The following is a 54,868-nucleotide window of genomic DNA, read 5'->3' as shown; positions in this document are numbered from 1 at the left end:
TCGTTGTGATTGTACTGCTGTGGAGTATGGGCACGGATCACAGCGTGGTTTGGCATCTCTTTCGATGAAGGGTCGCCCTGGCGCACTTGGTACAGGCGATAACTAAATTGCGCTACGAAACCGCATGATCTGTTTGCCATCGATGGGGTCATCGATCACGTGGGCATGCACCCCAAAGGTCTGCTGTAGTCTGTTGGCGGTGAGTACGTCGTGAGGGTGGCCGCTGTCGATCAAACGGCCGCCATCCATCACGCCAATACGGTCACACTCCATGGCTTGATTAAGATCATGCAGCGAGATCACCACCGTGATCGGTAGTTGCCTGACCAATTCAAGAATCGACAGCTGATGGCGAATATCCAGATGGTTGGTGGGTTCATCCAATAGCAGGATTTTAGGCTTCTGGGCCAGTGCACGGGCAATATGCACCCGCTGGCGCTCGCCGCCTGAGAGCGTGTGCCAAAGCCGATCCGCCATATGCACCATATCGACATCTACCAGCGCCTGAGCCACGACGGCATCATCTTCAGTTGACCAGGGGCGCAACGCGGTAAGAAAGGGCGTCCGGCCCAGCGCCACTACGTCACGCACGCTAATTCTATCGGTTGTGTCGGCCTGTTGCTCGACTAGCGCAATAGATTGAGCAATCGCTCGCTGCTTTAGCGTGTGTAGGGGCTGGCTACCCATTCGCACACGTCCTGCTTTAGGTTTGTTCAAGCCTGCCAGCAGGCGAAGTAGCGAGGTTTTGCCCGAGCCGTTCGGCCCCACCAAGCCAAAGGTTTGGCCGGGTTCGACGGTAAGGTTAACGTCAATAAGCAGGGGCGTGCCATGCACCGCCCAGGCGAGTTGCTCAGCTGATAACTGCATTAAGACCTCTTGCCGCGCACGAGAATTAGCGCAAAGGCAGGCGCGCCGATCAGCGACGTAATCACCCCGATAGGGAGTACCTGGCCGGGCACCAGCACCCGGGAAAGAATATCCGAGCCGATTAAAAATACCGCACCCGCCAAGGCGGTGGCCGGTACCAGCCGGGTATGACGGCTACCGACGATAAAGCGCATGGCATGGGGGATCACCAAGCCTACAAAGCCAATCGCCCCCACAATAGACACCATCACCGCCGTGACCAGCGCCATGGCGATAATCAGCATGCCGCGCACCGGGCGCACTGCGATGCCCATGGAGGCGGCGCTGTCGGCACCGAAAGTAAATGCATCCAGGGAGCGCCGGTGCCATAGGCAAACCAGTAGCCCAAACAGCGCGGCAGGCACGGCCAAGGTGACATCGGCCCAGCGCACTCCTGAAAGATTGCCCATCAGCCAGAACATGATGCCCCGGGCCTGCTCGGCGCTCGCTGACTTGGTAATGATAAACGCGGTCAGCGCATTGAACAGCTGCGAGCCTGCAATACCTGCCAGAATAATTGCCCCCGCGGCCTGAACACCGCGCCCACCACCCACACCGCTGTTGGCCGCATGGGCGAGCATGACCACGATGCCGAAGGCGAGCAGGGCGCCCACAAAGGCACCCAAAGAGAGCGAAAGCGCGCCTGCACCCAGCCCGGCGACGGCCACCGCGACTGCCCCCGTAGAGGCCCCGGCGGAAATGCCCATCAAGTAAGGATCGGCCAGGGGGTTACGCAGTAGCGCCTGCAGCACGATCCCTGCCAGTGCCAGGCTGGTGCCACAACAGGCGGCGACCACGGCGCGGCTGAGACGATAGTTCCAAATAATGCCCGCGTCGATGCGATCAACCGCGTAATCCGCGCCCAGTAGCTGATTGGCGAGTACCTTGAGAATGGTATCAACCGGAATTGGCGTCTCGCCGATGGCGGTACCCGCGATCAGTGCTGCCACGAGCACCAGCGGTGTTATCCATAGCCAGCGCAACCCGAAGCCTGCGGAGGAAGCTCTCGTTAGCGCTATGCTCATTCGTTAAACGACATATTAGATAGTGCCTCGGCAAGTGTCTCAAGGCCGTAAATAGTGCGCATAGTGGCGCTCATGGCGTGGGCGTCCATCTCGACGATACGGTTATTTTTAACCGCGCTCATCTCCCGGGTGACCGGGTCGCTGCGTAAAAACTCCCATTTTGCTTCAATGTCGTCGGCAGGAAAACGGCGGCGATCCATGTTGGCGATAACAAGCACATCGGGATCGGCTCTGGCGATGCTCTCCCAGCCCACCGTGGGCCACTCTTCGTCAGACTCGATGACATTACGAATGACGAGTTTTTCCATCATATACCCCGGTGCCCCCAGTTGCCCCGCCACGAAAGGGCTAACCCCCAGATCTGTCGATGAAAACCAGAATGCCGCCGACAAGTCTTCCGGTAAATCAAGGCTGCTCGCCAAGTCGATGGCGCGCTGTTCGCGGGCGGCAAGGTCGGTTATCAGCGCCTCGCCAGCGTCTTGAACATCGTAGATCTCGGCTAACTCGGTGATCCCTTTATAGATGGAGTCAGTCGAGAAGGCGGCGGTGCGGGTGCCATCGCCGCCGGTCGAGTTATCCTTGGTGTCGCAATCGGCGGGCATAATATAGGTATTAATACCCAGCTCATGAAACTGCTCACGGGTGGCGACACTGCCGGTGGGGCCCACGTGCCACTCATACTGCACTGCCACCAGATCAGGCCGTTTATTGACTACGGCCTCGAAGCTCGGGTCGTCGTTGGCGATCCGCTCGATTGCTTCATTGGCATCAGCAAACTGGGGAAGAACCGGATTAAACCACACTGAGGTGCCATTCACTCGATCAGCGAGCCCCAGCGAATAGAGAACCTCCGTGGCCGATTGACCTACTGTCACCGTTCGCTCCGGGGCTGACGCCACGCTGATCTCTACGCCGCAGTTAGTTAAAGTAACAGGGTAGTGGGTTGCATCAGCCATCGCGTAAGAGGCGGGTAGCAGCGATGTAGCAGTTAGCAGGTAACGAACGATCTTCATGTTTGGCTTCCAGTAAACGTGTGGTGCTAGAGAGCTGGTGGTCTTGGGGCGTGCTAATTAATACCAATATGAAATGTTATAACATAATAAATAGGCTTGATGTCAAAGATTAGTCGTATCTTACCTTATGGTTATCTGGGCTGTCTCATAGGGTTGGCCTGGGTACCAAACTGGCTTCGCCGCCATGCCTTCCTCTATACTGACCCCTTTCTTCCGCTCACTTCTTTATGAATGGTTTTATCATTATTAACCTATTTACCATGAAACAAACTCACGTCCAGCGGACATCTAGCCGGTTAATAAAGGTTAGCCAGTTGACGAGTTGGCTGTGTACGGGAGGCATCAGTGAGTGAGTTTCCCTTTGCGGCGGTGGTCGGCCAGGAAGCGCTGAAAACCGCGCTACTCCTTAACGCCATTAACCCGCGTATCGGCGGGGTGCTGATCAGCGGGCCAAGAGGCAGCGCCAAGTCGACCTTAGCCCGTGCTCTAGCCGCCATTTTGCCTAGCGATAGCGAAGGGCAGCGTGCTCCTTTTGTCACGCTGCCGCTGGGCGCCAGCGAAGACAGACTGGTCGGCAGCCTGGACTTGCAGAAGGTACTGGCCGAGGGTGAAGCTACCTTTCATTCTGGGCTGCTGGCTAAAGCCCACGGCGGGGTGCTGTATGTCGATGAAGTCAATCTGCTGCCGGATACCCTGGTTGATTTGCTGCTGGACGTGGCCGCCAGTGGCACCAATATCGTTGAGCGCGATGGCATTAGCCACTCCCATCCGGCGCGCTTTAGTCTGATTGGCACCATGAATCCAGATGAAGGCGAACTGCGACCGCAATTGCTCGACCGTTTCGGTCTCTGCCTTGAGCAGGCGGGAGCAGTAAGCATCGACGAGCGTATTGCCATCGTGCAGCAGCGGGAAGCCTTCGACCGCGACTCGGCTGGCACGCTGCAACACTTTGAGGCTGCCCAGGCCGCCCTGACCGAGCGTATTAGCCAAGCGCAGCGCTTACTCAAAGAAGTCAACAGCGACCCCTGGGTTTATCGAACGATTGCACAACGCTGCGAAGCCGCCGGTGTAGAAGGCCTGCGGGCAGACGTTACTTGGCACCGCGCTGCCCAGGCCCATGCTGCCTGGCGTGGCGTGGCTAGCGTGGAGCAGCAAGATATCGATACCGTTGAACCCTGGGTGCTGGCTCATCGGCGTACCCAACCGCCTGAGCAGAGCCCGCCATCATCTCCACCTAATGGAACACCTTCGAAAGACGAGAGCGGTTCGTCGTCGGGCAATAACGCATCGACCGCTGGTTCATCCCAACAGAGCGCTGAACAGGGCCAGTGGGGCGCAATGCCTCCCATGGCCCAGGAAGCGATTAGCCAGTCAGCGGTAAACTTGCCCGATAGCGAAGACCTTTTTCAGCGGACTAAGCGTACTGATACCGCCGCTAGCGCGGGCAAAGGTGGTGCGTTGGGCCAGGGGCGATCTCAAGTGACGACTTCCCGGCTGGATGGGTTTGCGACCGTTATCGCCAATCGCGGCCAGTGGCCTTGGCAGCAGCTAAAGATGCGCAAGACCCGCTCTGGGCAGGCGACAGCACACCTGGTACTTCTGGATACGTCGGGTTCCACCCTGGGTCAGCGCCTGCTGGGCCAGGCAAAGGGGCTGGTCGAGTCGCTAGTCAGCCAAGCCTACGCCGCGCGGGAGCAGGTCGCGGTGTTGGGGTTTGGCAATGGCGGTGTCGTGCCGATACTCTCCCGCCGCCGGGCGCCGAAAAACGCGCGAGGCACGCTTGAGGCGGCCAAAGGCGGTGGCGGCACCCCGCTGCGGGAAGCGATTATTGAAGCCAAGCGGCTGATCCGCCAGTGGCAGCGCCGCGAGCCCGGCCTGAAGGTGCGCACCTATCTGATCACCGATGGCCGCACCCGGGAAGCCGTTGACGATCTCGCTCCGCTGGAGGAGTGCCTGCTGATCGATACCGAACAGTCCAAAGTCAAACGCGGGCAGGGCGCACGGATCGCCCAGCAGTTGGGCGCGCGTTACTGGCCAGCCTCGTTTGGCAAACCCTCTATGGCAGTCTCTGCACATCAACCTGGGAACCTCTCATGAGCGACGCAAGCCATTTAGATCGCATGCAGCGTAAAAAAGACGTGGTCGACGAGCGCATCAGCAAGGCGACCGAAGAGCGCGGCGTGCTGATTCTGCTCAAAGGCAACGGCAAAGGTAAAAGCAGTTCGGCCTTCGGCACCATGGCGCGCTCACTGGGGCACGGCCAGCAGTGCGCGGTGATCCAGTTCATCAAAGGCCGCCGCGAAACTGGCGAGTACCTGTTCTTTCGCGATCATCCCAAGCTTGACTGGCACATCATGGGCCATGGCTTTACCTGGGAAACCCAGAACCGCGAGCGGGACATCGAAGCCGCCCAGGCCGCCTGGGAAGTCGCCAAAGGGCTGCTGGAGAACCCCGCCTATCATATGATCGTGCTGGACGAGATGAGCTATATGTTCAAGTACGGCTATCTCGACCCCGAACCGGTGGTGGAAGCGTTGAAGCGCCGACCGGCGCACCAGAACGTCATCATCACTGGACGCACCATGGCCACGCCGCTGCAGGAAATTGCCGATACCATCAGCGTTGTTCAGGACGAGCGCCACGCCTTTCGTGGCGGCGTTAAAGCCCAGGCGGGGATCGAATATTGATGACGACGCCAACCGTTAGCTGCCCCGCGCTGTTTATCGCCGCCCCGGCTTCCGGCCAGGGTAAAACCACCGTCACGGCGGGCCTGGCGCGCCTGCTGCGTAACCAGGGCAAGGTAGTGCGGGTGTTCAAGACCGGCCCGGACTACCTGGATCCGCAGATATTGGCCCAGGCCTCCGGCCAGCCGGTGGATCAGTTGGATCTATGGATGGCAGGCGAGGCCTACTGCCGCCAGCGGTTTTATGACGCCGCCTGCGAAGTGGACTTGATCCTGGTGGAAGGCGCCATGGGGCTGTTCGACGGCGAGCCCTCCAGCGCCGATCTGGCGGCCTTGTTTAATATTCCCATGGCGATCGTCATGGACGTAAAAGGCATGGCCCAGACCGCCGCCGCGCTGGTCTCGGGATTGGTCGGCTTTCGCGACGACATCCATATCGCCGGGCTTATCGCCAATGCCTGCGGCTCCCCGCGCCATCGTGAGCTGATCGAAGGGGCGCTGCCGCCATCGATTCCTTTGCTGGCTGCCGTACCGCGCGATCCCGCTTTGTCGCTCCCCGAGCGCCACTTGGGGCTGGTGCAGGCGGCAGAAATTCGCGAGGATCTGGAAGCACGCTTTGAAGCGGCGGCCAAAGCGTTGGAAGCGGCTGGGTTGCTTGAATCACTTGCAGCGCTTTCGCCGGTAACCTTTACCGCACCACAAGAACAGCTTGCGGCCGTTAAGCCGTTGCTCGAAGGCCACACCATTGGCGTGGCCCGCGACGCCGCCTTCAGCTTTGTCTATCAGGCCAACCTTGACCTGCTGGAGCAGATGGGCGCCACGCTGCGCTTCTTTTCGCCGCTGACGGATAGCCACCTGCCCGAATGCGACGCCCTCTGGCTGCCCGGCGGCTACCCGGAGCTTCACGCTCAAACGCTGGCGGATAACGACGCCATGCGTTCGGCCATTGAGGCTTTCTACCGCGCCGACAAGCCCATTCTGGCCGAGTGTGGCGGCCTGCTGTACTGCCTGGAAAGCCTGACCGACTACGACGATATCACCCACACCATGCTGGGCCTGCTGCCTGGGCAGGGGGCCATGCGCGGGCGTCGCGGCTGTCAGGGGATGCAAACCGCCGAGCTGCCGGAAGGTCCGGTTCGCGGCCATGCGCACCACCGCTCCATGGCGGAAGGCACCCCCGAGCCGATTGGTCACGGGCGACGCCAGCGGCACCCCGCACCGGGGGAAGCGATCTACCGTCAAAAGCGCCTGACGGCGACCTATTTACATCTGTTTTTTCCTAATAATCCTGACGCTGTGGCAAGGCTTTTTTCTGTCAGCCCGGCGTACTGCGAACCGCAACACAGCGAGGCATTTACCCATGCAGCCCAATAACGTAAAGCTGAATAAGATTCCTGCCACGGTCGTGACCGGTTTTCTCGGCAGCGGCAAAACCACGCTGCTGGCCAATATTCTGCGCCAAGTCACCGGCAAGCGGATCGCCGTGATTGTTAATGAGTTCGGCGAGCAGGATATCGACTCCAGCCTGCTGCGCAGCTGTGCGCTGGGGTGTGAAGAGGGTAGCGAAGGCGGGCAGCTAGACGGAGAAGACGGCAGCATCTATGAACTGGCCAACGGCTGTATCTGCTGCACCGTGGAAGAAGAGTTTCTGCCGGTCATGAAAAAGCTGGTCGCCCGCCGCGACGATATCGACCACATCCTGATCGAAACCAGCGGCCTGGCGCTGCCCAAGCCGCTGGTGCAGGCGTTCAACTGGCCCGACGTGCGCCAGCACTGCACCGTGGATGCGATTATTACAGTGATCGACGGCCCTGCGGTGGCCGCCGGCCGCTATGCCAGCGACGTGGATAAGGTGGCCGCCCAGCGCCTCGCCGACGAGAGCCTGGATCACGACCCCAGCCTGCGCGAGCTGCTCGATGACCAGCTCAGCGCGGCGGATCTGGTGTTGGTCAGCAAAGCCGACCTGCTTAGCCCGGAAGAGCGCGCAAAGGTGGAAACAGTGATTCAGGCGCGGGTGACGGCCTCGGTGAAAACGCTGTTTATCGATCAGACCCTGACCACCGACACCACCCAGCTGGAAGCGCTGATGGGCATTGGCGCGGCAAGCGAAAAAAACATCGATAGCATCACCAATCACCACGACAAACACCACGCCGAAGGCGCTCATCACGACCACGCCCACGATAACTTTGATTCCTGCGTGATTACCCTGGGCGAAGTTGATGGCGACATCCTGGCCGACAAGCTCCAGCAGCTGTTGAAAAGCCACGAGATCTACCGCGCCAAAGGCTTTGCGGCCATTCCCGACAAGCCTATGCGCCGGGTCATCCAGGCGGTGGGCGAGCGCCTGGAAGGCTACTTCGACCGGCTATGGGCTCAGGACGAAATCCGCCAAACCCAATTAGTGATTATTGGCAAACACCTGGATAGCGCAGCGCTGCGTGACGCGCTGGCTGAAGCAGAGGTTCAAACGTCTTCTCAAACGGCTAGCTAATGCACTTATTCGCCGCTAAGCCGGGGGGCTTTGTCGATGATGAAGGCATCATCGATCTGCAACAGAGCCCCGCCGAGGTCGTGATACTCTCCGCCGCCGATAGCAATCTGTCGGCGCTGGCCCAGGCGGTTGACCGTCTGGGCGAGGCGTACCCCTCGGTGCGGCTGGCCAACTGGATGAACCTGGTAAAACCGGCCGCCTACGATCTCTACGAAGATCGGGTGCTGGAAGGTGCCCGGTTGGTCATCGTCTCGCTGCTGGGCGGCAAGGCCTACTGGCAGTATGGCCACGAACGCCTGCTGTCCTGGGCGGCGGCCAAACCCGAGCGCCATCTGATCCTGGTACCGGGCTGCGATGCCCCGGATGATGCGCTGCTGGAAGACTCCACCATCGCCTTCGATGACGCTTACCGCGTGTGGCGCTACCTGCGAGAGGGCGGCGCCGATAACGCCGAGCAGTTGCTGCGCTTTGTCGCCAATGAGTATATGGCCAGCGAGTGTATAGATAGGCCGCTGGGCGACTGGCAGGAGCCCAAGGTCATTCCACCCGCGGTGATTTATGCGCCGCAAGAGCAACAGGCGTCCAGCCTCAGCGAGTGGCGCGATCGCCAGGTGCCCGGGAGGCCGGTGTGTCTGCTGCTGTTTTATCGCAGTCATTTGCAGGGGGCGAATACCGCCGTACCCGACGGCTTGCTGGCGGCGCTTAAAGACCAGGGACTTGAGCCGTTAGCGGTCGCCGTGGCGTCCCTGAAAGAAGGGCCGTGCATTGATTTTATCAATCACTTGATTGAGCAGACCGGCGCGATGCTGGTGATCAACACCACCAGCTTTGCGGTCAACCGCAACGCCGACGGGCTGAATGCCCAGGGGGAAGAACTTCCTGACAACCTGTTTGTAGGCCGACCCGTGGTGCTCCAGGCGATTCTTGCCAGCAGCACCTCGGAAGACTGGCAGGGCATGGCCGCCGGGCTGCATAGCCGCGATGTGGCCATGCAGGTGGTGCTCCCCGAGATGGATGGCCGCATCATCACCCGGGCGGTGGGCTTTAAAGCCGAAGCCCACTACAACCCGCGCTGCCAGCTGGCGGTGACCCACCACGTGATCCACCCGGAGCGGGCCGCCTTTGTGGCCGAGCTGGCGCGGCGCATTTGTTCGCTGCGGCTGACCCCCAACGGGCAGAAGCGGGTCGCGCTGATCATGGCCAACTACCCCAATCGCGACGGCCGGATCGGTAACGGCGTCGGGCTGGATACCCCCGCGTCGACGCTGAAAATTCTCAGCGCTCTGAAAGAGGCGGGTTACCCGCTCAGCGAACTGCCGGAAAATGGCGATGAGTTGATCCGCCAGCTTCAGGGGGCGGTGACCAACGATCACGGCAGCCTCGACCAGCGCGCCTGCTGGCAGAGCATCAGCGTTGACGACTACCTGGCCTGGTTTCAAACCCTGCCTGGTGAGCTTCAGGAAACCGTATGGACGCGCTGGGGCGCGCCTCATGAAGACCCCAAGTGCCGCCAGGAGCGGTTGATGATCGCGGGTATTCGTCTGGGTCAGACCTTCGTGGGTATCCAGCCTGCAAGGGATTTTATCGACGATCTCACCCAGTCCTATCACGATATGGAGCTGGCGCCGCCTCACAGCTACCTAGCGTTTTATTTTTGGCTGCGTGAGCACTACCAGGTCGATGCAGTTATCCACGTGGGTAAGCACGGTAATTTGGAGTGGCTGCCGGGTAAGAGCATCGCCTTGAGCGCGGAATGCTGGCCGGATATTGCCCTGGGGCCGCTGCCGCACTTTTATCCGTTTATCGTCAACGACCCCGGCGAGGGCGCCCAGGCCAAGCGCCGCAGCCATGCGGTGATTATCGACCACCTGATGCCGCCCCTGGCGCGGGCCGAACTCTACGGCCCCATGGCCGAGCTGGAAGCACTCACCGACGAGTATTACCAAGCGCTGGATATGGATCCCCGCCGGGAAGCGCTGATTCGCAGCCAGATCCTCGCCCACCTGCTTGATACCGGTATCGACCAGGAACTGGCGCATGTAGTAGACGGTTTTGACAACAGTGCTGATGACGCGGAGATTCTCAACGAGCTGGATACCTTTCTTTGCGATATCAAAGAGTCTCAGATCCGTCACGGCCTGCACATACTCGGCACGTTGCCGCCGGAAGAGAAGCGGGCGGGCACCTTGGTGGCGCTGTTGCGACTACCCCGTGGCGAAACGGTGGCAAGCCGCGGCCTGCTGCACAACCTGGCCAGCGATTTAGGATTGGATTTTGATCCGTTAGCCGCGGGCAACGAGTCCTGGCAGGGGCCCGAACCGGCTATTTTAAGCCAGCAGCTCGATACCCCCTGGCGCACGGGGGCGGATGCCCGCGAGCGGCTGGAGCTTCTAGCCGAGCGCTGGGTGGCCGACTACGTCTTGGCAGACGGCTGCCTGGATGACCTGGTCCAGGATTACCCCGCTACGGCAGCGCAACTGCGCTACGCCCGTGAGCAGCTATGGGTCACCATGCAGCGCGGCGTGAAGATGGAGATTCAGTCGCTGCTCGACGGCCTTGAGGGCATCTTCGTGCCCGCCGGGCCCAGCGGCGCCCCCAGCCGGGGGCGGCTGGATACGCTACCCACCGGGCGTAACTTTTTCAGCGTCGATAATCGCTCGATTCCATCGCCTGCCGCCTGGGCGCTGGGCGAAAAATCCGCCCAGGCGTTTGTCGAGCGCTACCTGCAGGATCACGGCGACTACCCGCGCCGGTTGGGGCTATCCATCTGGGGCACCGCCACCATGCGCACTGGCGGCGATGACATCTCCCAGGCCTTCGCGCTGATGGGCGTGCGGCCCATCTGGTCGCTAGGCTCCCAGCGGGTGAGCGACTTTGAAGTCATTCCCTCGATGCTGCTCAATCGCCCCAGGGTAGACGTCACGCTGCGGGTGTCCGGGTTTTTCCGTGACGCCTTCCCCAACGTGATTCGCCTGTTTGACGCTGCTGTGCAGGCGGTGGCGAGCTATGAAGAGCCGGGCAACAGCAACACCATCCGCGAGGCGGTGCTTTCCCGCCAGCAAGCACTGGAAGACCAGGGGCTAAGCCCGGAGATGGCCGCTCAAGAGGCGAGCTACCGCATCTTTGGCAGCAAGCCCGGCGAATACGGTGCGGGCCTCAACCGGCTGATTGAAAACCGCTCTTGGGACAGCGCCGACGATTTAGCCGAGGCCTACATGGAGACAGGCGCCTACGCCTACGGCCAGTTCAAGGGCTCCGGCACTGCCGCCCGTAATGCGTTTGAACAGCAGCTCCAGGGGCTGGATGCGGTGATGCAAAACCAGGATAACCGCGAGCACGATATACTCGATTCCAACAGCTACTACGCCTTTCAGGGCGGCATGGCCAACGCCACCCGCTCGCTAAGCGGCAAGGCGCCGGAGATTTACCACGCCGACCACGCCAACCCCGCGATGCCCAAGATTCGCACCCTGAAAGAAGAATTGGCGAAGGTGATTCGCTCGCGGGTGCTGAACCCCAAATGGATCAACGCCATGCGCGAGCACGGCTACAAAGGCGCCTTTGAGATGGCCGCCACGGTGGATTACCTGTTTGCCTACGACGCCACCACCGATCTGATTGCCGACTACCAGTACGCCCAGGTGAGCGATGCCCTGGTATTCGATGCCGCCAATCAACAGTTCCTGCGCGAGCACAACCCGGCCGCCCTGGAAGAGATGGCCGAGCGCTTACTCGAAGCGGCCCAGCGGGGCATGTGGCAAGCCCCCGGCGAGCATGGCGAGGCGCTTCAGGATCTGCTGCTGGAAATGGACGAAGCCAAAGAGACCCATGGTCATGTCGCCCAGCCCGCGCATTAAAGGCTGGTGCCCCGGCGCCTGGCGACCCATGGCCACTGGCGATGGCCTGCTAGTGCGCGTGCGCCCGCCGCTGGGCCAGCTATCGCGGGAACAGGTATTGGCACTGTGCGAAGCCGCCGAAACCTACGGCAGCGGTTTGATCGAGCTGACCAGCCGGGCCAATCTGCAACTGCGTGGGGTGACCGATGAAAGCTGGTCGCCGCTGATGGGGTTTCTGGTCGAGCATCAGTTGGTGAGCGACGACCCGGAAGCAGAACGCCAGCCGCAGCTTATGCTGGCGCCCGCCTGGCAAAAGGGCGATGACACCCATACCATTGCCCGCTTGTTGCAGGCGCGGGGTAGCGAATTAGCCGCCATGCCCGGCAAGGTCGGTATCGCCATTGACGCGGGAAAAGCGCCGGTGCTTGGCGACAGCGCCGCTGATTTTCGAATCGAGCGCTCAACGGAAGGCGGCCTGATGGTGCGCCCCGATGGCTACGCGCAAGGCACGGAGGTGAACAATACCGAGGCCGCCGTCGAGCAACTGATACGCCTGACCCACTGGTTCGTAGATACCGGCGGCTGGGAGTCAGGCCGCATGCGGCGGCATACAGCACCGCTGCCCGATTGGGCGCCCGCTGATACCGCCCCTGCACCTCCCGGCGAGAAGCTGGCGCTGGGCGAACATAGCGAAGGCATTGTGATTGGGCTTCCCTTTGGCCGGGTGGCGGCTGATACGCTGCGCGAGGCGGTCTTTCCGGCAAGTGGCTCGCAAGCAAGTATCAGTGCTGTGCAGGTCACCCCCTGGCGGCGCCTGTTGTTGCAGGATTGCGATACACTACCCGCGATTGATGGCTTGATCCGTCATAATAGCGACCCGCGGCTAGCGATGGACGCCTGCCCCGGTGCGCCCTATTGCGAACAGGCGAGTGTCGCCACCCAGCCGCTTGCCGAGAAGCTAAGCGGCTTGTTGGAAACAAGCGTACATATATCCGGCTGTGCCAAAGGCTGCGCCCGTCGCACCCCAGCCGATGTATGCTTGGTCGGGCAAGCAGGTCGATTTAATGTTGTTGTTAACGGCGCTGCCGATAGCACGCCGATTAAGACAGGCCTCACCGAGAGTGAGGTGGTTGGTTTTTTGAGAAAGCTCAGCGAAAACAGTTAGGTTGTTCCTCGGTAGCTGAGTGTCAGGGCAGGTTGTAGCGAGGGTCTTTTTCCACGGATGGAAAAAGTAGCGCCCAAGGATGGGTTCACAGCGCCCTCGCGTAAACCTGCCCTGGCACGGGTGTCTTGCAGACCAGCAGCGAATTAGTTTATTTGGAGAGTTTGGGTGCCCTATAAGTACGAAACCAGTGGCCCGGCGATTTACCGGGAGTCGTTTGCGATTATTCGCAGTGAAGCCGAGCTTGGCCGCTTTTCAGTGGAAGAAGAGACCGTGGCGGTGCGCATGATTCACGCCGCCGGGCTGGTGGAGTTGGCCGCGCATATTCATTTTCAAAACGACGTGGTCAATCGCGCCCGCGCCGCCTTGGAGCAGGGCGCACCGATTCTCTGCGATGCCCGCATGGTCTCGGAAGGCATCACCCGCAAGCGGCTGCCCGCTGACAACGAGGTCATCTGCACCCTCAACGATGAGCGCACGCCCGGCCTCGCCCAGGAAATGGCCAATACCCGCTCGGCGGCGGCGCTGGAACTGTGGCGGCCACACCTGGAAGGCGCCGTGGTCGCCATTGGCAATGCACCCACCGCGCTGTTTCATCTGCTCAATATGTTCGAAGACCCGGCGTGCCCGCGCCCAGCGGCGATTATCGGCTGCCCGGTAGGCTTTGTCGGCGCGGCGGAATCCAAAGAAGCGCTGTTGGCTAACCCGGCGCTGCCCAGCTGTATCGTCCGCGGTCGCCTGGGCGGCAGCGCCGTGACGGTTGCGGCCATCAACGCCATGGCGGATCGCATCGAATGACCCAGGGAACGGTATACGGCGTTGGGCTGGGCCCCGGCAGCCAAGACTTGATGAGCGTGCGCGCCGACCGCCTGATACGCGGGGCGACCCACGTGGCGTATTTTCGTAAAAAGGGCCGCTGCGGCCATGCGCGCACTATCGTGGAGGGCATGATCCCGCCCGGCGCCATCGAACTGCCCATGGAATACCCGGTTACCACGGAAATTCCCTTCGACGACCCGCGCTACAATGAGCTGCTGGCGGCTTTCTACGAACGCAGTGTGGCCCAGCTCATCGAGATGGCAGAGGCCGGGTGCGATGTGGTGGTGCTCTGCGAAGGCGACCCGTTCTTCTACGGCTCCTTTATGCACCTCTACACGCGGCTGCTAAACCGCGTGCCGGTCTCGGTAGTGCCGGGTATTACCGGCATGTCAGCGGCGTGGACGGCCACTGGGCAGCCCATTACCTGGGGCGATGACATCATGACCGTGCTGATGGCCACGCTACCCGAAGAGGCATTGGCCGAGCGCATCGCCCAGACCGATGCGCTGGTGGTGATGAAGATTGGCCGCAACCTGGCCAAGTTACGCCGGGCCCTGGTTCACGCTGGCCGCGAAGGCGAAGCCTGGCTGATCGAGTACGCCGCCATGTCGCAACAACGGGTATTGCCGCTGGCGGACGTGGGCGAGAGCGTGCCGTACTTCTCGATTGTGCTGATCCATGGCCACGGGAGGCGGCCATGAGCGGCTGGCTGAAAATCGTCGGCCTGGGGCCGGGCTCAGAGGCCATGATTACCCCCGAGGTAACCGCTGCGCTTCAGGAAGCCACCGACGTGGTGGGCTATGTGCCCTACGTTAACCGGGTTGCGCCACGTGATGGATTAGTCCGCCACGGCTCGGATAACCGCGAAGAGATCCGCCGGGCGGAGCAGGCGCTACAGTTGGCGCTTGAAGGCCATAGGGTCGTGGTGGTGTCTTCCGGCGACCCCGGCGTCTTTGCCATGGCCGCTGCGGTGTTCGAGGCGCTGGAAGCGGGCGATGCACAGTGGCGCACGCTGGATATTCAGGTACTGCCGGGCATTTCCGCCATGCTGGCCGCCAGCGCAAGCGTCGGCGCGCCACTGGGGCACGACTTCTGCTGCATTAATCTATCCGACAACTTGAAGCCTTGGGCGCTGATTGAAAAGCGCCTGCTCCTGGCTGCTGAGGCCGACTTCGCTATGGCGTTTTACAACCCGCGCTCCAAGGCGCGCCCGGCGGGCTTTGAGCGCACCTTGGGCGTACTGCGGGAAGCCTGCGGGCTGGATAGGCTGATCATCTTTGCCCGGGCGGTGTCCACGCCGGAAGAGTCGATTCGCGTCACCACCCTAGGCGAGGCGACGCCGGACATGGCCGATATGCGCACCCTGGTGATTGTCGGTTCCCAGCAGACGCGCTTGATCGAGCGAGCAGGGTCACCGCTGGTTTATACACCGCGCTCCGCTGATTAAGTGTGGTCGCTGATCCAGCTAAAAACGTCATCGATGCGATGAACTTCGTGGCGGGGTGGCAGTGCTGGCCGCTCGATCATCACAATGGGCAGGCCGAGGGTTCTTGCCGCGGTGAGTTTAGACGCGGCCCCTTCGCCGCCAGCGTTTTTACACACGATGTGCTGGATGCGCTGGGTTTCCAGCAGGGCGAGATCGCCTTCCAGTGTAAAGGGGCCTCTATCGATCACGGTGCTGACATCGGCCAGTGGTAACGGGCTGGTAGGCCGGTCAACCAAACGCAGCACGTAATGGTGCTGGGGCTCAGCGGCAAAAGCGCTTAGGTGCATTCGCCCAATGGCGAGCAACACCCGCTGGGGCGGGCCAGCCAGGGCGCTAACCGCCTCATCAATACTTGCCACGCTTTGCCACTGGTCACCGGTAACTGGCTGCCATGCAGGCCGGGTAAGAGCAACGGCCTTTACGCCGCACTGTGCCGCTGCGGCTAACACGTTGCTACTCATCTGCGCGGCAAAAGGGTGGGTGGCATCAACAATGTGGGTAATGCGCTCCTGGGCTAAAAACGTGGCTAGCCCATTAACGCCGCCGAAACCGCCAATGCGGGTTGGCAGCGGCTGGGGTTTAGGCGTGGCAACACGTCCCGCATAGCTGAAAATGGCGGGAAGCCCGCGCTTGGCAACCGCACTGGCCAGAGCGCTGGCCTCCGAGGTTCCCCCGAGAATTAGGATCTTGTTCATGGTTGAGGTTAACAACACTCCCTGGCTGACCCTGTTAGGTTGGGGGGAGGGTGGCACACAGGAACTAACGGCGGCAAGCCGCGCCGCACTGGAAAGTGCCGAGGTAGTGTTCGGCGCGCGCCGCCACCTACGCCTTTTGCCGCCCCTAAACGCCGAGGTGATTGAGTGGCCGGTGCCCTTTGCCGATGGCATTCCTGAACTGCTCAATCAGCGCGGCCGCGGGGTGGTCATGCTGGTCTCAAACGACCCGTTCTGGTTTGGGGCGGGCAGCACACTGGCGCAGCATCTCAACGCTGATGAGTGGATGGCACTACCAGCGCCTTCCACCTTCAGTCTGGCAGCCTCCCGCCTAGGCTGGCCGCTGGAGCGCTGCACCTGCCTGGGCCTGCACGCCAAACCGCTGACCCGCATTCGACCTTACTTGCATGCCGGTAGGCGTTTGCTGGTACTGGTAAGAGACGGTGCGGCGGTGGCCGAACTCGCCTCTCTGGTTAGCCGATTCGGCTTTGCGGCTTCCCAGCTAACGGTGCTGGAAGCCCTGGGCGGCGATAACGAGCGCATTCGCCATTGTCATGCCGACGCCAGTTTGCCCCAGGATATTGCCCATCCGGTCGCGGTGGGGGTGGAAGTAGCAGGCAGCGGCCCCGCCTTGCCGCTGACGCCCGGCCTGCCAGATCATTTTTATGACCACGATGGACAGATCACCAAGCAGGCCATTCGCGCCATCACCCTGTCGGCTCTAGCCCCCATGCCCGGCGAGTGCCTATGGGATATCGGCACCGGGTCGGGCTCTATCGCCATTGAGTGGCTGCTCGCTCACCCGGATAATCAAGCGGTAGGTGTCGAGCAAAACGCAGAACGGGCAGCACGGGCGCGCCGCAATGCAGAGAACCTGGGTGTTGACTGGCTTGAGGTAAAAGAGGGCAGCGCGCTGGAAGCGCTAAACGATACGCCGCTGCCGGATGCGGTGTTTATCGGCGGCGGGCTATCTCAAGCGCTGTTAGACGATTTATGGCAGCGCTTGCCCGAAGGCGTGCGTGTCGTCGCCAATGCCGTCACCCTGGAATCCGAAGCGCTGCTGGCGCACTGGCAACAAAAAGCAGGTGGTGAACTGCTGCGTCTGGAACTTGCCAACGCCACCCCCATCGGCACCCGGCGAGGCTGGAAGGCCAGCTACCCGATTGTTCAGTGGCGGGGCGTTCGATGACAGCACAGGGATTGAGGGTAGCGGGATTTGGCTTTCGCAGTGAGGCCACGCTTGCTTCGCTCGGTCAGGCGTTGGATCAACTTATCGACCAGTATGGTGCTATCGAGAAGCTGGCGGCGGCTCGCTCGATGCTGCCGTTAGTTGAAGAGCTGGGACGAATGCGCAACATTGAAGTCATCGCCGTGGCGGACGCTGAGCTACCGACAGTTACAACGCTGACTCATTCTGCGCATAGTTTGCAGGCGCGTGGCACGGGCAGCGTGGCCGAGGCCGTGGCGCTGTTAGCGGCGGGCCCTGTGGCGACGTTGCTAGGGCCAAGAGTAATCTCAGCGGATAGGCAGGCCACCGCCGCCCTGGCGTTGTCAGAAGTACCAGAAGGAATCACAGAATGACCGTACACTTCATTGGCGCAGGCCCCGGCGCACCGGATCTGCTTACCCTGCGCGGGCGCGACCTGATCGCCGCCTGCCCGGTGTGCCTGTACGCGGGTTCATTAGTGCCGGAGGAAATCCTCGAACACTGCCCGGCTGGGGCGCGGGTGATCAACACCGCGCCGCTATCGCTGGATGACATCATGCAGGAGATCAGCCGCGCCCACGCCGAAAGCCAGGATGTCGCCCGGCTGCATTCGGGGGATCTATCGGTATGGTCAGCCATGGGCGAGCAGCTGCGCCGCCTGCGCGAGCTGGATATTCCCTACAGCATTACCCCAGGTGTGCCAGCCTTCGCGGCAGCCTCGGCAACCCTAGGTCAGGAGCTGACGCTGCCCGGTGTCGCCCAGTCGGTAGTGCTCACCCGCACGCCGGGCCGGGCCAGCGCCATGCCCAGCGACGAGACGCTTGCCAATTTCGCCCGCACCGGCGCCACGCTGGCTATTCATCTCTCGATCCATAATCTTGCCCAGGTAGTGGAAAGCCTGACGCCTTACTACGGTGAGCAGTGCCCGGTGGCGATTGTGTGGCGGGCAAGTTGGCCCGATGAGCGGGTAGTGCGTGGGCGGCTAGCCAGCATAGAAGCGCTGATCGATGACACCATGCAGCGCACCGCGCTAATTCTGGTCGGGCCGGTGCTTGAGAGCGACGACTTCCAGGAGAGCAGCCTCTACGCCGTGGGTTACGACCGACGCTTTCGCCCCCAATCGGCGGATTCGCCTTTTGCCACGGCAAGCCAAGACCAAGAGAGCGAGTCATGATCACGCTGTCGCTCATAGGCATCGGCACCGGCAACCTTGACCACGTCACCCTGGCCGCCGTGCGCGCCCTCAATAACGCTGATTTGATTCTGCTGCCCCGAAAGGGCGAGGCCAAGTCGGATCTTATCGATCTACGCCGCTTGCTCTGCGAACGGCTGCTGGAAGCGCCGGTGACCACTAAGATCGTCGAGTTCGATCTGCCTAGTCGTGATGGCCGCAATGACTACCTTGGCGCGGTGGACGACTGGCACGCAGCCATCGCCGGCGTCTGGGCGCAGCAAATCGATGAACATCTACCCAACGGTGGGCGGGTCGGGATGCTAGTGTGGGGCGACCCCTCGCTTTACGACAGCAGCCTGCGCATTACTCAGCGGCTAAGCGCTGCGGGTAAGCAGGTCGATGTAGAGGTAGTGCCAGGCATCACCAGCCTGCAAGTGCTCACCGCTGAACATAAAATCCCGTTAAATGCCCTTGCCGAGCCGGTACACATCACCACCGGCCGCCGCCTCCGCGAGCGCGGCTGGCCAAGCGATGCCGCCACGGTAGCGGTAATGCTCGATAGCGGTGGCGCCTTCACTACGCTGCCACCTGAAGATACCTACATTTGGTGGGGCGCCTACCTGGGCATGGATAAACAGTGCTTGATCAAAGGCTGGCTTAGCGACGTCGGCGACCAGATCATCCAGCGCCGGGCGGAGCTGCGCGACACCCACGGGTGGATAATGGATATTTACCTGCTAGCCAGACAGCCTCTGCTATAGTGCTGGTATTAATATGGAATGATTTTCCATAAAATGGTGCTACTGACCAACTAGTATTTGAGGAATAGCCATGAGCTTTTACGTTTATCTATCCGGCGAGATCCATACCGACTGGCGCGAAGAAATCCAGCGCGGCGCCGAGGCCGCGGGCCTGGATATCGTGTTTACCGCACCAGTCACCGACCACGCCGCCTCTGACGCTGCCGGCGACCACCTGGGCAAGCCGGAAAATGGCTTCTGGCGTGACCACCAGTCATCCAAGATCAACGCCATCCGCACCCGCACAATGATCGAACAGGCCGACCTGGTCGTCGTACGCTTCGGCGACAAATACAAGCAATGGAACGCCGCCTTCGATGCAGGCTACTGCGCAGCGCTGGCCAAGCCCTACATCACCCTGCACAGCGAAGACATCGTCCACCCGCTGAAAGAAGTGGATGCCGGAGCTAACGCCTGGTGCACCACGACGGATCAAGTCGTTGAGACTCTGCGCTACGTTCTGAAAGCGTAAAGCCAAGGCGCCTCCCACAAACCCAACCACAGCATTAGTGGTGTTGATCCGGTGTTGTGGGAGGGCGCTTCAGTGCGCGAAGACCCCGCCCCATAAACAATCCACCCCAATAGAGTGCCAGGACACTATTGCGAATGTACTTCGCTTACCACGCACTATAAACCCCTTAAAATCAAACGATTGCACACTTTTAGCGCGGCGTAACGCTTGGCGAGGAACGAGCCAAAAGGCACCCGCGAAGGCAGCGCCAGCTGCCCAAAGCCCCCGCCAGTACTTTTTTCTGCAAACCCACAAGACCTAATTAAATTACTATGAATAGAGTAGGGTTAGATCAGCAAGTGCGTACGTGAATTTTGGATATACAGCCGAACGGTTGTTAATATATCTTAAAGATCAGATAGTTAGGGGTGTTTCGGCGCGCGATAAGAATGTTGAATAGTGCAGCGCATTCATTCAATATCAGAACGGGCAGTTTAATCACGTTAACCTAGCTAGTTAATCGAGAAATATATGCAGGAAAAGAAAATTGCGCTGCAAGTCGTTGAGGAAGCCCTGAAAGAGCTAGAGTCATCCAAAGGCTCCATCCTTTCTGCAATCCAAAAACTGCAAAGAGCCTCGTCCATTGTTGGAGATGACGAGAAAAGACTGTGGTGTTCCATTCAGCTTGCTGATGCTATATATGTGGGGCCGCTAAAAGATCTTGCTGATTTTTTGGTAGAGCATCAAGATCCTTCTACTAGCGAATATCAAGAAGGACTTTCAAAGCACATTAAGGCTTTGGGAAAGCTTGGCCTCATCCACGAAGTTCATTTTACGAATGAAGAATTAAACATAAAACTAAATAGCGCAGGTGGTGGATATGCCAACATTGGATTTGTCGAAGAGCGTTATGCTGACCTTGTAAGGCAAAAGAGTGGAAATGATGGTACGTACTATAAGAGTCCATTAAACAATCACTTGAATTTTGTAAAAAAGAAAGCTCACGAGCTTGCCTCTCTTCTCTACAAGCAGCTTAAATTTTCTGGAACTGTTAGTAATTGTTTCGACTTGTTAAAAAATGCTGTAGACGACAAGCTACTAGACTTGAATCCTGTCATAGCTGAGCAGCTTATGCTTGCATTCAAATCTGTATCAACTGGAAAAGAAGAAGAATGGTCTCAAGCGCTTACTACTTGTCGCAGACTCATTGAGGGATTAGCTGACCAGCTTTATCCTGCTACGAATGACAAGGATAAGGGTAGGTCGCTAGGGCAAGCTCAATATGTGAATAGAATCTGGTTCTTTATGGACACGTCTATAGAGTCCAAAAGCAATAGAGAGCTTGCAAAGGCTCATGTGGATTTCATGGGTTCATGGCTGGAGAATATAAATAAAATTTCCAATAAAGGTGTACATGCAGAACTAGGTCAGCTCGAAGCCACCAAGGCAGTTTTTCATACCTACCTAATGATTGCAGATATTTTAGATTATTTAGAAGAAAAACCACAACCAAACAATAAGAAAGATATTAATCTGGCTACTATCGACGAACTTGAAGCTCTTTTAGGTGTAAATAGAAATATAGCAAAAGAAATTTTCAAGCATAGAATAAAAGAAGGTGGTTTGGACTGTGCTTCTCTTGCCAAAGTTGGAGGTGTCGGCCCTAAGATAATTCAAAAAATAAAGCAAGAGTTTATCATTGAGGATTGATTGTATAATAAATGCGTCAAAATCGACGCTCGTACCTCGCGTGATTTATGCGGGCATTAGTGCTATAGGAGAAATATTTTTGAGTACCAATGAAAGCGTCATTGTTTTTATGCGGTTCGTTAAAGAAAAGCATCGCGAATTATGCGAATCTTTAGACCGATTAGTCAATTCATTAGTTGGGGAAAATGCCTCGCAGAAAGCTAAAATTTCTGAAGAAACGCTTAAAACTGCCCAAGATCTTCAATCCACAATTTCAAAGTCGGATCGACCAGACTGGTTATCTGGATTAATTCAAGGATTAAATCATTTCCACAATAAATCTTGGAATCAGCAACACTTAATAAAGCACTTAATAGATAATCTGTCAAAGATAAAGGAGCATAGATGGCAGTTTGAAAATTCTAATGAGAAACCTTTTGACTTTGATTCTATCTACGAATACTATAAATCTGAAAGTCGTCTTCCTGAGTTGTTTGATGAAATTATAAGTATACTTGAAGAAATACAGTCTAGCGGCGAAATAGACAGCTTAACTATGATGAAGTCTCTGGGCAAGGTTATTTCAACATTGAAGCAAAATCGCGATGGATCTTACTTTTCTTTGAATAGCGCTTGGGACTTTCTAGTGTCATTCCTTAAAAACTACATGTGGAATGAGCTATCTAGGTTACCTGTTCTCGGAGCTTCTATGGAAGCATTAGAGAAAACCATCAAAGAAACAAATGAAGAAATGTTTAAGGTTCATAGCGCTATAGAAAAAGAAATGAAAACTGTAGTGGAGTCGGAAATCAAAGGGCTTAAAGGGAAGTCTGATTTTTCTTTTGTAAGTTATGATCGTACTGGCCTTACACTAAATGATAACAAAGAATTCAAGGAAATTGACCATAAGGTGTAGCACTAACAAGGCGGTGTAGTCGTTAACTTTGGTTACAGGGGCGCAAACATGTGGGCGGCTCCGCTATTTTTGTACACATGTTTGCGCCCCTAGGCTAGGCATTGACAATCAAATGAACCTCGTCATCCAAAAGAAATATCCGACTGTGGCATCGCAGCATGCGCGGTGCTTGCAGGCATTATCTATGCTCAGGTGAAAGAGACAGCAAACCCCCTGGGTATTTAAGCCGAAGACACAGCGCTTTGGTCAGACAATAAGCACGTTCGTAAGCTCTTATGTGCGTTGGGTATAACATTTGCACACACGGAGGCGCCATTCGACACCTGGGAAAGCCTGCCAGACAAAGCGTTTTTAGCAATCAAATGGCGCATGGAGCAGGGCTGGCCTTTCTGGCATCGGGTTGTATTTTTTAGGAGTGAGTAGGATGCCGTGGTGCTGGATTCAAAAAAAAGATTTGAAAAAACACCTGTCGTGACTTAGGGCGTATCAAATCCAAGTGGTTCATTCGTGTAGATTAAGGCTTGGTGGCTATTATTGTCTACGCACTTGCGTTTGATTGCCTTCTGCCTTATCCAGAAGCACCGGGTCGCTACCCGCAAGATAAATATCATTTCAAAGCGCTGCAGTTATTCTATAAATTCAAATTATTCAAGGCGATCCATCGATATTATGACGAGAAAAACACTAGGTTTGAAGGCGAAAAGAGAGATAGATGCCAAGCCCGCCGACGACGTTGAAGATCAATTCCCTAATGATCCCGAAAAACGTTTTCTAAATGGCGTCGCTATTCATCCTTCCCCACGCATTTATTTAGAGCCTGGCTCTCAGCAGCGTACTGTGCGGGCGATGGATCTGATTACGCCCATTGGGATGGGGCAGCGAGGGTTGATTGTGGCGCCGCCGGGCTCTGGCAAAACGACGATGTTAAAACATATCTGTCAGGCCGTAGCAGAAGCTCATCCTGACATAAAGCTGTATGCCTTGCTGATTGATGAGCGCCCGGAAGAAGTGACCGATTTTAAGCGCAGTGTATCGGCAGAAGTACATGCATCGTCTTCAGATGAAAGCTACACACACCATGTGCGTATGGCCGATAAGCTTCTTGAGACGGCGCGTAGGCAAGCAGGCGACGGCCATAATGTGATGATTGTGATCGATTCTTTGACCAGACTCTCGCGCGTTCATAATGCCGAGCAGCGAGGTAATGGTCGCACTATGTCGGGTGGGCTGGATAGCCGAGCGATGGAAATACCCCGGAAATTGTTTGGCGCCGCGAGAAAGATCGAAAACGGCGGATCGCTCACCATTCTGGCCACCGTGCTGGTGGATACGGGAAGCCGTATGGATCAGGTGATTTTCGAGGAGTTCAAGGGCACGGGCAATATGGAACTGGTGTTATCCCGGGATGTGGCCAATCAACGGATTTTCCCTGCAATCGATATTGCCAAAAGCAGTACCCGTCGCGAAGAGCTTTTGATTGATGCAAAAGATATTGAAAAAGTAAGAACATTGCGTAGAGGTTTGACAACGCTTAAGCCAGTAGAAGGCGCGCAGAAGTTACTTGAGTTATTGGATAAATATCCCACTAATGCCGAGCTATTAGATGCGTTTTTGCCAGATTCGTGAAATATAGATAATAAAGAAGCCCACCCTTTTAAAAGGTGAGCTTCTTGGGTAAGTTTTAACGATTACTTTTTACTGAAATTCAAGTTTGATTCAGGCACTGCTTTTCGAACCGGAAAACCTGCAATCTCTTTGCGCTCAATAATACTTTTTAAGCGCCTTTCAATGGCACAAAGGTTTTTAAAGTCACTCATGTCGACTAAAGAGATGGCTTCCCCTGAGGCGCCCGCGCGGCCGGTTCGGCCAATGCGGTGGATGTACTCTTCTGGCTTAAAGGGTAAATCATAATTCACCACACGGCTCAGTTCGCCAATATCCAAACCTCGCGCGGCAACCCCCGTGGCGACCAAGTACTTTAATTCGCCGGTTTTGAACTGAGCCAGAATCTTTTCGCGCATCGCTTGGCTTCTATCGCCATGAATGGAATCCGCAGTGATGCCGCGTTTTTCCAGTTGAGCAACAAGCTTGGCTGCATTGTGTTTTTTCTCGGTAAAAATAAGCGCCTGATCCCACTTTTGTTCGTTGATCAAGTGGCTCAACAAGGCGGATTTCGTGTCTTTATCGACGGTGATGAGCCATTGTTTGACATTAGCGGCGGCGCGGACGTTGGGAGAAATGGATATTTCAGCCGCCAGATCGGTCATCTGACGATCCGAAAAATCGTAGGCGAGGGCGCGAACGTCGTCTGTGATGGTGGCCGAAAACAGTAGGTTCTGACGGTCTTCAGGCAGGCGATCTATGATTTTATGGATATCGTCGGCAAACCCCATGTCGACCATTCTGTCCGCTTCGTCCAGTACCATGACTTTAAGTTCGTCAAAATGCAGCGCACGCTGATGCGCCAAATCGAGCAATCTGCCCGGGGTGGCGACCAGAATATCCACCCCTTTGATCAGGCGTTCTTTTTGAGCTTCGGTATCCACACCGCCATACACCGCCATCGAGGTTAGGTGCGTGTGTTTAGCGTATTGAGCCACATTGGCTTCGACCTGAACCGCTAGCTCACGGGTCGGCACGAGAATCAGCGCACGTATCCGCTTGCCACGTAACGTGCCCGCGTTACTGAATCGCTCTAGCAGAGGAAGAACAAATGCAGCGGTTTTACCTGTGCCTGTTTGTGCGGTGGCGATTAAGTCGTTACCCGAGAGAATGGCAGGAATCGCTTGTTCCTGAATGGGCGTTGGCGTGTTGTAACCTAGTTCGGTAATCGCTTGAACAAGAGGACTGGATAATCCTAGTTTTGAAAATGGCATTAGGAGCTCTGACCGATGGTCGTAAGGTGTGTCGAAAATGAAAAATGATGCAGTATAGCGTAAAAGCAGCCGCTCGTTGCTCGAACAGGGCAATTAGCTTCATAGTGCTGAGGCGGCTTTTGTGATGAAATTAAAGGCATTCATTAAATGAATGGTAAGTGATGCTTTATAGTACGCTAATATTGGTCAGAATTAGCTTTAAAATTGGAGAGATAACATGGGCGATATAGGATTCATTTTTGGAATTATGGGAATGTCGATGGGCATCTTGGGGTTTGTTTTTGGCATCATTTCATTTTCTAAAGTTGTTAAGCTAGAGAAGAAATTGGCGAAAGTGGAGTCTCAGGGTAATTGAAGTTAGATCGTGAGTGAGCGAAATAAAAATTCAATTAAATTCAATTATTTAGGTCGTTTCGCGCTTGTTCCTTGCACCATTTATAGCAAACGTTAATCAATATGCAAATGAACCCCGTCATTCAAGAAGAAAGATCCGGCTGTGGCATCGCATCATGCGCTGCTCTTGCGGGCATTAGCTATGCACAGGCGAAAGAGACAGCCAACGCCATGGGTATCTATGCCGAAGACACAGCGCTTTGGTCAGACACCGAGTACGTCCGTAAGCTCTTGCGTGCTTTGGGGATCACGGCTGCCCCTACGGAGACGCCATTTGATACCTGGGAGAGCCTTCCAGATAAAGCACTGTTGGCGATCAAATGGCGCATGGAGCAGGGCAGACCTTTCTGGCATTGGGTGGTGTTTGCTAGAAGCGAGCGGGAAACCGTGGTGTTGGATTCCAAGAAAGCCTTGAAAACAAACACCCGTCGTGACTTCGGGCGCATCAAGCCCAAGTGGTTCATCCGTGTAGTTTAAGGCTCGACAGCTATTATTGAGGACTACTCTTAAGGTCTATGAGCTAGCGCTTGGATCTTGCTGGGCTCTCGCTTTCTGTTCTGCCTGATCGAGAAGCACCGGGCCGCTACCTGATTCCGCCAGCTTGTCGTCCGGGTTGTAGAGCGGGCAACTGGTCATGCTCAGGCAGCCACAGCCTATACAGCCTGCCAGGTTATTACGGAGCTTTTGCAGATAAGCAATCCGGCCATCGAGCATCTGCTGCCAGTTTTTTGAAAGCTGTTGCCAGTCTTCAACCGTCGGTGTGCGGTTATTGGGCAGTGATTCAAAAGCTCGCTTGATCTCTTCCAGGCTCACGCCGACTTTCTGCGCGGCTTTGATCACCGAAATCCGCCTTAGTACTTCTGGTTTATAGCGGCGCTGATTGCCCGCATTACGCCAGCTATGGATCAGACCTTGCTGCTCATAAAAGTGCAAGGTACTGACGTTAATGCCGCAGCGCTTTGCCACCTTGCCAACACTCCAAATTGCCTCTGCCATCACGCACTCCTGAATCTTTTTTGCTATTTTTTTCCAAAAACAGCTTTACCTCAAGTGAAGTTGAGGTTTTATCCTGCCATTTCACTTAACGCAAGGAGACTCTTATGTACTTGGAACACGTTAATCTGGTCGTTGATGATATGGATGCCATGTTGGATTTTTACCGCGCCGTATTCCCGCATTGGCGGGTACGCGATGAAGGCCATGGCGAGTGGTATGGCAAACCGCGTAAATGGGTGCACTTTGGTGACGACGAACACTACCTGGCGCTAAGCGATCATGGCGAAGGGGCGAATCGCGATTTGAAAGGCCACAGCGTTGGCTTAGCCCATTTTGCCTATGTGACCGATAACCTTGACGCCGTTGTGGCCAGGTTAAATAACGCGGGTTATGCCATTGCGAAACCAGGAGCTGTAGAGCCGTTTCGCAAGAATGTTTATTTTGTCGATCCGGCTGGGTTTGAGGTGGAGTTTGTCGAGTATCTAAGCGATATCCCGGCCGAGCGGAATTTAAATCAAGATGCCACTTAATAAGCAGTTCAGCACCTTCCGGGGTGCTGAACCGTAATAGTTTAGCTTTGATGCATCATGAAATATCTTTAGAATAACCTGTTAAAATTCCTGGATCTTTCAGTGGGACTTGGAAGCAAAAAGGCTTTCAGGAAGTGATGAGAGCTAATTACTCCTATGGAAGGAACGGATTGACCCTAAGGAAGACAAAGCATACCGGCCTAAATTTATGAAGCTGCCTAGCGCTGGTTCAGGTGCAACCTTATCCAGGGCTAGGCAGCTTTTCAGTACCGCCTTTGGCGCCATTGACCATCGTTAGGAACATTTAGATGATTCGTAAATACCGCGAGGCGGATATTGAACAAATTTTGGATATCTGGCTTTCAGCTTCGATTAAAGCCCACTCCTTTGTTGGTTCTGAATTTTGGCAGTCAAAAGTTAGCGATATGCGGGATATATACATCCCTGCATCAGAGACCTTTGTATTTGAGGCTGATGAGCAGATTACAGGGTTTTATTGCCTCTATGGAAATACGTTAGCAGCAGTTTTTGTGCTACCAAGCCTGCAGGGAAATGGTATAGGGTCAGCGTTGATTGAAGATGCTAAGAGCAGAAGGGCGTGTTTACAGCTAAGTGTCTATAGACAGAACGCTTCCAGCATCAGTTTTTATCAAAAACATGGCTTCATTGCATTAAGTGAGCAGATTGACGAACAAACTGGCCATCCTGAATTCATCATGGAGCACTACTGTTAACAGCGTGTAGCTATTAGCTGCTGTTTGTAATCGATGGTGTAAAGCATTAAGGAATATTCGGTGAACGGTGAATGTCTGTGTGGGGAGATTAAGTTCGAAATCGAAGGGGAGATACCGAGCTTCTATCAATGTCACTGCTCTTTGTGTCGCAAAGCGACAGGGTCTGCGTCAAATACGGCCACTTTTGTAAAAGCGGATAGCTTCTGCTGGCTTTCCGGCCAATCCAAAATCAGTACTTTTCAGAAGCCAACCGGCTATCGGAATGATTTTTGTGCGGTCTGCGGCAGTCTGGTACCCAATCAACTGAGAGACTCTGGGTTGGTGTGGGTTCCCGCTGGTTTGCTGAATAATGTGACTGCGTCGCAAATATCTATTCATCTTCACCTTTCTTCATCGGCTTCTTGGGCGTCAGAATCAGAGGGTTGTGTTCGTTTAGATGGTGGCCTTGATAGTTTGGAATCGCTTAACCAGGCATTGCAGAAGCCAAGTTGTTGAATGCAGGTCGAATTTTTTGCCATTGATAGCTGAAATGTCCTCCAATACCTCTAAGGAGTGGTCTGATGGCGCGAGCCGCTAGGACGACCACTCAACCAACACCCCAGCATAAAAACCGTAAAATGATCGCCCGTAGAGCCATCCCCAAAGGGTATAATGCCACTGGTAACGGTGGGGTGGCTTCGTTACATACGTTGATTTTCAGCAGGTTTGTTTACTTGTTACTATATTTTAAATAGAGAAAAGGCAGTCGTTCATGATTAACACCAAAATATACAAGGCGGTTTACGAACTCGCCGAAAAGCTCATGAAGGCTGCCGATAAAGAGGATAGAGAGGCTTTTGATGCGCTCTATGCGGAGCTGGAAGCTATTTGCACCGAGAATGAGAGCACCGATAAAGATCATCCAGAGCAGTGGGAAACATTGGCTGACTTCACGGAAGAGCTGGATGAGGCGCTGGCCGTCTACGAAAAAGCCTTTGAAAAGGCCGTCGCCGTTAACTCGAAGGATCACATGTCATCTATCGCGTTCTCCATGGCGAAGTTGCAGGTCGAACTGGGCCAAACCGACGCGGCTATCAGTAATCTTAAAAATGCCCAAGTCACCGCCAATAAAATTGAAGATGGCGAGCTGAAAGACGAAATTGACGAGCTGCTTGGAAAGCTGACAACAGGTTAGGGTTTGTACGAAAAGACGGCTAGCGCAGGCAGTTTTCGTACAAAGCCTAGTTTATTTAAGCTGCTGGTTTTAATCATATTCACGATAAACGTAGATGCACATAAAGCCTGATTGTGCTGGGTTTGCCTAAGACTAGGGACACTATTTTGACCAATAACGATATTTTTCGCCGCATACGTTACACCTTTGATTTAAAAGACAGCACCATCGTGGATATCTTCGCCTTGGCAGAGGTCAGCGTGGCTCAAGAGCAGGTAACTGCCTGGCTGAAAAAGGATGAAGACGACGCCTTTGTCACCATGAAGAACAAAGAGCTGGCGGCTTTTTTGAACGGCTTTATTAGCTTTAAGCGTGGTAAGCGCGAAGGGCCGCAGCCCGTGCCAGAATCGCAGTTGAACAACAATATGGTGTTTCAGAAGCTGCGTATTGCGCTGAATTTAAAGGCTGAAGATATTTTGGCTGCTTTTGAACTGGCTGGCTTCAACCTAAGTAACCATGAATTAAGTGCGTTTTTCCGCAAGCCCAGCCATAAGAATTATCGAGAGTGCAAAGATCAGGTGCTGCGAAATTTCTTACTCGGTATGCAGCTTCAATTGCGGCCAAATCAGGATACTCCAAGCACCGAGTCCTGAGCTCATAGGGTTGGAAGCGTCGCTGCTCAAATGGCTTTAGCAAATGCGGGTTTTATATTCACGACAAGAACTGAAAAGTTTTATCAGGCCCCGCAATTGAACGTCGAGTATAGGGACGTTTTCCACTACGAGTTCAGGGCTTGATAAGGCTAGCCCCGGACTACGCTCGCGCTGAGTTAGCCTTCGCAAAAATACTTCGATGTCACCAGTACTGAGTCATACGGGAGCCTTTCCAGTGATCAAGCAAGTGGGCGGAGTTAACATTCAACCTAGGCACAGGGCTACATGCCACTGCTGCGGCATGGTGGAGCTCGAACTCGATCTGCCTGATGGTCTTGTTGACCCGAAAAGGTGTAACTGCTCTATTTGTAGGCGCAAAGGCGCTGTTATGGCCTATGTGTCATTGAGTGGTCTTCACATTCTTCGCGGTACTGAGCATCTAAAGCTATATCAGTTCAATTCAGGTGTCGCAAAGCATTACTTCTGTTCAAACTGCGGCATCTACACCCACCACCAAACGCGCTCGAACCCCACTGTGTATGGATTCAATGTCGGGTGCTTGGAAGGCGTTAACCCCTGTGATTTGGATGGTGTACCGGTTAGCGACGGTATCAAACATGAATCTGATCTGTAGCATCAGGGATAGGGGAGCTATAACGTGTCCAGCATTGGATGGTTCAGCACCACCCAGCAATTCAAAATAGGCGCATTGGTAAGGTATTGAGATGGAGCATGAAGCGCTGGTAAAAAAATGGCTAATGAGTGATCCGGCCCGTATTGAGGCGCTGACAATAGCGGCTGCGCAGAAGCTGCCGGGGTGGTGTCTCGCTGCTGGATTCGTTAGAAACTTGGTGTGGGACAAGCTGCATGACTTTTCATCGAATACGGCCCTCAACGACATCGATTTAATTTACTTCGATCCTGACGACATAAACGATTCCCACGATCATGATATCGAGCAAGGATTAAGGGAAGTCTCAACGTTTCCCTGGTCAGTAAAGAATCAGGCAAGAATGCACGAGAGAAATAATGACTGTCCGTATACATCCACTGAAGATGCCATGAGTTTCTGGATAGAGCTAGAAACTGCCGTAGGCGCTGCTTTGGATGACGATGGAGAGGTTATCCTTGTCGCTCCCTTTGATGTTAAGCCACTGTTTGACTATACCATTACATTAAATCCCAAACGGCCAAAACGAACGGATTTTGAAGCCCGAATATGCGCTAAGCGATGGCTACAAACCTGGCCAAGGTTGGTGGTAAATGCCTAATCAGGCATCCCAATGGTAGCTTTTACGACGTCAGCTCCCATTAGCTTAATGGTTTAGAGGAGATGGATTTCGGCTATCGGGTTTTGCTGGATACCGAAAGATTGAGTGCTAATGTCATTAATTTTTCATTGAAGTAATTTTCGCCGCATTAATTCTTATAGCCGCTAGGTAACTTAAACCCAGCGGCTATATCAATGTCGAACGTCGACTCAATTAAATGCGCTTCTTACCAGTATTTTTCATACTCATCACGTAAATAATGAACATGATGAGTGAGCCCATTACAAAACACCATACGCCTACGGTTGCGTAGCTCGCAAAAGCGGGAAGAAACAAAAGACTGCCAAAGAAGAAAAATAAGCTTGATAAGAGACCGAGTAGGTTGGGTAGCTGTTGATGCTGCGCTATCTCACTGTTCATTTTATTTCCTTATCTGAACTATTACTTTCAAGAGCCTCACAGTGCTTAAATACTGATGTCCGGTGCAAACTGAAAGCCCACCGATACTCGATTCCAACTGTTGATTTGGACAATAATGGCGGTGAGGTCAATTAGCCCCTGCTCACCAAACGCAGCTAGGGCGTTTTGATAGTCGTTGTCACTCACAGTTTGCTGGCTGACCAGTGTTAGTGTTTCGGCCCAGGCGAGTGCGGCGCGTTCTTGTGTGCTGAAGCAGGGCGCTTCACGCCAAGCAGGCAATACGTCTAAGCGAACCTGGTGTTCGCCATCGTCTCTGGCCTCTTGCGAATGCATGTGCTGACAAAAGCAGCAGTGATTAATTTGCGAAACACGTAGGTTGACCAAGTGGATTATCGAGCGATTAACCGTTGAGTCTGGGGCAACGTCGCCTAGTGCCGTAAGGTGCTTAGCTAGGCGGGGGTAAAGGCGATACACAGACTGTTGAGACATACGAGTAGACATGTGGGGAACCTCGGTGAGTAAGTTGAGAACTCAGCTTAACGTCGAGGTTTTTTTACGCCTTGTAAATTTGCGACAGTTTGCGCTTGCGATAGGCGGCGGGTGTTTCATAGGCGAGTGATTGGAAGGCATGGGTGAAGTGAGCTTGGTCATAGTAGCCGCATTGTAGGGCTATTTCCGTTAAGGGCAGCGTGGTTGCAAGCAGTCCATGGCGGGCTCGGTTCAGTCGGGCATAGGCTACTAATTGGCCTGGGGTAACGCCCACTTCACGTTTTAATTTGCGCTCCAGGGTACGTCGGGTAAACCCGAGCGTGGCGCCTAACTGTTGGGGCGGAAGCTGTAGTTCTCCAATGGCTTGAACAATCGTAGTGATACGGCTATTGGCGGGTGACTGGCTTTCTAGTCGATGTAACAACCATGTTTCCAGCAGGCGTAAACCCTGTTGCGAGTCCGACTGGTAGAGGCGCTCTACCACGGGCATTAATCCTTGCAATCCTAATGGTTCAAGCTCGTTCTCCAAACGGTAGTGTGTATCTGTGAATGCTTCGGGTAGCAAACCCAGCAAGCAGTGGGTGCCGGCTGCCTTAAAACGAATGCCCAGACAGGGCGCGGTGGTGTCGAGTGTCTCTATCAACGTGGTTTTGTTGAAACAGAGCGTGATAATGGGGTGGGGGCTGGTGAGCTTGATGCTGAGGCTAGCACCGGCATCTGGGTAGAACTTTTCGGTTCGGGGATCGGTGAGATGCCCTGGGCGACCCATTGACCAAAGGCACTGCACCCACGGGGCTAAGCGTTTATCAGGCAGGCGATGCCGAAAATTAAGATAGTTGGCGTTGCTTGGCAAGATGAATTCGGTCATGGCGTCAACCAATGGTATGTTTTTTAATGATGGCTCACATTAACTCAATCACGCAGCGTCTGGGAGCTGGCCCGGCGCCATACACTAGGCGGCGCTTTTTCCTGGCGAGCCCAGTTGCGCCTTAGCTGCCGCTCATCCCCGAATCCGGATGCTTCGGCGATGCGTGCTAGCGTCCATGTCGTTTCGGTCATTAACGCTTTGGCTCGCTGCAGGCGCAACCCCATAATGTAGTCGCCGACCAGCATGCCGGTGAGGCTTTTGAATTGGCGCCGAAAATGACGCTCGCTCATGGCTGCCTGAGCCGCTAATGTCTCGATACGCCAGGTTTGCGAAGGGGCGGCGCAAATTGCATCTTGAACGCGATGCAGCCGTTCATCCACATGATTGCGGCCCTCAAGCCAGGCGCCCAGCTGAGGCTCCTGACCACTACGGCGAAGATACAGCACCATCTCCCGCGCTACCGCTAGAGCCAGCGAGTGGCCGCAAGCGCGGGTTAGCCAGTACAGCATGGTATCAATGCCGGTCGAAATCCCCGCGCTGGTTAAATAGCGCCCGTCCTCGGTAAAGATACAATCACGTTGTACCTTTGCTTGTGGGGCTTTGGCTTGTAGCTGTTCAATTAGCGTGTGGTGGGTGGTACAGCGTCGCCCCTCTAACAGGCCAGCATCCGCCAGTAATAGCGTGCCCGAGCAAACGGTCATCAGCGTATCTGCATAGTGGGCATTCTCCTTGAGCCAAGCGACACATTCTTGCTGCACCAATGGCTCAAGGCTATTGCGGTACTGCCCCGGAATAAGCAGTAAATCTTGAGTAGGAAGCTGTTCAGGCAAGGGATCGATGCCGCTAAGAGTAAGCGGCCCTAGCCACTGCATGGCCGCTTGGGGGCCGAGATAGCGCACCTGAACGTCTATCGAAAGTCGGTCTGCACACTGCAAGACCTGTAGCGGGCCAATCAAATCAAGCGGCACCTGGCCGGGCATCATCAATACCGCCACACGCAAGGTGGTGGCTCTTGCGGATGGCGGCTGGCTATGTTGTTGCTCTTCACTCACGCGTGTTTTGCCATTCGTTGATCATGTCTTGTGTACTGATAATACGCGCAAAGCGGTCTTCAAGTACCAGTTCGGTGCGTGCCTTAATATCCTCAGCTGACCAAGTGGTGCCATGGCGCGTCATGGGGAACGTTAGGGTAGCATCACTGATAAAGTCGACGCTAAACCCTAAATCCGACGCCACGCGTGCGGTGGTTTCGCAGCATTGCTCGGTACGAATACCGCTAATCGCCAGCCGTTCAATGTCTCGCTCCCGTAACCAGCTTTCTAGTGAGGTATCGCTGAACGCGTTATGCGCACGTTTATGGAAGGTCACCGCCACTTCATCGTTAAAGTCATCGAGCGGACGAATAAGGCCATTATCAGGGTCGAAAGCCCCTTGGCTGCCAGGTTCTTCATGCAGAACGCGCACAACCGGTATAGCGTTGGCCTGGGCTGCATTTAGCACTGCACGCTGCTTGGGGCACCACGCCTGAGCCAGTGATTCTACCCAGTAATCGCGGGCGGGAAAGGAGGCTTGAACATCAATTAATAACAATGCGGTTTTAGGCTGGGCCATGGCTAATCTCATCGTGGTGAAGTGAGGCTACAGATTAGCTGTTACGCATTCAGCCAACGATGCGTTGACCGGTCACAAAGGGGACAATTTCGGCCATGTATGGCCAACGTTTTCTGACGGACAGCACGGGAGATGGTGATTTTCAGGGGCAAGCAGGGTTTATTTCTTCACACAGACAAAAATAGAGTTTCCTGAGGCGTTATCCCAGGGGATGATCTTTTCATAGTTGTGCTCAAACACATGAACCTCAAAGTGAGGCGCTAAGAGTGCGCTTAACTCTGCAAAGCTGACGGCTACCATGGGGTGTTCGTCGTTCCATAGCAGTGTTCCTTCAGCGTTGGCTTTTTCAATGCTGAGTCTAAGCGACTGCTTTTCGCCTTGGCCGCTGTAGTGCCATCCGGAGCGGAAGGTGAATAAATCGTTTGCTTGTTTGGCGCTGTGCTTAACAGATAAAGCGTTATCGATTTTGTCTTTATCGACGGCGTTAAAACAGAAAATGCCATCAGACTTGAGTGCACGATAAACACTGGATATACACGCTTTGAGCTTTTCAATGCCATCGCTGTAGTGGATTGAGTATAAAAAACAGGTGATTAAGTCTTGAGGTTCGTTGGCTTTGAAGTCGCTCATGTCTTGCAACGTGAAGAGCGCTTCTGGGCAGCGTGTGGCGGCGATATCCAGCATGGGTTGGTTGATATCCAACCCGCTGCTGGCGTATCCAAGATCAATGAAATGGCGCACGTGTGGGCCGGTGCCACAGGCTAAATCTAGGTGTGTCGTACCGCCGTTACCGAAAATCTGATGCAGCCTGCGAATGGCGTGACTTTGCGCTTGATAGTCGATATCTACGCACATCAAATCGTAGTAGCCAGAAAGGTCGGTATAGAGGACGTTGACGGGCATGGTGACCTAAATAGTGGCAACTGAAAGATTGTGGGTGGCGCATAGTAAACGAGCGGGTAGGGTTTGAGAAGCAGAGCCATAGCTAGGAGCGTTGGTGTTCATCAAATACCTTCTGGGACCCTAAAGAAATCCTGACGTTTACCGATATATAGCAAAGGCCATGAAGATTTCTCTGGTCGTTGTTAAATGCCAAGAGACCCTGCTATGCCCAAAAACCTGATCTTTATCTTTGCCACCTTGTTTCTCTCGCTATCCTCCCAAGCTCATGCAAACAGCAGTGATGCAGAGGCGGCGGCGTTGGCGTGGCTAGAAGCCATCGATAGCGGTCAGTATGAGCAGGCATGGGAAACTTCGTCTTCATTACTAAAAAAGCCGCTTTCACCGCACATGTTAGAACGGACGATTGGTGCAGCGCGCCGTGACTTTGGTGCGGTTCAATCCCGTCGGCAAGTAAGCGTCGTTCGCGAAACCTCTATGCCAGGGGCTCCAAGAGATGACTACGCGGTTTTGACGTTCCAAACAAGTTTTGAAAACAGGCCGCAGATTACGGAAACCATCACCCCTCACTTGGAAGAGGGGACGTGGAAAGTGAGTGGTTATTACTTGAACTAACCGATTCCTCAAAATATTTCGACCACCTCTGGCCTTCAAAATCGCTAACTTGGTTCAGGCTCTTTTTACCCACGAAGCTTGCCTTCACGTTGTTCATGACGAAGCTCAAAGTGGCTGCTACGTTGAGTAGATAGCCTTGTGTATGTTGCTATGGATAAGCTTCAGATTCAGAGGGGAATGTTCAGGCGTTGAATGCGAGGAGTGGGTATGCAAACCCTTTCTCTCAAACCGCACTGGCTCTGGTTGATAGTTGCCGGTTTGCTAATGGCTACCATGTCGTTGACCTGGCAGGCCATGGCGCAGTCCTCTTCTTCCAGCGCGCTGGTGCTCAATATCGAAGGCGCGATCGGCCCGGCGACCAAGGATTACTTCGAGCGCGGCTTGGATAAAGCCCGCGAGCAGGGCAGCGAAGTGGTGATCGTCGAGCTCGATACCCCCGGCGGACTGGTCGACACTACCCGCGACATGATTCGCGAGATGCTCAACGCTGATGTCCCCGTCGTCATGTACGTATCCCCCAGCGGTGCGCGCGCGGCAAGCGCGGGCACCTATCTGCTTTACGGCAGCCATGTGGCCGCCATGGCCCCCTCGACGCATCTCGGTTCGGCCACGCCCATTCAGATGGGCGGCGGGCTGCCCGGCAGCAATGAAGGCGACGATGACAGCGCGGCTGACGAGTCGGAAGGCGAGGGTAGCGCCATGGAACGCAAGGTGATGGAAGACGCGGTGAGCTTTATCCGCAGCCTGGCGGAACGCCATGATCGCAATGCCGATTGGGCAGAAGACGCGGTGCGTGATGCCGTCAACCTCACCGCCAGCGAGGCGCTGGAGCAGAACGTCATCGAAGTGGTGGCGCGCGATCTCACCGATCTACTTGAACAGATCGACGGCATCAGCGTGGTTATGCAAAGCGGTGATGCCACCCTCGAGACCGCCGACCTCACTATCGAGCGCTTCGATCCGGATTGGCGCACCCAGGTGCTGTCGCTGATTACCAACCCCAACATCGCCTTCTTTTTGATGATCATCGGCTTCTACGGGCTGGTTTTCGAGCTTGCCAGTCCCGGTAGCTTGTTTCCCGGCACCATTGGCGTGATTTGCCTGTTGCTCGCCCTGTTTGCATTTCAGGTGCTGCCGATCAACTACGCTGGTCTGGCGCTGATTGTCGTCGGGCTTGCCTTGATGGTGGGCGAGGCTCTGATGCCCAGCTTTGGTGTGCTGGGGCTCGGCGGCATTATTGCTTTTGTACTCGGGTCGATCATGCTCATGGATGCCGAGTACATGGCGATTTCATTACCGCTGATTGGCGGCGTGGCGCTGGTATCCGGCGGCCTGATGCTGTGGACGTTGACGCGCTTTGCCACGCTGCGCCGTCGCCCGGCGCATACCGGTATCGAGCAGATGATAGGTGCTAGTGCCGTTGCCCTGGAAGATTTTGAAACCAACGGCCACGTTTGGCTGCACAGCGAACGTTGGAATGCGGTGAGCGATGCTCCCGTCAAGCAGGGTGAGGAGCTGAAGGTAGTGCGTCTTGAAGGCTTGACGGTCTATGTCTCACATCCCTAGCGACCCTGGCCTTGGTGGCTGTCGTTGGGTAATTGATCATCCGCTAAACGAGGTGCCCCATGATTCTTTCGTATCTTGTCCCAGTCGTATTAGTGGTGCTACTAATCGCCGCCTCCATTCGCATACTGCCGGAGTACAAACGCGGCGTAGTGTTCTTTCTGGGCCGCTATCAGAAGGTGAAAGGGCCGGGCCTGGTCATCGTGATCCCCGCGATTCAAAAGATGCAGGTGGTCGACCTGCGCGTCATCACCATGGACGTGCCCGAGCAGGACGTGATCTCCCAGGATAACGTCACGGTGAAGGTCAACGCCGTGCTTTACTTCCGCGTGGTGGATCCGGAAAAAGCGATTATTCAGGTGGAGAATTTTACCCAGGCCACCAGTCAACTGGCCCAGACCACGCTGCGTTCGGTGCTGGGTAAGCATGACTTGGATGAAATGCTCTCCGAGCGCGACAAGCTCAACGACGATATCCAGGAAATCCTCGACGCCCAGACGGACTCCTGGGGCATCAAGGTGGCGAACGTCGAAATCAAGCACGTGGATCTTGACGAGAGCATGATCCGCGCCATTGCCCGCCAGGCCGAGGCGGAGCGCGAACGTCGCGCCAAGGTCATCCATGCCGAGGGTGAACTGCAGGCTTCCAAGAAGCTGGTCGAAGCGGCCAATGTGATGCAGGAAAACTCCGCCGCGCTGCAGTTACGCTATCTGCAGACCATGAGCGACATGAGCAACAAGAACGCGTCGACGATCGTCTTCCCGCTGCCCATGGACATTATGGAAGCCTTCAAGGATATGAAAGCCAAGCATACGGCAGCACCGCCTGGTAAGGCGCAGGATGACGCCTAGGCTAGCTCTTCCCACTGCCTGTGGTACGGTTTGGCGGCAGCTGGCAGTGGGCTCCCTGAATACATTTTTTGTTTCATGGGATATGCTTCGAAGCCCCTGATCCAAGAAACCCGGTGATGCCATGTCCATGATTGCCACTACCCCCGAACCGCCTTACTACGCCGTTATTTTTACTTCACTACGCACAGAGGTCGATAACGGCTATGACGAGATGGCGGCAAGAATGGTTGAGCTTGCAGCGCAGCAGCCGGGATTTTTAGGAGTGGAGTCTGCCCGCAATGAAGTGGGTGTAACAGTTTCTTACTGGGCCGACTTGGCGTCTATTAAAGCGTGGAAAGCCCATGCTGAGCATCAAGAGGCTCAGCGGCTAGGCCATCAGCAGTGGTACCAACACTTCAAAACCCGTATCGCTAAAGTCGAGCGAGATTACGGTATTTAGCTGGTTGGCATCGATTCACGGCTTACACCACCAGCCCAGCCAGTGCCTGCATTCCTAGAGCCACCGCAAGTACAACAACCCCTGCCACCAAACTGGTTACCAAGGCATGGCGTTTCCACAGTACCAGAACACGGTGGCCAAAGCGGTGAACCAGCCAGGCAAGGCCGAAGTAGCGCAAGCCACGGGCGATTAATGTCGCTACTACAAACATTACGATTGGGTAGCCGGAAAGCCCGGCGGTAATCATCGCCACCTGGAAGGGAATCGGTAGTATTCCAATGGCCAAAATAGCGGCAAAACCGTACTGATCGAAAAATGTTTGAAATGCCTGGTAGCTATTCTGCATCCCCATAGACTCAATAAACCAGGTGCCCACCGACTCATAAAGCACTAAGCCAATGCTGTAGCCCACCAGCGACGCGACGAGGCAGCCCGCAGTAGTGACCAAAGCCAGTAACCACAGCCGCTGCCTATTAACGGCCATCAGCGGTATCAACACCAGCTCAAGAGGAATGGGCAGAATAATAGTCTCCAAAAAGGAGAGGGTGGCGAGTAGCCACAGCATATTCTTCGAGCCGTTAATACGCTCAAACCACTGCTTAGTGCGTTTGGATGCTATGGCCATGCAGGTCTCTACACTTCGGGATTAATGCGGCGATAGACAGCCGCTAATAGGCTGTAGAGACCAAACGCGAAGAGTCCCAGTGCGACAAACCCAAGTAGCCACTGACCGAAAGGCTGGCTTCGCAGCGTGCTAAACACTTCGCCCATACCGCCAGCTTCATTGGGATTGATTTGATAAGCGGCGATGATAAAAAAGCTACCCACGATCACAAATACAAGACCACGAATCACTAAGCCAAAACGGCAGATAGGATAGGCCCATTGTTGAGTTTTGGGTGGCATAGCAAAGTGTTTGTCGAATTTGGCTTTGTAGCCTTTAAGCGCGTGGGCGATACCTACGCCAATCATGATGAGGCCGACCCCGCCTACCAGCCAGCGCCCGAAAGGCTGCTGCATCAGCCAACCTGCGACGCCTTGTGAGCCGCCACCTGAATCACCTGAAGAGCCCGCAAATTGCAAGATGAGCGTGGCGGCAAAAAAAGCCAACAACGTGTGGGTAATGGCGCTGGCCAATAAGCCCGCACGAATTGCCAGCCCCTTGGCACCGTTGCCGTGATGGTCGGTGTCTTTAACTGCTTGGATGATCCGCCACATCGCGTAGCCCACCAAGCCGATGGCCATAATGGCTAACAAGACTTTTCCGAAGGGAGCAGTGAGCACGCGTTCTAAGGCGCCCCGACTGCCTTCTGTTTGGCCGCCTTGCCCAAAAGCTGCCAGCGCTGCAAGGCCGCCTACTAATACATACACAATGCCCCGAGAGGCGTAACCCATGCGGGCGAAAAGGGTAATCGCATCACGGTGGTCGGGGTTATTCATACTATTGGCCATGGTGTCCTCCTGACATATTAGGCGTTGCGCATCCCTATGCAATCTAGTTCATATAGCGCTTATCAGTGGCCCATACTGGGCGTGTGCTGTGCTATTGTCCAGCCTAGGCCAAGCCGAAGCGTCAAAGGCTATTTTTGAATAACAAGAGCAGAACATGAGTACAATTTCGTCACCTATCTTCTGGCGGGATACGCGTATGTCCTATGTGGAGCTGCGCAAGATTAGCGATGCGCGACAAGTTTGCTATGCGCCGCACAGCCATACGCATTGGTCGCTGGGGGCCGTTACCGCAGGTAAAAGCACTTTTTGCTATCGTGATGCGACGCATCAGATTAGTACGGGAGACATCGTTATGATGAACCCCCACTGGGTGCACGCCTGCAACCCCATTGAGAACCAGCCCTGGGCGTATATGATGCTCTACGTCGATACCGAGTGGCTGACTGAATTGCGTTACCAATTGGGTCTGCTAAATACGCCTTACTGGCAAGATATCGCCACCGCCGTCATTACCCAGCCAGCGCTTTATGCCGGGTACTGCGATATGGCTGCTTGTTTGCTGGATGGGCACCGCGACATTAGCGATAAGCAAACGGCGCTAGTCGAGTACTTGTCTACCATGCTGCAAGTGCTTGCTCAAGAATCCCCCGCGGTATTGCCCCAAGCGCCCAGTGCGCTAGAACAGGTCGCGGCCTATTTGCGTGCCAACTGTAGCGCTGATATATCGCTAGAGCGCCTATGTGAGCAGTCCGGCTATAGCGCTGGGCACTTGATTCGCGCCTTTAAACAGCACTTCGGACTAACGCCTCATGCTTACCTGATTAATCAGCGCATTCAGATGGGGCAGCAAGCGTTAAAACAAGGGCAACCTATCGTTGAGGCGGCTTTGAACGCTGGCTTTAATGACCAGCCCCACTTTCAAAGAACGTTTAAGCGGCTGGTAGCAGCGACACCCAACCAGTACCGCTATCCGTTACTCAACCAGTAAGACAATAGCGCTAGCCGCCAGGCAGATAGCGAGTGCGCGGTTAATCGTCAGTAAGATGATAGGACGATGAACATAGCGTTTCAGAAAAGCGCCTGCATATACCCAACTGGCCAGCGATAGCCAGCAAATAGGCAGATAGAGGCCGGCGAACAGCCATAGCAGATGGGGCTCATTAGCAGTGGTGTAGGCGCCAATGCCAGCGGCAGACGCCAGCCACGCCTTGGGGTTGAGCCACTGCATCATGGCGCCTGTCATAAACCCTGGCGCTTTAACGCCGCCTCGCTCCTGCAAGCGCCCGTCGTGCTGTAGCAGTTGATAGCTGAGGTAGAGTAAAAACAGAATACCTGCCCAGCGTAAAACCGTTTCCAGCAGCGGCGCCACACTCAGCAAAGAGTAAAGGCCAGCGCCGATGGCTAAAAATAGCGCGATAAACCCCAGCGTAGCGCCGGTTACAAAAACAAGCCCTTTAGCGATAGGGTAGTGCGTACCGCTACTCAAACAAACGATGTTGACCGGTCCCGGCGAAATAGATGCGGCAAGCGCAAATGCGGACATGGGCAGAAGTGTAGGCAGCAGTAGTGTAGCGCTCATTGTCATCCTCCTCGGTAGTGCAAGGAGTTTGCAATGGCCACTGGTGGCGGTATTGCACAAAATTGAGGTCGTTGCTTAAAGCGTTGCCCTGCTAATGGCCAAACACCGACCAGCCGGTGCGCTGCACAAACATTTCGAGCGCCTGGGTGCCCAGCAAACTATTGCCATAGGCATCCAGCCCCGGCGACCAAACGGCTATGGAGCCATGGCCGGGTGCAATGGCCAGAATGCCGCCGCCCACGCCACTTTTACCAGGCAGGCCGACGCGAAAGGCGAACTCCCCCGAGGCGTCGTAGTGTCCGCACATCATCATTAATGAGTTGATCCGGCGGGCCCGCTGGGGGGCTACCACGCGAATGCCGCTGGGTTTGTTGATACCATCCGAGGCCAAAAACAGCCCGGCATGGGCCAACTGCTCACAGCTCATGGCGATAGCGCACTGGTGAAAATAGGTGCCTAGCACCTTATCGACATCATGGCGTAAGCGGCCAAAGGCTTTCATAAAGTGAGCCAACGAGGCGTTGCGGTCGCGGTGGGCCATTTCTGAAGCGGCCACTGCGTGGTCGAAGTAAATGCTGTCATCATTGGCGATATAGCGCACAAAGCTAAGAATTTCGCCCAGCGTCTCTTTGGGCTCGTGGCCCATCATGATCGCATCGACCACCGCAATGGCCCCGGCATTGATAAACGGGTTACGCGGTTTGCCGCTTTCATGCTCTAGTTGCACGATGGAGTTGAAGGGATCACCTGAGGGCTCGCGGCCTACTTTTGACCACAGCGAATCACCCACTTGCCCTAGTGCAATGGTCAGCGTAAATACTTTAGAGATACTCTGAATCGAGAAGGGCGTGGTAGCGCAACCCGCCGAGTACACTTTGCCATCCACCGTGGCGAGCGAAATGGCGAACTGCTGTGGGTCAACATGGCCAAGCTCGGGAATATAGTCTGCGACCTTACCGCGTTCTTCGGCGTTTGCCATGGCTGCGGCAATGTCATTGATCAAGTCTTGCATGGGCGTATCGTGTACCGTCAATGGAGGCGGGGCATTACCCTAGCGAAAACGAGGGGAAATGTCTGTTAAACATAGCGTCTCTTTTAAACATAAACTGTCTGAGTACCCGCCAGTGCGCAAGATTCGGGTCGGCAACTCGCCCTTAAAAGCTTAGGCTGAAAGGAACTAAGCAGCCCCGCTAGAGAGATTACCCAATGAATGACTATGAGCGTATCGAAAAAGCCATGGCCTATATGGTGGCTCATGCGGCGGAACAGCCCAACCTGGAAACGGTAGCTGCTCATGTTCATTTGAGTGCCTTCCACTTCCAGCGGCTGTTTTGTCGCTATGCGGGGATTAGTCCCAAACGCTTTTTGCAGGCACTCACCTTAGAGCGCGGCAAGCAGTTGATGCATTCGTCCACTTCTTTGTTGGATATCGCCCATACCCTTGGGCTGAGCGGTGGCTCGCGGCTTTACGACCACTTTGTTCAGTTAGAGGCGGTCACTCCCGGCGAGTATAAGCGCCAGGGCGAAGGAGTGGAGATCGCTTATGGCGTTCACGAAACACCTTTAGGTCGCCTATTCGTCGCGGTAACGCCCCGGGGTATCTGCCGAATGGGGTTTGTCGATACGACTAATTCGGAGGAGTTACTGGCAAGATTGGCCAAAGAGTGGCCGCGCAGCACCTTTCAACATAGCACTGAGGCCACCCGCTACGCGGTGGAGAGGCTGTTCTCTCAGTCCGAAGAGGGAGCCGCCGCTGTGTCCCTACACGTGACCGGCACCAACTTCCAAATAGCGGTTTGGCGAGCGCTGCTGACGATTCCCGAGGGGCAGTTTGCCAGCTATTCCCATATTGCCCAGGCGCTAGGGGCACCTAAATCGTCCCGTGCAGTGGGCAATGCGGTGGGGGCTAATCCCATCGCGCTATGGATCCCCTGCCACCGGGTGATTCAACAAAGCGGCGCACTCGGCGGTTACCGCTGGGGATTAGAGAAAAAGCAGATGGTACAAGCTTGGGAACTGGCGCTGGCTCACACAGACAACACATCGCCCGCTCCCAGTCTAGCGACTTAATCAATCAACCCATTAGCATCATAAAACGGGAAAGGGCCAGGGTAGCGCTCAATAAACCCTTGGTGAGTCACCATACCGTTAGTCGCCGACCACTGGTGTAGCAGGTAACCGGGGGGCTCTAGCTGAAAGCTGGAGGGGCCGTCTGGGCTTAGATCCAAACTCACCTGATGGGAAACCCCAGGGCAGCTAATCGCCAAAGTGTTAGCAAAGCGGGCCTGGATTGAACGGTGCAGATGCCCACAGAGCACGCGCTCGACCTGGGCATGTTTGCCAATGACGTCGGCTAGCGCGTCTGGTCGCTTAAGCGGCTGGCGATCCATATGGTCGATGCCACTAACGAAAGGGTGGTGATGCACCATGACGAGAGTCGGTTTCTCGGGCTGCTCTGCCAGCGTAGTGTCTAGCCACTGCAGGCTTTCATCGCTTAACTCACCGTGGGGCTTACCGGGCACTGATGAGTCGAGCCCCACTAGGCGCACCGGATAATCCTCTATCACCCACTGCAGATAGTCGCGGTGCTGAAACAGATAACGGTGCTCGGGAAAGGCGGCGCGCAGATGATCGCGGTCATCATGATTGCCAGGAATCACGTACACGGGCAGCGTTAATTCAGCCAGGATCTGCTTAAAGGTGGCGTACTCGTCAGAATGGCCAAAATCGACCAAGTCACCGCTAATCAGCACCAGGTCGGGCCGCGGCGCTAGCTGATTGAGCGTGCTAATTGCTTGGCGCAGAGCACTAGCGGTATCTACCTGGCGGTAAGAGAGTTTACCGCCCGCCTTGATATGCGGATCGCTAATCTGGGCGATAAGGCATTGCTGGGCATGCGGGGCTTTCTGAATGTTGAAACCTTGATCAGCCATTGGCCATCTCCTTGGCATTAACAGGGGCGGTGGGCTTATCTGGGTGAAAAAGCACCCTGGAGGGGAGTGCCAAACCAATCGCGGTGCCGTTTGGCCAGCGCTGGCGGGAGGGTGCCTCAATCTGGAGCGGCGAAGCGCCGCCCGTGTCCACCATCAGGCGCTGGGTCTGGCCCAGGAAAATGCTTTGTACCACTTTCCCCTTTACATCGGCTTGGTCAACGGAAACCACCTGGATATCTTCTGGACGGCAGTAGACAGTGGATACTCCCTGCAAATGGGCAGCGATGAGTTCACCTCCATGGACGACCAATCCTCCATCGGCGCGTGTGCTGATCACGTCCAGGCAGTTAACCGCACCAATAAAATCGGCCACAAAGGCATTAGCCGGCTGATGATAAATCTCTTGGGGGGTGCCCAACTGCGCGATGCGTCCGGCTTGCATGACCGCGATGCGGTCACCCAGGGCCATCGCCTCGTCTTGATCATGGGTGACATAAACCGCCGTGGTGCCTAGCTCCCGTAGAAGCTGGCCAATTTCGATGCGTAAGCGGTCGCGCAGTTTGGCGTCGAGGGCTGCTAACGGCTCATCAAACAGCAGCACCTTGGGGCGAACAGCAATGGCGCGGGCGAGGGCGACGCGCTGCTTTTGCCCACCTGAAAGGGCGTCGATGCGCCGGTCACCAAAGCCTTGTAAGTCGACCATATGCATGACTTCGTCAAGCCGATGGGCGATCTCGGCACGTGGCAAACGCTGTATTTTTAAGCCGTAGGCAATATTGTCGGCAACGCTCATATTGGGAAATAGCGCGTAGTTTTGAAACACCATTCCCACGTCGCGCTGCTCAATCGGCAGAGCGGTGACATCACGCTCGCCAAACAGTACTTGCCCGCCTTTGTCGGGGCTTTCCAGGCCGCTAATAATGCGCAGGGTGGTGGTTTTGCCGCAGCCGGAAGGGCCCAGCAGTACCAGGGTTTCGCCCGCATTAACTTGCAAATCAAGCGGCTGGAGCGCTGTGTTGCCGCCTGCGAAGGTGCGGCTGCATTGGTGTAGCGTAATGCTGACAGATGAACTCATAACGGATTCTCAAATAAAGCAATCGAATGTTTTGAAAGCGCAAGGCGCTTAGCGACGCTGCTCGGTGAGTCGTCCCGCCCACTGAATCGCCACCAGCAAGGGCACCACCATCACCAGAAATATCAGCGTGTAGGCTGAGCCAATTTCCAGTCGCATCGAGGCGTAGCTGTCGGCTAAACCGACCGGTAGCGTTTTGGTCAAGGGGGTATGCAGCATCCAGGTAATGTTGAATTCACCGATCGATAGGGTGACCACCACCAGCGCTCCTGCCAAAATGCCGCTCATACAGTTGGGGATGACCACCCCGAAAAAGCGTTGCCTAAAGCTGGCACCTAAGCTGGCGGCGGCTTCTTCCAGTTGGGGAAGCTTGGCGGTTTGCATCACGGAGAGCACCGCGCGCACCATAAAGGGCAAGGTAAACAGCACATGGCCAACCAGAATAAATAGCCAGCTGCCGCGAAATTCACGGTAGCTGCCATAGGCGAGCAGTAGGGCAAGCGCGGTGGCCAGCCCAGGCACGGCAACCGGCAGCAGCAGGAGTTCTTCAATCGCATTGGCCCAGCGGCGACGGCTGCGCAGCAGGCCATAGGCGGCGGGTACGCCAATCAGGATAGTGATCAATAAACAGGCGAGCGCCAGTTTAATCGACAGCCAGATGGTATCGGCGTAGAGCTGCCACACCTCATTTACCCAGCGCAGCGTTAAGCCACTCTGCAGGCCAACAAAGTAGTTCTCGGTTAGCCCCGCCATGACTGACATTGCGACAGGCACGATCATGAACAGGCACACCAGCAGGGTGAAGCCCAATTGCAGCGTAAAGCGTAGACGCGATTTCATACGGAGGCTCCCAAGTTGCCGCCTGCCAGCCTGCGGGCAAGGCTCAATGCCATCCACGTAATCACACCCAGCACCACCGAAAGCGCGGCGGCCATGGCGAAGTTAGCGTAGTTGGTGAATTCGCCGTAGATATTGAGCGGTAGAATGCTCAATCGCGTGCCCAGGGTAAACGCCGTACCAAAGGCGCCCATGCTGGTAGCAAAGCAGATGGCACCGGTTGAGAGCAGCGCGGGTGCAATGCCGGGTACGATGACATCCTTGGTGACCTGCCAGGTGTTAGCACCTAACGAGCGAGCTGCCTCTTCAAGACTTTGATCCAGGTTGTCGCAGGCTGCCATCACCGTGGTAATGACGCGAGGAATGGAGAAGTAGAGGTAGCCAATAAATAGCCCGGCCAGTGAGTAAGCGAACATCCAGCGCTCGCCAAACAGCCACAGGCTGGTCTGCGCCAAGGCACCTTGACGCCCTCCCAGCATGATGACCAAAAAGCCCACCACCACACCTGGAAAAGCCAGCGGAAAGGTGAGGATAGCTACGAGTATGGACTTGCCAAAAAAACGCTGGCGGGCGAGAAAAAATCCGGCAACGCCCGCAATGGCAACCGCTACCAGTGACACTACCAGCGAGAGACAAACGGTGGTGGCCAGGCTGATTAAGTACTGACGATGGGTAAGAATGGTCAGGTAGGCGCTAATACCGCTGCTTGGATCAGCCTCTGCGCCCATCATGATTAGACGCGAAAAAGGCAGTAGCCAAAAGGCGCAGAAAACCACCAGAGCTGGCAGTAAGGCGAACATTGCTATAAGGCTTTTTCGACGCGCGGGCCCAACCTTTATCTGACGGCTATTAACGTAAGAAGCAGCCCCGGAGGGCTGCTTGGATGCTGCTGTCATGATTAACGAACCTCCGACAGATACCGCTCAGAGAAGCTACGCTGAGCAGCCGCCATAGCGGGGTAGTCAAGTGCCTCGGCACGGGCGTACTCGCTATCGGGCAGAAAGACTTCGCGCGCTTCAGGGGAAATGGCGTTGGCGCGCACGGGACGTAGGTAAGCATCTGCCCATACCGCTTGGCCTTGGTCAGAGAGCACGAAATCAAGCACTTGCTGGCCGTTCTCAGGGTTCGGGCCATCTTTTACCAGGCTCATAACATAAGGCACTACTACGCTGCCCTCTGCGGGAATCACAAACTCTACATTGGCACCATCGCTATGGCGTGCGCGGTAAGCGTTGAAGTCGTAATCGAGAAGAATCGGGATCTCACCAGAAAGTACTCGAGCGTAGCTGGTTTGCTTGGGCACAATTGGGTCGTTTTCGGCGAGCTGATTGAAGTAGTCGATCGCCGGGGTGAAGTCATTAAGATCGCCACCCATGGCTAGATTGACCGCCACGGCACCGACGTAGCCGACAAAGGCGCTGGCTGGGTCAAGGTAGCCCACCATGCCGCGGTACTCGGGCTTGAGCAGATCTTCCCAGGAAGTGGGCACCGGCGCGCCATCCAAGGCGTCGACGTTGACCATAAAGCCGAGGGTGCCGGAGTGAATGGCAAACCAGTTGCCTTCGGGGTCTTTTAGACCTTCAGGAATCTCATCCCAGTGTTCGGGCTGGTAGGGCGTCACTACGTCCTCTTCCATGGCTTGAATGCCGAAGGTCACCCCGTAGTAAACGACATCGGCCACCGGGCTACTGGCTTCGGCAACCAATTGGGCTAAGGATTGGCCGGAGTTTTTGTTGTCTTGCGGCACGCGAATGCCGGTCTCCTGTTCGATCAAACGCAACTGAGTGCCCCAGTCCGCCCACTCAGGCGGGCAGTTGTAGCAGATAGCGTTGTCGCTTGACTGGGCAGTAGCGACCCCTGACGCACTGATAACCGCCGTGGCCAGTAACGCTTGATAAAGACGCTTAAGGTTCATGCGTTTAAGACTCATACCAAGTTCCTCTATAAAGTGCTTAACGTGGACTTGCGGGATGCCGGGATTCCGACACTTTCGCCCTTACGCAATGCGTGGGGCAGGGGAGCGGGTGTGCATTTTTCTCCCCGAATCATGGCTAACAAGGTGTGAACCGCGGTGCGCCCAATGTCGGCGCGAGGCTGCTCAATAGTGCATAGCGATGGGTAGAGGTGCTTGCCTAAGGCAATGCCATCAAAGCCCATCACAGAAAGGTCGCCAGGCACGTTAAAACCTGCGCGTTGTAATTCGCCCATCAGGCTGATGGCGAGCAGATCATTGGTACAGATCACCGCGCTGAGAGCCTCTGGCCCTTGCAGTGCAGGTGTTAGGCTTTTCAGGTCAGCTTGGGTATGGCGGGTCATCTCAACCAACGGGCGTGCGATCAGGCCTGCCTCGCGCATAGCGTGGCAGTAACCGTCAAAGCGCTGCCGGGCGCGGTCTGACTGGAGCAACGGGCCAGCAACCATGCCAATTCGCTGGTGCCCTAGAGTGATTAAATATCGCGTGGCATCAGCGCTGGCGGCACGGTTATCGACGCCGATTGAGGGGAAACCACTATTACCGGGTGGGTTGTAGACCAGTAAGCAGGGCGTCTTTTCCAAACGCAGCTTCTCTAGCACGGCGCTGCTATCCGCTTCAGCCACGGTCAGCACCAAGCCGTCCACGCGCTGGCGCAGCATCTCCTCAACAATGTCACCCTCGCGGCTGGGCGAGTATTCGCTGGTGGTCACGATCAGTGAGTAACCAGACGCACGGGCAGCCACTTCCATGGCTTGTAGCTGCTCGGCAAACACCGGGTTATCAAGGCTGGGCACCATCACGCCAATCATCTGGGTGGCTTGCGAGCGCAGCTGCTGTGCGACTTTATTCGGCCTAAACGCCAACTGCTGTGCAGCGTTAAAAACGCGTTCTCGGGTAGCGGGTCGTACCAAGTCGGGGTTTGAAAAAGCCCGCGCCGCGGTTGCCCGGGAAACCCCGGCGAGTTTGGCGACACTAAGTAAATCAGCCATGCGAATACCTGTTGTAGATGCAATGAGATCGATCTCATTTATTAGGTATCAGCCTAGAGATGGCATATGACGAATTGATGGCGATAAAAAGTATTTTTGATTATTAAAGGAATTAGGGTGCTTGAGCGGAGACTGAACACATTGCGCCACTTAGCGCCTCCCGCTAAAGTCTTGCTCTTGTTCACCTGGGCGAGACCACTTTATGGCCACACTGATGATTCAAGGCACCACCTCGGATGCGGGTAAAAGCACCGTGGTGGCAGCCCTTTGCCGCGCGCTGGCAAGGCGTGGGATATCAGTGGCGCCATTTAAACCTCAGAATATGGCGCTGAATAGCGCCGTGACTGAGGACGGCGGCGAGATTGGCCGTTCCACTGCGTTACAGGCGCAAGCCTGCTATTTAGCGCCCCACAGTGATATGAATCCGGTACTGTTAAAGCCAGAAACCGATCGTGGCGCTCAGGTGATTTTGCGTGGCAAGGTACATGGTCATATGGATGCTCTGGATTACCACGCTTTTAAACGCACCGCTAAAGAGAGTGTAATGGCCGCGTGGCATGCGTTAGAAAGCCGCTTTGATGTGATTATTGCCGAAGGCGCGGGCAGCCCGGCTGAAATCAATTTGCGTAAAGGCGATATCGCCAATATGGGGTTTGCCGAAGCGGTAGATTGCCCGGTATTACTGGTGGGTGATATTGACCGCGGTGGTGTCTTTGCCCAACTGGTAGGTACGTTGGCGCTGTTAAGCGAGAGCGAACAGGCTCGCACCAAGGGTTTTATTATCAACCGCTTTCGGGGTGATATTGCACTGCTCAATCCTGGGCTCGAATGGTTGGAGGAGCGCACTGGAAAACCAGTGTTTGGAACATTGCCTTATCTGCAGGGGCTGGTACTCGATGCCGAAGACAGCATTGGTTTAACCCACGCTGAAAAAGCCAGCCAGACGCTCAAGGTGATCGTGCCCGCGCTACCGCGCATCAGTAATCACACTGACTTTGACCCCCTGCGGTTACATCCCCAGGTCTCGTTGTCGTTTATCCGGGCCGACCAGCCGATTCCTGCCGCCGATGTGATTATGCTGCCCGGTAGTAAAAGTACCGCAAGCGATCTGGCGTGGTTAAAACGCCAGGGCTGGGATATCGCCATTCAGCGTCATCTGCGCTATGGCGGCACGGTGCTAGGTATTTGCGGTGGCTTCCAAATGCTGGGCGAATGGGTGGATGACCCGGAGGGCCTGGAGGGGAAACCTGAAAAAGTAGCGGGGTTAGGACTGCTTCCCCTGACCACGCGCATGGTGGCGGGTAAGCAACTGCGCAATGTGAGTGGTTTAACGGTGGCGGAGGGCGCTACCGTTACCGGCTATGAAATCCATAACGGTGTAAGCGACGGGGCAGCGCTTAGTTCACCGCTATTTGAAATAGACGGACGTCCAGAAGGCGCCGTTAGCAAAGATGGCCAAATTATCGGCACCTACCTGCATGGGTTGTTTGACCACCCCGAAGCCTGCCAAGCATTGTTAAAACAGCTGGGCCTCGTGAATGGGGAGGAGAGTGATTATCAAGCCCACCGTGAACGCGAGCTCGATCGCTTAGCCGATATGCTGGAGGAGCACATTGATATTGAGGCGGTTATTGCGCTGATTGATGCTGGCGTGATGAAAGCCGTTAAGTAGATTCTTTGACCCAGTGCTCCAGCAGTAAATCAATAAATAACTGAGCGGTACTGGAGAGGCTGTGGGTATTGCTGCGTACAAGACCAATGGAACGCTGAATGCGTGGCTCAGGCAGATCTCTTGAGCACAGTGTGTCGTGATCTGGGCCAGGCATGGTCATACGCGGCAAAATAGCCACCCCTAAGCCTGACTCTACTAAACCCAAAGAGGTCGACAAGTGCTGAACCTCGTAAAAGCTGTTGAGGTGGATGCCCTCTGCCGAAAGCGCATTATCCAGCAACGTGCGGTTACCACTATCGCGGCTCACGGTGATGAGTCGCACATCTTCTAGATCGCTCCACTCAATCTGCTTTTTGCTGGCGAGCGGATGATCCGAGCGTAGTGCCAATACAAAGGGGTCGCGCAGCAGCGGGGTAAATCGCACCTCCGAGCTTTGCGCGCTGATCATGTTGATACCGAAGTCTGCCTCGCCATTAATGACTTTTTCCAGCCCCTCGTTGGCGCTGACATCCAAAATTCGGATGCGAATGCCCGGCCAAGCCTCGCTAAACACACGAATGACACTAGGCAAAAAGTAGAATGCCGCCGTCGGCAAGCAGGCAATCGTCACGGTTCCTTTTTGGTGCGTGACCAACTCCCGAATCCCCAAGATAGAGGACTCGTACTCCTCAAGCATTCGCCTGGCCCGGGGCAAAAAATCGGCCCCAATAGGCGTCAGTCGAGTACGCCTAGTGGTTCTCTCAAGTAGTTCAACTTCAAGGAGTTCTTCCAGCTTTTGGATACGGCGAGTGAGGGCCGGTTGCGACAAATGCAAGCGCTGCGCCGCCTCATGAAAGGTGCCCAATTCAGCGACCAAAATGAAGGCCTGGAGGTCAAGAAATTCGAGTCTATGCAGCATAGGATTGTTGCGCTAAGAAGGTGGATTAATAATCAAAACACATTAATGCAAAAAACGGATTTATAACAACCTATATTTGCATTTGAGACATTAAAGATTGGCTGACATTCTCCGTGCATACAGTCATCGCGAACTATGGCGGAACGATATGAACAGCATTCCTTGTGTCATTATGCGGGGCGGAACCTCTCGAGGCCCCTTTATTCGCATGAAAGACCTGCCCAGTGATCAGGCCCAGCAGGCTGATATCTTGCTGAGTTTGATGGGCTCCGGCCACGCGTTACAGATCGATGGTATTGGGGGCGGCGACCCGCTCACCAGTAAAGTGGCTATTGTAGAGCGCTCATCGCACCCTGGCGCCGATGTTGACTATCTGTTTGCTCAAGTGGATGTAGTGAACAAGCGTGTCGACTTTAACCCTAACTGCGGCAATATGCTCTCTGCCGTAGGGCCATATGCTATAGAAACGGGGCTGGTAGAACCGCAAGACGGTACCACCGTGGTAAAAGTCCATAACTTAAACACCCAGCGGTTGATCGAATGCCATGTCCCAACACCGGGGAAGCAGGTGCAGTACGAAGGCAGTGTCACCATTAGCGGCGTTCCGGGAAGTGCTGCGGGTATCCAGCTTAGCTTTTTAGACATCATGGGCAGTAAAACGGGTCAGCTGTTACCCACGGGAAACGCATGCGATGAGATAGCAGGGGTTGAGGTGAGCTGTATTGATGCGGCTACCCCGATTATGCTGCTGCGCGCTGAGTCGGTCGGATTAACCGGCCATGAATCGCCTGCCGAATTGGATGATAATGCGCCGTTGTTAACACGTTTAGAAAACCTGCGCCGCGCAGCGGGGCTACGGATGGGAATGGGTGATGTTAGTCAGAGCGTTCTTCCCAAGGTCGTGCTGATTTCAGCAGCTGAAGCGGAATTGAGCACGCTGAATGTTCGCTATTTTGTGCCTCATCGCTGCCACAAAGCCATTGCCGTCACCGGGGCGATGGCCGTTGCCGCCGCGATTAATTTACCCGGTTCTGTTGCCAATGATATGGCCATCAGCCATCAAAAGCTTTCGGCTGGGCAGCTTCTATCACAGATCGTCCTGGAGCATCCTTCTGGCTCTATTGAGCTGACGGCAGAGTATCGCCAGCAGAATGCGTTTGACCTGGCACGTGTGTCGCTTATCCGAACGGCCCGCAAAATTATGAGCGGGCAAATTTTCTACGCGACCCCTTTAAAGGCAGCGGGTAATCACGCCATCGAAACCATTGATTGAATCACGCTACCACTATTAACAACCGACAATAATCAATAACAGGAGTATCGCCATGACTACCTCGAAGCACACACCGCTTAACAAGTTCAAAAAAGCGCTACTTGTCGTTGCTTGTTCCACGCTGGGCGCCATCAGTGTGAATGCCCAAGCGAACGATGTGAACGTGCCCGACACGATCCACTGGACCATTCCTTTTGGTGTAGGCGGTGGAACCGATGTATGGGCACGCTTCTTCTCTACCTGGATGAGTGACCATATTCAAGGTAACCCTACGCTGGTCATCGATAACGTGCCCGGCGGTGGCTCCATTAATGGCAGTAACCTGTTCGCTATGCGTGCGGACTCAGATGGCAGCCAATGGATAGGCACGTCTGCTTCCACCCAGTACCCCGCCATGCTGCAAGACCGGCGTGTACGTTATAGCTACGACGATTGGACACCGATTTTAGCGACCCCCACAGGCGGTGTGGTGTATGCCCAACCTAGCCTGGGCGATAGCGCAGAAGAGGTGCTGAGCGCGGTGACCAACCAGCGCGTTAAATTTGCCGTGCAAAGCCATACAGGGCTGGAGCTGCCGGTATTGATTGCGCTTGATCTGCTGGGTGCTGATGTACAGGCCGTCTCTGGCATGCGTAGCCGTGGAGAAGGGCGGTTAGCCTTTGAGCGCGGCGAGGCGGATATCGACTTTCAAACTACTTCTGCCTATTTCAGCAGCGTAGAACCTCTGGTAGAGAGCGGCCGAGCGGTGCCGCTGTTTTCGCTAGGTGTGCTTAACGACAGCGGCGAGATCGTGCGTGACCCTGCCTTCCCTGACTTGCCAACCTTCAATGAAGTTTACGAAACCTTGCATGGTGAAGCGCCTAGCGGCCCTGCCGCTGAGGCGTATCGCAAGTTCTTTGCCTCCGGGTTCACACTTCAAAAGTTGATCCTGCTACCCAGTGACGCGCCAGATGAACTCATTCAAGAGTATCGCGAAGCGGCACAGCGTTTTGTGGATACAGAAGCGTTTAAAGACGCGGCGGAGGCCCAGCTTGGCCCCTACACGCCGGTGGTGGGTGAGGTCGTCGAGCAGCATCTGCAGGAGGCCATGTCACTTGATGATGCCACGCGACAGTGGTTGGTCGAGTGGCTGCTAGAGCAGCACGGTGCCCGTATTTAACACGCCAGTTAACACAAAAAAGCACTGCTTAAGCGGTGCTTTTGGGCTCCCTTACACTAAACAACATAAGAGCCATGACAATGATAGATGTCTTATTTTCCAGTTTGGGGCAGTTGTTTACTGTTCCCCATATGCTGTACATGGTTATCGGTGTCCTGATTGGGCTGATTGTGGGCATCATCCCTGGACTTGGCGGTATTGCCGGTATGTCGCTTCTGCTGCCTTTCCTCTATGGTATGGAGCCTTCTGTCGCCCTGGGTATGTTGATGGGGTTAGTGGCGGTGATCCCCACT

At 55.3% G+C, this 54,868-nt stretch carries 60 protein-coding genes (2 of these 60 only partly in view); 37 read left to right on the top strand and 23 right to left on the bottom strand.

The window, feature by feature from the left end; all coding sequences use genetic code 11:
• Nucleotides 1-68, top strand: partial view of a Yip1 family protein gene (locus U738_RS10570; RefSeq protein ID WP_172821668.1) — the 3' portion only. The gene continues 544 nt to the left of window position 1, outside the view; only the last 68 of its 612 coding nucleotides appear in the window; its start codon lies beyond the left edge, outside the window; it ends in the stop codon at nucleotides 66-68.
• A gap of 34 nt (nucleotides 69-102) precedes the next feature.
• On the opposite strand, the gene U738_RS10565 is transcribed toward U738_RS10570, so the two are convergent.
• Genes U738_RS10565 through U738_RS10555 form a run of 3 tightly spaced genes read right to left on the bottom strand, consistent with a single transcriptional unit; the run spans nucleotide 103 to nucleotide 2,944 of the window.
• Entirely contained in the window at nucleotides 103-867 is a 765-nt protein-coding gene (locus U738_RS10565; protein ID WP_035580035.1) for an ABC transporter ATP-binding protein, read from the bottom strand.
• The gene (locus U738_RS10560; RefSeq protein WP_035580031.1) at nucleotides 867-1,931 is read right to left on the bottom strand and encodes a FecCD family ABC transporter permease; all 1,065 of its coding nucleotides are present in this window, start codon (nucleotides 1,929-1,931) and stop codon (nucleotides 867-869) included. Before U738_RS10560 ends, U738_RS10565 begins: the two co-directional genes overlap by 1 nt.
• Nucleotides 1,928-2,944, bottom strand: coding sequence for an ABC transporter substrate-binding protein (locus tag U738_RS10555; RefSeq protein ID WP_035580029.1), 1,017 nt, complete (start codon nucleotides 2,942-2,944; stop codon nucleotides 1,928-1,930). Before U738_RS10555 ends, U738_RS10560 begins: the two co-directional genes overlap by 4 nt.
• A gap of 345 nt (nucleotides 2,945-3,289) precedes the next feature.
• Here U738_RS10555 and U738_RS10550 point away from each other — a divergent pair, with 345 nt between their 5' ends.
• The 9 genes from U738_RS10550 to cobJ all read left to right on the top strand — a co-directional run bounded on the left by U738_RS10550 (nucleotide 3,290) and on the right by cobJ (nucleotide 15,385).
• Nucleotides 3,290-5,041 (top strand): ATP-binding protein, encoded by a 1,752-nt coding sequence (locus tag U738_RS10550; RefSeq protein ID WP_035580026.1) that lies wholly within the window; start codon nucleotides 3,290-3,292, stop codon nucleotides 5,039-5,041.
• Nucleotides 5,038-5,631 (top strand): cob(I)yrinic acid a,c-diamide adenosyltransferase, encoded by a 594-nt coding sequence (gene cobO / locus U738_RS10545; protein WP_035580023.1) that lies wholly within the window; start codon nucleotides 5,038-5,040, stop codon nucleotides 5,629-5,631. Before U738_RS10550 ends, cobO begins: the two co-directional genes overlap by 4 nt.
• A complete protein-coding gene (locus U738_RS10540) occupies nucleotides 5,631-7,001 on the top strand; it encodes a cobyrinate a,c-diamide synthase (protein WP_035580021.1) in 1,371 nt (456 codons plus the stop codon). Before cobO ends, U738_RS10540 begins: the two co-directional genes overlap by 1 nt.
• Nucleotides 6,988-8,121, top strand: coding sequence for a cobalamin biosynthesis protein CobW (gene cobW / locus U738_RS10535; protein ID WP_035580018.1), 1,134 nt, complete (start codon nucleotides 6,988-6,990; stop codon nucleotides 8,119-8,121). The genes U738_RS10540 and cobW overlap by 14 nt, the downstream gene beginning before the upstream one ends.
• Nucleotides 8,121-11,978: a cobaltochelatase subunit CobN gene (gene cobN / locus U738_RS10530; RefSeq protein WP_035580016.1), complete on the top strand. Its 3,858-nt coding sequence runs from the start codon at nucleotides 8,121-8,123 to the stop codon at nucleotides 11,976-11,978. The genes cobW and cobN overlap by 1 nt, the downstream gene beginning before the upstream one ends.
• Nucleotides 11,956-13,122, top strand: a complete 1,167-nt coding sequence (locus U738_RS10525; protein ID WP_035580013.1) for a cobalamin biosynthesis protein CobG — start codon at nucleotides 11,956-11,958, stop codon at nucleotides 13,120-13,122. Before cobN ends, U738_RS10525 begins: the two co-directional genes overlap by 23 nt.
• A 165-nt stretch (nucleotides 13,123-13,287) precedes the next feature.
• Nucleotides 13,288-13,917: a precorrin-8X methylmutase gene (locus U738_RS10520; protein ID WP_035580010.1), complete on the top strand. Its 630-nt coding sequence runs from the start codon at nucleotides 13,288-13,290 to the stop codon at nucleotides 13,915-13,917.
• Complete coding sequence (cobI, locus tag U738_RS10515) at nucleotides 13,914-14,639, top strand: precorrin-2 C(20)-methyltransferase (RefSeq protein ID WP_035580007.1); 726 nt, start codon at nucleotides 13,914-13,916, stop codon at nucleotides 14,637-14,639. Before U738_RS10520 ends, cobI begins: the two co-directional genes overlap by 4 nt.
• Complete coding sequence (cobJ, locus tag U738_RS10510; RefSeq protein WP_035580004.1) at nucleotides 14,636-15,385, top strand: precorrin-3B C(17)-methyltransferase; 750 nt, start codon at nucleotides 14,636-14,638, stop codon at nucleotides 15,383-15,385. The genes cobI and cobJ overlap by 4 nt, the downstream gene beginning before the upstream one ends.
• Here the strand turns inward: cobJ and U738_RS10505 are convergent.
• Entirely contained in the window at nucleotides 15,382-16,119 is a 738-nt protein-coding gene (locus U738_RS10505; protein WP_050713391.1) for a cobalt-precorrin-6A reductase, read from the bottom strand. The two genes, cobJ and U738_RS10505, sit on opposite strands and share 4 nt — an antisense overlap.
• On the opposite strand from U738_RS10505, the gene U738_RS10500 reads away from it, so the two are divergent.
• From U738_RS10500 to rho, 8 genes are all read left to right on the top strand, one after another.
• Nucleotides 16,118-17,326, top strand: a complete 1,209-nt coding sequence (locus tag U738_RS10500) for a bifunctional cobalt-precorrin-7 (C(5))-methyltransferase/cobalt-precorrin-6B (C(15))-methyltransferase (RefSeq protein WP_035580001.1) — start codon at nucleotides 16,118-16,120, stop codon at nucleotides 17,324-17,326. The two genes, U738_RS10505 and U738_RS10500, sit on opposite strands and share 2 nt — an antisense overlap.
• Nucleotides 17,323-17,718 (top strand): cobalamin biosynthesis protein, encoded by a 396-nt coding sequence (locus tag U738_RS10495; protein ID WP_035579998.1) that lies wholly within the window; start codon nucleotides 17,323-17,325, stop codon nucleotides 17,716-17,718. Before U738_RS10500 ends, U738_RS10495 begins: the two co-directional genes overlap by 4 nt.
• Entirely contained in the window at nucleotides 17,715-18,518 is an 804-nt protein-coding gene (cobM, locus tag U738_RS10490) for a precorrin-4 C(11)-methyltransferase (RefSeq protein WP_035579995.1), read from the top strand. Before U738_RS10495 ends, cobM begins: the two co-directional genes overlap by 4 nt.
• Nucleotides 18,515-19,279, top strand: a complete 765-nt coding sequence (gene cobF, locus U738_RS10485; protein ID WP_035579992.1) for a precorrin-6A synthase (deacetylating) — start codon at nucleotides 18,515-18,517, stop codon at nucleotides 19,277-19,279. Before cobM ends, cobF begins: the two co-directional genes overlap by 4 nt.
• 70 nt (nucleotides 19,280-19,349) lie before the next feature.
• Nucleotides 19,350-19,790, top strand: coding sequence for a YtoQ family protein (locus tag U738_RS10480; protein ID WP_035579989.1), 441 nt, complete (start codon nucleotides 19,350-19,352; stop codon nucleotides 19,788-19,790).
• Between the two features lie 510 nt (nucleotides 19,791-20,300).
• Nucleotides 20,301-21,479, top strand: coding sequence for a ComEA family DNA-binding protein (locus U738_RS10475; RefSeq protein WP_035579986.1), 1,179 nt, complete (start codon nucleotides 20,301-20,303; stop codon nucleotides 21,477-21,479).
• Between the two features lie 79 nt (nucleotides 21,480-21,558).
• The gene (locus tag U738_RS10470) at nucleotides 21,559-22,374 is read left to right on the top strand and encodes a hypothetical protein (protein WP_200882488.1); all 816 of its coding nucleotides are present in this window, start codon (nucleotides 21,559-21,561) and stop codon (nucleotides 22,372-22,374) included.
• Between the two features lie 669 nt (nucleotides 22,375-23,043).
• Complete coding sequence (gene rho / locus U738_RS10465) at nucleotides 23,044-24,000, top strand: transcription termination factor Rho (protein WP_050713393.1); 957 nt, start codon at nucleotides 23,044-23,046, stop codon at nucleotides 23,998-24,000.
• Between the two features lie 62 nt (nucleotides 24,001-24,062).
• Here the strand turns inward: rho and U738_RS10460 are convergent, their stop codons facing one another.
• Nucleotides 24,063-25,250, bottom strand: a complete 1,188-nt coding sequence (locus U738_RS10460) for a DEAD/DEAH box helicase (RefSeq protein WP_035579984.1) — start codon at nucleotides 25,248-25,250, stop codon at nucleotides 24,063-24,065.
• Between the two features lie 217 nt (nucleotides 25,251-25,467).
• Between U738_RS10460 and U738_RS23450 the strand changes: the two genes are divergently transcribed.
• Nucleotides 25,468-25,605, top strand: coding sequence for a hypothetical protein (locus U738_RS23450; RefSeq protein ID WP_169331552.1), 138 nt, complete (start codon nucleotides 25,468-25,470; stop codon nucleotides 25,603-25,605).
• A gap of 107 nt (nucleotides 25,606-25,712) precedes the next feature.
• Entirely contained in the window at nucleotides 25,713-26,120 is a 408-nt protein-coding gene (locus U738_RS10455; RefSeq protein WP_035583440.1) for a hypothetical protein, read from the top strand.
• Between the two features lie 36 nt (nucleotides 26,121-26,156).
• On the opposite strand, the gene soxR is transcribed toward U738_RS10455, so the two are convergent.
• A complete protein-coding gene (gene soxR / locus U738_RS10450) occupies nucleotides 26,157-26,639 on the bottom strand; it encodes a redox-sensitive transcriptional activator SoxR (RefSeq protein ID WP_035579981.1) in 483 nt (160 codons plus the stop codon).
• A 104-nt stretch (nucleotides 26,640-26,743) separates the two neighbouring features.
• Here soxR and U738_RS10445 point away from each other — a divergent pair, with 104 nt between their 5' ends.
• The 7 genes from U738_RS10445 to U738_RS10425 all read left to right on the top strand — a co-directional run bounded on the left by U738_RS10445 (nucleotide 26,744) and on the right by U738_RS10425 (nucleotide 30,980).
• Nucleotides 26,744-27,169: a VOC family protein gene (locus U738_RS10445; protein WP_035579978.1), complete on the top strand. Its 426-nt coding sequence runs from the start codon at nucleotides 26,744-26,746 to the stop codon at nucleotides 27,167-27,169.
• A 308-nt stretch (nucleotides 27,170-27,477) separates the two neighbouring features.
• Nucleotides 27,478-27,903, top strand: a complete 426-nt coding sequence (locus U738_RS10440; RefSeq protein ID WP_035579975.1) for an N-acetyltransferase — start codon at nucleotides 27,478-27,480, stop codon at nucleotides 27,901-27,903.
• A gap of 60 nt (nucleotides 27,904-27,963) precedes the next feature.
• Nucleotides 27,964-28,398 (top strand): GFA family protein, encoded by a 435-nt coding sequence (locus U738_RS22940; RefSeq protein ID WP_081899083.1) that lies wholly within the window; start codon nucleotides 27,964-27,966, stop codon nucleotides 28,396-28,398.
• Nucleotides 28,399-28,654: 256 nt separating this feature from the next.
• Entirely contained in the window at nucleotides 28,655-29,077 is a 423-nt protein-coding gene (locus U738_RS10435; RefSeq protein ID WP_035579972.1) for a replicative DNA helicase, read from the top strand.
• A gap of 146 nt (nucleotides 29,078-29,223) precedes the next feature.
• Nucleotides 29,224-29,709: a DUF1456 family protein gene (locus tag U738_RS10430; RefSeq protein WP_035579969.1), complete on the top strand. Its 486-nt coding sequence runs from the start codon at nucleotides 29,224-29,226 to the stop codon at nucleotides 29,707-29,709.
• A gap of 199 nt (nucleotides 29,710-29,908) precedes the next feature.
• Nucleotides 29,909-30,343, top strand: coding sequence for a GFA family protein (locus U738_RS23585; RefSeq protein WP_197671993.1), 435 nt, complete (start codon nucleotides 29,909-29,911; stop codon nucleotides 30,341-30,343).
• 91 nt (nucleotides 30,344-30,434) lie between these two features.
• On the top strand, nucleotides 30,435-30,980 hold the full coding sequence (locus U738_RS10425) for a nucleotidyltransferase family protein (protein ID WP_035579967.1): 546 nt from the start codon (nucleotides 30,435-30,437) through the stop codon (nucleotides 30,978-30,980).
• A 213-nt stretch (nucleotides 30,981-31,193) separates the two neighbouring features.
• Here U738_RS10425 and U738_RS10420 read toward each other — a convergent pair whose 3' ends face one another.
• The 6 genes from U738_RS10420 to U738_RS10395 all read right to left on the bottom strand — a co-directional run bounded on the left by U738_RS10420 (nucleotide 31,194) and on the right by U738_RS10395 (nucleotide 35,271).
• Nucleotides 31,194-31,400, bottom strand: a complete 207-nt coding sequence (locus U738_RS10420) for a YrhK family protein (protein ID WP_050713396.1) — start codon at nucleotides 31,398-31,400, stop codon at nucleotides 31,194-31,196.
• Nucleotides 31,401-31,445: 45 nt separating this feature from the next.
• Nucleotides 31,446-31,901, bottom strand: coding sequence for a carboxymuconolactone decarboxylase family protein (locus U738_RS10415; RefSeq protein ID WP_035579965.1), 456 nt, complete (start codon nucleotides 31,899-31,901; stop codon nucleotides 31,446-31,448).
• 52 nt (nucleotides 31,902-31,953) lie between these two features.
• Entirely contained in the window at nucleotides 31,954-32,757 is an 804-nt protein-coding gene (locus tag U738_RS10410) for a helix-turn-helix transcriptional regulator (RefSeq protein ID WP_035579963.1), read from the bottom strand.
• Between the two features lie 44 nt (nucleotides 32,758-32,801).
• Nucleotides 32,802-33,809, bottom strand: a complete 1,008-nt coding sequence (locus U738_RS10405) for a GlxA family transcriptional regulator (RefSeq protein WP_050713398.1) — start codon at nucleotides 33,807-33,809, stop codon at nucleotides 32,802-32,804.
• Nucleotides 33,802-34,368 (bottom strand): isochorismatase family protein, encoded by a 567-nt coding sequence (locus U738_RS10400; RefSeq protein WP_035579962.1) that lies wholly within the window; start codon nucleotides 34,366-34,368, stop codon nucleotides 33,802-33,804. Before U738_RS10400 ends, U738_RS10405 begins: the two co-directional genes overlap by 8 nt.
• A gap of 159 nt (nucleotides 34,369-34,527) precedes the next feature.
• Nucleotides 34,528-35,271: a class I SAM-dependent DNA methyltransferase gene (locus tag U738_RS10395; RefSeq protein ID WP_035579959.1), complete on the bottom strand. Its 744-nt coding sequence runs from the start codon at nucleotides 35,269-35,271 to the stop codon at nucleotides 34,528-34,530.
• Between the two features lie 204 nt (nucleotides 35,272-35,475).
• On the opposite strand from U738_RS10395, the gene U738_RS10390 reads away from it, so the two are divergent.
• The 4 genes from U738_RS10390 to U738_RS10375 all read left to right on the top strand — a co-directional run bounded on the left by U738_RS10390 (nucleotide 35,476) and on the right by U738_RS10375 (nucleotide 38,736).
• A complete protein-coding gene (locus U738_RS10390) occupies nucleotides 35,476-35,883 on the top strand; it encodes a DUF4019 domain-containing protein (RefSeq protein ID WP_035579957.1) in 408 nt (135 codons plus the stop codon).
• A 207-nt stretch (nucleotides 35,884-36,090) separates the two neighbouring features.
• Nucleotides 36,091-37,449 (top strand): NfeD family protein, encoded by a 1,359-nt coding sequence (locus U738_RS10385; protein WP_035579955.1) that lies wholly within the window; start codon nucleotides 36,091-36,093, stop codon nucleotides 37,447-37,449.
• Between the two features lie 59 nt (nucleotides 37,450-37,508).
• Complete coding sequence (locus U738_RS10380; protein WP_035579952.1) at nucleotides 37,509-38,297, top strand: slipin family protein; 789 nt, start codon at nucleotides 37,509-37,511, stop codon at nucleotides 38,295-38,297.
• A 121-nt stretch (nucleotides 38,298-38,418) separates the two neighbouring features.
• On the top strand, nucleotides 38,419-38,736 hold the full coding sequence (locus U738_RS10375) for an antibiotic biosynthesis monooxygenase family protein (RefSeq protein ID WP_035579949.1): 318 nt from the start codon (nucleotides 38,419-38,421) through the stop codon (nucleotides 38,734-38,736).
• A 22-nt stretch (nucleotides 38,737-38,758) separates the two neighbouring features.
• Here the strand turns inward: U738_RS10375 and U738_RS10370 are convergent, their stop codons facing one another.
• Entirely contained in the window at nucleotides 38,759-39,361 is a 603-nt protein-coding gene (locus U738_RS10370; protein WP_035579946.1) for a YqaA family protein, read from the bottom strand.
• Nucleotides 39,362-39,369: 8 nt separating this feature from the next.
• Entirely contained in the window at nucleotides 39,370-40,188 is an 819-nt protein-coding gene (locus tag U738_RS10365) for a DUF1206 domain-containing protein (RefSeq protein ID WP_035579943.1), read from the bottom strand.
• A 154-nt stretch (nucleotides 40,189-40,342) separates the two neighbouring features.
• On the opposite strand from U738_RS10365, the gene U738_RS10360 reads away from it, so the two are divergent.
• Nucleotides 40,343-41,176, top strand: a complete 834-nt coding sequence (locus tag U738_RS10360) for an AraC family transcriptional regulator (RefSeq protein ID WP_035579940.1) — start codon at nucleotides 40,343-40,345, stop codon at nucleotides 41,174-41,176.
• Here U738_RS10360 and U738_RS10355 read toward each other — a convergent pair.
• Both U738_RS10355 and U738_RS10350 read right to left on the bottom strand, forming a co-directional pair.
• The gene (locus U738_RS10355; RefSeq protein WP_035579937.1) at nucleotides 41,162-41,767 is read right to left on the bottom strand and encodes a LysE family translocator; all 606 of its coding nucleotides are present in this window, start codon (nucleotides 41,765-41,767) and stop codon (nucleotides 41,162-41,164) included. The two genes, U738_RS10360 and U738_RS10355, sit on opposite strands and share 15 nt — an antisense overlap.
• A gap of 91 nt (nucleotides 41,768-41,858) precedes the next feature.
• Nucleotides 41,859-42,779, bottom strand: a complete 921-nt coding sequence (locus U738_RS10350) for a glutaminase (RefSeq protein ID WP_035579934.1) — start codon at nucleotides 42,777-42,779, stop codon at nucleotides 41,859-41,861.
• A gap of 194 nt (nucleotides 42,780-42,973) precedes the next feature.
• On the opposite strand from U738_RS10350, the gene U738_RS10345 reads away from it, so the two are divergent.
• Nucleotides 42,974-43,837 (top strand): bifunctional transcriptional activator/DNA repair enzyme AdaA, encoded by an 864-nt coding sequence (locus U738_RS10345; RefSeq protein WP_035579932.1) that lies wholly within the window; start codon nucleotides 42,974-42,976, stop codon nucleotides 43,835-43,837.
• Here the strand turns inward: U738_RS10345 and U738_RS10340 are convergent.
• Genes U738_RS10340 through U738_RS10315 form a run of 6 tightly spaced genes read right to left on the bottom strand, consistent with a single transcriptional unit; the run spans nucleotide 43,834 to nucleotide 49,573 of the window.
• A complete protein-coding gene (locus U738_RS10340) occupies nucleotides 43,834-44,700 on the bottom strand; it encodes a phosphodiesterase (protein ID WP_051912766.1) in 867 nt (288 codons plus the stop codon). The two genes, U738_RS10345 and U738_RS10340, sit on opposite strands and share 4 nt — an antisense overlap.
• Nucleotides 44,693-45,775, bottom strand: coding sequence for an ABC transporter ATP-binding protein (locus U738_RS10335; protein ID WP_035579930.1), 1,083 nt, complete (start codon nucleotides 45,773-45,775; stop codon nucleotides 44,693-44,695). The genes U738_RS10340 and U738_RS10335 overlap by 8 nt, the downstream gene beginning before the upstream one ends.
• A gap of 48 nt (nucleotides 45,776-45,823) precedes the next feature.
• On the bottom strand, nucleotides 45,824-46,612 hold the full coding sequence (locus U738_RS10330; protein ID WP_035579929.1) for an ABC transporter permease: 789 nt from the start codon (nucleotides 46,610-46,612) through the stop codon (nucleotides 45,824-45,826).
• The gene (locus U738_RS10325) at nucleotides 46,609-47,505 is read right to left on the bottom strand and encodes an ABC transporter permease (RefSeq protein ID WP_035579927.1); all 897 of its coding nucleotides are present in this window, start codon (nucleotides 47,503-47,505) and stop codon (nucleotides 46,609-46,611) included. Before U738_RS10325 ends, U738_RS10330 begins: the two co-directional genes overlap by 4 nt.
• A gap of 2 nt (nucleotides 47,506-47,507) precedes the next feature.
• Complete coding sequence (locus U738_RS10320) at nucleotides 47,508-48,539, bottom strand: ABC transporter substrate-binding protein (protein WP_035579926.1); 1,032 nt, start codon at nucleotides 48,537-48,539, stop codon at nucleotides 47,508-47,510.
• Nucleotides 48,540-48,550: 11 nt separating this feature from the next.
• Nucleotides 48,551-49,573, bottom strand: a complete 1,023-nt coding sequence (locus U738_RS10315; RefSeq protein WP_035579924.1) for a LacI family DNA-binding transcriptional regulator — start codon at nucleotides 49,571-49,573, stop codon at nucleotides 48,551-48,553.
• Between the two features lie 202 nt (nucleotides 49,574-49,775).
• Between U738_RS10315 and U738_RS10310 the strand changes: the two genes are divergently transcribed.
• Nucleotides 49,776-51,245 carry a cobyric acid synthase gene (locus tag U738_RS10310; protein ID WP_035579923.1) on the top strand — a complete coding sequence of 490 codons (1,470 nt, stop codon included), beginning with the start codon at nucleotides 49,776-49,778 and terminating at the stop codon, nucleotides 51,243-51,245.
• Here the strand turns inward: U738_RS10310 and U738_RS10305 are convergent.
• The gene (locus tag U738_RS10305; protein WP_172821669.1) at nucleotides 51,238-52,143 is read right to left on the bottom strand and encodes a LysR family transcriptional regulator; all 906 of its coding nucleotides are present in this window, start codon (nucleotides 52,141-52,143) and stop codon (nucleotides 51,238-51,240) included. The two genes, U738_RS10310 and U738_RS10305, sit on opposite strands and share 8 nt — an antisense overlap.
• Nucleotides 52,144-52,291: 148 nt before the next feature.
• On the opposite strand from U738_RS10305, the gene U738_RS10300 reads away from it, so the two are divergent.
• The 3 genes from U738_RS10300 to U738_RS10290 form a co-directional block, all read left to right on the top strand.
• A complete protein-coding gene (locus U738_RS10300; RefSeq protein ID WP_035579921.1) occupies nucleotides 52,292-53,416 on the top strand; it encodes a 4-oxalomesaconate tautomerase in 1,125 nt (374 codons plus the stop codon).
• A 52-nt stretch (nucleotides 53,417-53,468) separates the two neighbouring features.
• The gene (locus U738_RS10295; RefSeq protein WP_035579920.1) at nucleotides 53,469-54,575 is read left to right on the top strand and encodes a tricarboxylate transporter; all 1,107 of its coding nucleotides are present in this window, start codon (nucleotides 53,469-53,471) and stop codon (nucleotides 54,573-54,575) included.
• A gap of 80 nt (nucleotides 54,576-54,655) precedes the next feature.
• Nucleotides 54,656-54,868, top strand: the 5' portion of a protein-coding gene (locus U738_RS10290; protein WP_035579918.1) for a tripartite tricarboxylate transporter permease. The gene runs 1,731 nt beyond the window's last position; the window shows 213 of its 1,944 coding nt (coding positions 1-213); the start codon lies at nucleotides 54,656-54,658; its stop codon lies beyond the right edge, outside the window.

This window comes from Halomonas sp. TG39a (genome assembly GCF_000744395.1).
Lineage (GTDB): Bacteria > Pseudomonadota > Gammaproteobacteria > Pseudomonadales > Halomonadaceae > Vreelandella > Vreelandella ventosae_B.
The sequence above is the reverse complement of the archived record's forward strand: the minus strand, read 5'-3'. Positions and strand labels throughout refer to the sequence as shown.

Excerpts from the sequence above, each read along its gene's own strand:
- U738_RS10565 (WP_035580035.1), bottom strand. The coding sequence starts at position 867 with ATGCAGTTATCAGCTGAGCAACTCGCCTGGGCGGTGCATGGCACGCCC.
- U738_RS10560 (WP_035580031.1), bottom strand. The coding sequence starts at position 1,931 with ATGAGCATAGCGCTAACGAGAGCTTCCTCCGCAGGCTTCGGGTTGCGC.
- U738_RS10555 (WP_035580029.1), bottom strand. The coding sequence starts at position 2,944 with ATGAAGATCGTTCGTTACCTGCTAACTGCTACATCGCTGCTACCCGCC.
- cobO (WP_035580023.1), top strand. The coding sequence starts at position 5,038 with ATGAGCGACGCAAGCCATTTAGATCGCATGCAGCGTAAAAAAGACGTG.
- U738_RS10540 (WP_035580021.1), top strand. The coding sequence starts at position 5,631 with ATGACGACGCCAACCGTTAGCTGCCCCGCGCTGTTTATCGCCGCCCCG.
- cobW (WP_035580018.1), top strand. The coding sequence starts at position 6,988 with ATGCAGCCCAATAACGTAAAGCTGAATAAGATTCCTGCCACGGTCGTG.
- cobN (WP_035580016.1), top strand. The coding sequence starts at position 8,121 with ATGCACTTATTCGCCGCTAAGCCGGGGGGCTTTGTCGATGATGAAGGC.
- U738_RS10525 (WP_035580013.1), top strand. The coding sequence starts at position 11,956 with ATGTCGCCCAGCCCGCGCATTAAAGGCTGGTGCCCCGGCGCCTGGCGA.
- cobI (WP_035580007.1), top strand. The coding sequence starts at position 13,914 with ATGACCCAGGGAACGGTATACGGCGTTGGGCTGGGCCCCGGCAGCCAA.
- cobJ (WP_035580004.1), top strand. The coding sequence starts at position 14,636 with ATGAGCGGCTGGCTGAAAATCGTCGGCCTGGGGCCGGGCTCAGAGGCC.
- U738_RS10500 (WP_035580001.1), top strand. The coding sequence starts at position 16,118 with ATGGTTGAGGTTAACAACACTCCCTGGCTGACCCTGTTAGGTTGGGGG.
- U738_RS10505 (WP_050713391.1), bottom strand. The coding sequence starts at position 16,119 with ATGAACAAGATCCTAATTCTCGGGGGAACCTCGGAGGCCAGCGCTCTG.
- U738_RS10495 (WP_035579998.1), top strand. The coding sequence starts at position 17,323 with ATGACAGCACAGGGATTGAGGGTAGCGGGATTTGGCTTTCGCAGTGAG.
- cobM (WP_035579995.1), top strand. The coding sequence starts at position 17,715 with ATGACCGTACACTTCATTGGCGCAGGCCCCGGCGCACCGGATCTGCTT.
- cobF (WP_035579992.1), top strand. The coding sequence starts at position 18,515 with ATGATCACGCTGTCGCTCATAGGCATCGGCACCGGCAACCTTGACCAC.
- U738_RS10480 (WP_035579989.1), top strand. The coding sequence starts at position 19,350 with ATGAGCTTTTACGTTTATCTATCCGGCGAGATCCATACCGACTGGCGC.
- U738_RS10475 (WP_035579986.1), top strand. The coding sequence starts at position 20,301 with ATGCAGGAAAAGAAAATTGCGCTGCAAGTCGTTGAGGAAGCCCTGAAA.
- rho (WP_050713393.1), top strand. The coding sequence starts at position 23,044 with ATGACGAGAAAAACACTAGGTTTGAAGGCGAAAAGAGAGATAGATGCC.
- U738_RS10460 (WP_035579984.1), bottom strand. The coding sequence starts at position 25,250 with ATGCCATTTTCAAAACTAGGATTATCCAGTCCTCTTGTTCAAGCGATT.
- U738_RS23450 (WP_169331552.1), top strand. The coding sequence starts at position 25,468 with ATGGGCGATATAGGATTCATTTTTGGAATTATGGGAATGTCGATGGGC.
- U738_RS10455 (WP_035583440.1), top strand. The coding sequence starts at position 25,713 with ATGAACCCCGTCATTCAAGAAGAAAGATCCGGCTGTGGCATCGCATCA.
- soxR (WP_035579981.1), bottom strand. The coding sequence starts at position 26,639 with ATGGCAGAGGCAATTTGGAGTGTTGGCAAGGTGGCAAAGCGCTGCGGC.
- U738_RS10445 (WP_035579978.1), top strand. The coding sequence starts at position 26,744 with ATGTACTTGGAACACGTTAATCTGGTCGTTGATGATATGGATGCCATG.
- U738_RS10440 (WP_035579975.1), top strand. The coding sequence starts at position 27,478 with ATGATTCGTAAATACCGCGAGGCGGATATTGAACAAATTTTGGATATC.
- U738_RS10435 (WP_035579972.1), top strand. The coding sequence starts at position 28,655 with ATGATTAACACCAAAATATACAAGGCGGTTTACGAACTCGCCGAAAAG.
- U738_RS23585 (WP_197671993.1), top strand. The coding sequence starts at position 29,909 with ATGTCACCAGTACTGAGTCATACGGGAGCCTTTCCAGTGATCAAGCAA.
- U738_RS10425 (WP_035579967.1), top strand. The coding sequence starts at position 30,435 with ATGGAGCATGAAGCGCTGGTAAAAAAATGGCTAATGAGTGATCCGGCC.
- U738_RS10420 (WP_050713396.1), bottom strand. The coding sequence starts at position 31,400 with ATGAACAGTGAGATAGCGCAGCATCAACAGCTACCCAACCTACTCGGT.
- U738_RS10415 (WP_035579965.1), bottom strand. The coding sequence starts at position 31,901 with ATGTCTACTCGTATGTCTCAACAGTCTGTGTATCGCCTTTACCCCCGC.
- U738_RS10410 (WP_035579963.1), bottom strand. The coding sequence starts at position 32,757 with ATGACCGAATTCATCTTGCCAAGCAACGCCAACTATCTTAATTTTCGG.
- U738_RS10400 (WP_035579962.1), bottom strand. The coding sequence starts at position 34,368 with ATGGCCCAGCCTAAAACCGCATTGTTATTAATTGATGTTCAAGCCTCC.
- U738_RS10395 (WP_035579959.1), bottom strand. The coding sequence starts at position 35,271 with ATGCCCGTCAACGTCCTCTATACCGACCTTTCTGGCTACTACGATTTG.
- U738_RS10390 (WP_035579957.1), top strand. The coding sequence starts at position 35,476 with ATGCCCAAAAACCTGATCTTTATCTTTGCCACCTTGTTTCTCTCGCTA.
- U738_RS10385 (WP_035579955.1), top strand. The coding sequence starts at position 36,091 with ATGCAAACCCTTTCTCTCAAACCGCACTGGCTCTGGTTGATAGTTGCC.
- U738_RS10380 (WP_035579952.1), top strand. The coding sequence starts at position 37,509 with ATGATTCTTTCGTATCTTGTCCCAGTCGTATTAGTGGTGCTACTAATC.
- U738_RS10375 (WP_035579949.1), top strand. The coding sequence starts at position 38,419 with ATGTCCATGATTGCCACTACCCCCGAACCGCCTTACTACGCCGTTATT.
- U738_RS10370 (WP_035579946.1), bottom strand. The coding sequence starts at position 39,361 with ATGGCCATAGCATCCAAACGCACTAAGCAGTGGTTTGAGCGTATTAAC.
- U738_RS10365 (WP_035579943.1), bottom strand. The coding sequence starts at position 40,188 with ATGGCCAATAGTATGAATAACCCCGACCACCGTGATGCGATTACCCTT.
- U738_RS10360 (WP_035579940.1), top strand. The coding sequence starts at position 40,343 with ATGAGTACAATTTCGTCACCTATCTTCTGGCGGGATACGCGTATGTCC.
- U738_RS10355 (WP_035579937.1), bottom strand. The coding sequence starts at position 41,767 with ATGAGCGCTACACTACTGCTGCCTACACTTCTGCCCATGTCCGCATTT.
- U738_RS10350 (WP_035579934.1), bottom strand. The coding sequence starts at position 42,779 with ATGCAAGACTTGATCAATGACATTGCCGCAGCCATGGCAAACGCCGAA.
- U738_RS10345 (WP_035579932.1), top strand. The coding sequence starts at position 42,974 with ATGAATGACTATGAGCGTATCGAAAAAGCCATGGCCTATATGGTGGCT.
- U738_RS10340 (WP_051912766.1), bottom strand. The coding sequence starts at position 44,700 with ATGGCTGATCAAGGTTTCAACATTCAGAAAGCCCCGCATGCCCAGCAA.
- U738_RS10335 (WP_035579930.1), bottom strand. The coding sequence starts at position 45,775 with ATGAGTTCATCTGTCAGCATTACGCTACACCAATGCAGCCGCACCTTC.
- U738_RS10330 (WP_035579929.1), bottom strand. The coding sequence starts at position 46,612 with ATGAAATCGCGTCTACGCTTTACGCTGCAATTGGGCTTCACCCTGCTG.
- U738_RS10325 (WP_035579927.1), bottom strand. The coding sequence starts at position 47,505 with ATGACAGCAGCATCCAAGCAGCCCTCCGGGGCTGCTTCTTACGTTAAT.
- U738_RS10320 (WP_035579926.1), bottom strand. The coding sequence starts at position 48,539 with ATGAGTCTTAAACGCATGAACCTTAAGCGTCTTTATCAAGCGTTACTG.
- U738_RS10315 (WP_035579924.1), bottom strand. The coding sequence starts at position 49,573 with ATGGCTGATTTACTTAGTGTCGCCAAACTCGCCGGGGTTTCCCGGGCA.
- U738_RS10310 (WP_035579923.1), top strand. The coding sequence starts at position 49,776 with ATGGCCACACTGATGATTCAAGGCACCACCTCGGATGCGGGTAAAAGC.
- U738_RS10305 (WP_172821669.1), bottom strand. The coding sequence starts at position 52,143 with ATGCTGCATAGACTCGAATTTCTTGACCTCCAGGCCTTCATTTTGGTC.
- U738_RS10300 (WP_035579921.1), top strand. The coding sequence starts at position 52,292 with ATGAACAGCATTCCTTGTGTCATTATGCGGGGCGGAACCTCTCGAGGC.
- U738_RS10295 (WP_035579920.1), top strand. The coding sequence starts at position 53,469 with ATGACTACCTCGAAGCACACACCGCTTAACAAGTTCAAAAAAGCGCTA.